General features: G+C 68.8%; 56 protein-coding genes and 2 tRNA genes (2 of these 58 running past the window's edge). 19 read left to right on the plus strand and 39 right to left on the minus strand.

Translation table 11 applies throughout. The features are described 5' to 3' along the window. The 14 genes from BLT21_RS08940 to BLT21_RS09005 all read right to left on the minus strand — a co-directional run. A protein-coding gene (locus BLT21_RS08940) for an SUMF1/EgtB/PvdO family nonheme iron enzyme (RefSeq protein ID WP_091501196.1) crosses the window boundary here: on the minus strand, window positions 1–949 show its beginning. 998 nt of this gene lie to the left of the window's left edge; only the first 949 of its 1947 coding nucleotides appear in the window; it begins with the start codon at window positions 947–949; the stop codon falls past the left edge of the window. Further along, a complete protein-coding gene (locus BLT21_RS08945; protein WP_091501199.1) occupies window positions 946–1878 on the minus strand; it encodes a ribokinase in 933 nt (310 codons plus the stop codon). Before BLT21_RS08945 ends, BLT21_RS08940 begins: the two co-directional genes overlap by 4 nt. Continuing rightward, window positions 1875–3245 (minus strand): ADP-ribosylglycohydrolase family protein, encoded by a 1371-nt coding sequence (locus BLT21_RS15845; protein ID WP_091501200.1) that lies wholly within the window; start codon window positions 3243–3245, stop codon window positions 1875–1877. The genes BLT21_RS08945 and BLT21_RS15845 overlap by 4 nt, the downstream gene beginning before the upstream one ends. Then, window positions 3242–4411, minus strand: a complete 1170-nt coding sequence (locus BLT21_RS08955) for an ADP-ribosylglycohydrolase family protein (protein WP_091501202.1) — start codon at window positions 4409–4411, stop codon at window positions 3242–3244. The genes BLT21_RS15845 and BLT21_RS08955 overlap by 4 nt, the downstream gene beginning before the upstream one ends. A gap of 70 nt (window positions 4412–4481) precedes the next feature. Further along, window positions 4482–5771: an ABC transporter substrate-binding protein gene (locus BLT21_RS08960; RefSeq protein WP_091501204.1), complete on the minus strand. Its 1290-nt coding sequence runs from the start codon at window positions 5769–5771 to the stop codon at window positions 4482–4484. Between the two features lie 44 nt (window positions 5772–5815). Next, entirely contained in the window at window positions 5816–6655 is an 840-nt protein-coding gene (locus tag BLT21_RS08965) for a carbohydrate ABC transporter permease (RefSeq protein ID WP_218125762.1), read from the minus strand. Next, the gene (locus BLT21_RS08970; protein ID WP_091501207.1) at window positions 6652–7596 is read right to left on the minus strand and encodes a carbohydrate ABC transporter permease; all 945 of its coding nucleotides are present in this window, start codon (window positions 7594–7596) and stop codon (window positions 6652–6654) included. The genes BLT21_RS08965 and BLT21_RS08970 overlap by 4 nt, the downstream gene beginning before the upstream one ends. Next, entirely contained in the window at window positions 7593–8642 is a 1050-nt protein-coding gene (locus BLT21_RS08975; protein WP_091501209.1) for a LacI family DNA-binding transcriptional regulator, read from the minus strand. The genes BLT21_RS08970 and BLT21_RS08975 overlap by 4 nt, the downstream gene beginning before the upstream one ends. A gap of 187 nt (window positions 8643–8829) precedes the next feature. After that, complete coding sequence (locus BLT21_RS08980) at window positions 8830–9462, minus strand: TMEM175 family protein (protein ID WP_091501211.1); 633 nt, start codon at window positions 9460–9462, stop codon at window positions 8830–8832. 111 nt (window positions 9463–9573) lie between these two features. Further along, a complete protein-coding gene (locus tag BLT21_RS08985; RefSeq protein WP_091501214.1) occupies window positions 9574–10149 on the minus strand; it encodes an RNA polymerase sigma factor in 576 nt (191 codons plus the stop codon). Continuing rightward, on the minus strand, window positions 10146–10916 hold the full coding sequence (locus BLT21_RS08990) for a hypothetical protein (RefSeq protein WP_091501216.1): 771 nt from the start codon (window positions 10914–10916) through the stop codon (window positions 10146–10148). The genes BLT21_RS08985 and BLT21_RS08990 overlap by 4 nt, the downstream gene beginning before the upstream one ends. Window positions 10917–11081: 165 nt before the next feature. Beyond that, window positions 11082–11471, minus strand: coding sequence for a DUF779 domain-containing protein (locus BLT21_RS08995; RefSeq protein WP_091501218.1), 390 nt, complete (start codon window positions 11469–11471; stop codon window positions 11082–11084). A gap of 104 nt (window positions 11472–11575) precedes the next feature. Next, a complete protein-coding gene (locus tag BLT21_RS09000) occupies window positions 11576–13123 on the minus strand; it encodes an acetaldehyde dehydrogenase ExaC (RefSeq protein WP_091501221.1) in 1548 nt (515 codons plus the stop codon). Window positions 13124–13184: 61 nt separating this feature from the next. Further along, a complete protein-coding gene (locus BLT21_RS09005; RefSeq protein ID WP_091501223.1) occupies window positions 13185–13592 on the minus strand; it encodes a MerR family transcriptional regulator in 408 nt (135 codons plus the stop codon). Between the two features lie 86 nt (window positions 13593–13678). Between BLT21_RS09005 and BLT21_RS09010 the strand changes: the two genes are divergently transcribed. Beyond that, window positions 13679–14662 carry an aldo/keto reductase gene (locus BLT21_RS09010; RefSeq protein ID WP_091501225.1) on the plus strand — a complete coding sequence of 328 codons (984 nt, stop codon included), beginning with the start codon at window positions 13679–13681 and terminating at the stop codon, window positions 14660–14662. A 15-nt stretch (window positions 14663–14677) separates the two neighbouring features. Here BLT21_RS09010 and BLT21_RS09015 read toward each other — a convergent pair whose 3' ends face one another. The 7 genes from BLT21_RS09015 to BLT21_RS09045 form a co-directional block, all read right to left on the minus strand. Next, complete coding sequence (locus BLT21_RS09015) at window positions 14678–15193, minus strand: DUF2231 domain-containing protein (RefSeq protein ID WP_091501227.1); 516 nt, start codon at window positions 15191–15193, stop codon at window positions 14678–14680. Window positions 15194–15206: 13 nt separating this feature from the next. Then, window positions 15207–15716, minus strand: a complete 510-nt coding sequence (locus BLT21_RS09020; protein ID WP_091501229.1) for a DUF2231 domain-containing protein — start codon at window positions 15714–15716, stop codon at window positions 15207–15209. Between the two features lie 126 nt (window positions 15717–15842). Then, window positions 15843–18038: a 4-alpha-glucanotransferase gene (gene malQ / locus BLT21_RS09025; protein ID WP_256336004.1), complete on the minus strand. Its 2196-nt coding sequence runs from the start codon at window positions 18036–18038 to the stop codon at window positions 15843–15845. A gap of 20 nt (window positions 18039–18058) precedes the next feature. After that, entirely contained in the window at window positions 18059–18595 is a 537-nt protein-coding gene (locus tag BLT21_RS09030) for a putative glycolipid-binding domain-containing protein (RefSeq protein ID WP_091501233.1), read from the minus strand. A 107-nt stretch (window positions 18596–18702) separates the two neighbouring features. After that, the gene (locus BLT21_RS09035) at window positions 18703–20031 is read right to left on the minus strand and encodes a GAF domain-containing protein (protein ID WP_091501236.1); all 1329 of its coding nucleotides are present in this window, start codon (window positions 20029–20031) and stop codon (window positions 18703–18705) included. A gap of 100 nt (window positions 20032–20131) precedes the next feature. Beyond that, window positions 20132–21625 carry a CCA tRNA nucleotidyltransferase gene (locus tag BLT21_RS09040; protein WP_091501238.1) on the minus strand — a complete coding sequence of 498 codons (1494 nt, stop codon included), beginning with the start codon at window positions 21623–21625 and terminating at the stop codon, window positions 20132–20134. Between the two features lie 67 nt (window positions 21626–21692). Continuing rightward, entirely contained in the window at window positions 21693–23210 is a 1518-nt protein-coding gene (locus BLT21_RS09045) for a DUF7059 domain-containing protein (protein ID WP_256336005.1), read from the minus strand. 128 nt (window positions 23211–23338) lie between these two features. Between BLT21_RS09045 and BLT21_RS09050 the strand changes: the two genes are divergently transcribed. The 4 genes from BLT21_RS09050 to trxA all read left to right on the plus strand — a co-directional run bounded on the left by BLT21_RS09050 (window position 23339) and on the right by trxA (window position 28586). Next, complete coding sequence (locus tag BLT21_RS09050; RefSeq protein ID WP_091501240.1) at window positions 23339–25486, plus strand: DUF6049 family protein; 2148 nt, start codon at window positions 23339–23341, stop codon at window positions 25484–25486. After that, complete coding sequence (murJ, locus tag BLT21_RS09055) at window positions 25483–27090, plus strand: murein biosynthesis integral membrane protein MurJ (RefSeq protein ID WP_091501242.1); 1608 nt, start codon at window positions 25483–25485, stop codon at window positions 27088–27090. The genes BLT21_RS09050 and murJ overlap by 4 nt, the downstream gene beginning before the upstream one ends. A 104-nt stretch (window positions 27091–27194) precedes the next feature. Further along, window positions 27195–28202, plus strand: coding sequence for a thioredoxin-disulfide reductase (gene trxB, locus BLT21_RS09060; protein ID WP_091501244.1), 1008 nt, complete (start codon window positions 27195–27197; stop codon window positions 28200–28202). A gap of 60 nt (window positions 28203–28262) precedes the next feature. Further along, window positions 28263–28586, plus strand: a complete 324-nt coding sequence (gene trxA / locus BLT21_RS09065; protein ID WP_091501246.1) for a thioredoxin — start codon at window positions 28263–28265, stop codon at window positions 28584–28586. 68 nt (window positions 28587–28654) lie between these two features. Here the strand turns inward: trxA and BLT21_RS09070 are convergent, their stop codons facing one another. The 9 genes from BLT21_RS09070 to rpmH form a co-directional block, all read right to left on the minus strand. Next, entirely contained in the window at window positions 28655–28993 is a 339-nt protein-coding gene (locus BLT21_RS09070) for a tryptophan synthase subunit alpha (protein ID WP_091501248.1), read from the minus strand. A gap of 34 nt (window positions 28994–29027) precedes the next feature. Next, complete coding sequence (locus BLT21_RS09075) at window positions 29028–30011, minus strand: ParB/RepB/Spo0J family partition protein (RefSeq protein WP_091501250.1); 984 nt, start codon at window positions 30009–30011, stop codon at window positions 29028–29030. Next, window positions 30011–30940, minus strand: coding sequence for a ParA family protein (locus tag BLT21_RS09080; protein ID WP_091501252.1), 930 nt, complete (start codon window positions 30938–30940; stop codon window positions 30011–30013). The genes BLT21_RS09075 and BLT21_RS09080 overlap by 1 nt, the downstream gene beginning before the upstream one ends. 128 nt (window positions 30941–31068) lie before the next feature. Continuing rightward, a complete protein-coding gene (rsmG, locus tag BLT21_RS09085) occupies window positions 31069–31716 on the minus strand; it encodes a 16S rRNA (guanine(527)-N(7))-methyltransferase RsmG (protein ID WP_091501254.1) in 648 nt (215 codons plus the stop codon). Continuing rightward, window positions 31709–32215, minus strand: a complete 507-nt coding sequence (locus BLT21_RS09090; protein WP_091501256.1) for a Jag family protein — start codon at window positions 32213–32215, stop codon at window positions 31709–31711. The genes rsmG and BLT21_RS09090 overlap by 8 nt, the downstream gene beginning before the upstream one ends. A 44-nt stretch (window positions 32216–32259) precedes the next feature. Beyond that, window positions 32260–33354 carry a membrane protein insertase YidC gene (yidC, locus tag BLT21_RS09095; RefSeq protein WP_091502193.1) on the minus strand — a complete coding sequence of 365 codons (1095 nt, stop codon included), beginning with the start codon at window positions 33352–33354 and terminating at the stop codon, window positions 32260–32262. 7 nt (window positions 33355–33361) lie between these two features. Beyond that, window positions 33362–33718 (minus strand): membrane protein insertion efficiency factor YidD, encoded by a 357-nt coding sequence (gene yidD / locus BLT21_RS09100; protein WP_091501258.1) that lies wholly within the window; start codon window positions 33716–33718, stop codon window positions 33362–33364. Then, a complete protein-coding gene (rnpA, locus tag BLT21_RS09105) occupies window positions 33715–34053 on the minus strand; it encodes a ribonuclease P protein component (RefSeq protein ID WP_091501260.1) in 339 nt (112 codons plus the stop codon). The genes yidD and rnpA overlap by 4 nt, the downstream gene beginning before the upstream one ends. A gap of 13 nt (window positions 34054–34066) precedes the next feature. Next, on the minus strand, window positions 34067–34204 hold the full coding sequence (gene rpmH / locus BLT21_RS09110) for a 50S ribosomal protein L34 (RefSeq protein ID WP_036304730.1): 138 nt from the start codon (window positions 34202–34204) through the stop codon (window positions 34067–34069). Between the two features lie 396 nt (window positions 34205–34600). Between rpmH and dnaA the strand changes: the two genes are divergently transcribed. The 9 genes from dnaA (at window position 34601) to BLT21_RS09155 (ending at window position 44610) form a co-directional block, all read left to right on the plus strand. Continuing rightward, window positions 34601–35926 (plus strand): chromosomal replication initiator protein DnaA, encoded by a 1326-nt coding sequence (gene dnaA, locus BLT21_RS09115; protein WP_371113442.1) that lies wholly within the window; start codon window positions 34601–34603, stop codon window positions 35924–35926. A gap of 426 nt (window positions 35927–36352) precedes the next feature. Beyond that, window positions 36353–37492, plus strand: a complete 1140-nt coding sequence (gene dnaN, locus BLT21_RS09120; protein WP_091501264.1) for a DNA polymerase III subunit beta — start codon at window positions 36353–36355, stop codon at window positions 37490–37492. A 59-nt stretch (window positions 37493–37551) separates the two neighbouring features. Next, window positions 37552–38718 carry a DNA replication/repair protein RecF gene (gene recF, locus BLT21_RS09125; protein ID WP_091501266.1) on the plus strand — a complete coding sequence of 389 codons (1167 nt, stop codon included), beginning with the start codon at window positions 37552–37554 and terminating at the stop codon, window positions 38716–38718. Continuing rightward, window positions 38705–39193, plus strand: a complete 489-nt coding sequence (locus BLT21_RS09130) for a DciA family protein (RefSeq protein WP_091501268.1) — start codon at window positions 38705–38707, stop codon at window positions 39191–39193. Before recF ends, BLT21_RS09130 begins: the two co-directional genes overlap by 14 nt. A 123-nt stretch (window positions 39194–39316) precedes the next feature. After that, on the plus strand, window positions 39317–41374 hold the full coding sequence (gyrB, locus tag BLT21_RS09135; RefSeq protein ID WP_091501270.1) for a DNA topoisomerase (ATP-hydrolyzing) subunit B: 2058 nt from the start codon (window positions 39317–39319) through the stop codon (window positions 41372–41374). A gap of 33 nt (window positions 41375–41407) precedes the next feature. After that, the gene (gene gyrA / locus BLT21_RS09140) at window positions 41408–43987 is read left to right on the plus strand and encodes a DNA gyrase subunit A (RefSeq protein WP_091501272.1); all 2580 of its coding nucleotides are present in this window, start codon (window positions 41408–41410) and stop codon (window positions 43985–43987) included. Continuing rightward, complete coding sequence (locus BLT21_RS09145) at window positions 43984–44388, plus strand: DUF3566 domain-containing protein (RefSeq protein ID WP_091501274.1); 405 nt, start codon at window positions 43984–43986, stop codon at window positions 44386–44388. Before gyrA ends, BLT21_RS09145 begins: the two co-directional genes overlap by 4 nt. A gap of 61 nt (window positions 44389–44449) precedes the next feature. Further along, window positions 44450–44523, plus strand: a tRNA-Ile gene (locus BLT21_RS09150). 14 nt (window positions 44524–44537) lie between these two features. Beyond that, window positions 44538–44610, plus strand: a tRNA-Ala gene (locus BLT21_RS09155). Between the two features lie 69 nt (window positions 44611–44679). Here the strand turns inward: BLT21_RS09155 and BLT21_RS09160 are convergent. Together BLT21_RS09160 and BLT21_RS09165 are read right to left on the minus strand one after the other, a co-directional pair. Further along, window positions 44680–45165, minus strand: coding sequence for an aminoacyl-tRNA deacylase (locus BLT21_RS09160; RefSeq protein ID WP_091501275.1), 486 nt, complete (start codon window positions 45163–45165; stop codon window positions 44680–44682). A gap of 5 nt (window positions 45166–45170) precedes the next feature. Continuing rightward, the gene (locus BLT21_RS09165) at window positions 45171–45749 is read right to left on the minus strand and encodes a DNA helicase (protein WP_091501277.1); all 579 of its coding nucleotides are present in this window, start codon (window positions 45747–45749) and stop codon (window positions 45171–45173) included. Window positions 45750–45841: 92 nt separating this feature from the next. Here BLT21_RS09165 and BLT21_RS09170 point away from each other — a divergent pair, with 92 nt between their 5' ends. Further along, entirely contained in the window at window positions 45842–46399 is a 558-nt protein-coding gene (locus tag BLT21_RS09170) for a peptidylprolyl isomerase (RefSeq protein WP_091501279.1), read from the plus strand. Between the two features lie 7 nt (window positions 46400–46406). Next, complete coding sequence (locus BLT21_RS09175) at window positions 46407–47306, plus strand: rhomboid family intramembrane serine protease (protein ID WP_091501281.1); 900 nt, start codon at window positions 46407–46409, stop codon at window positions 47304–47306. A gap of 75 nt (window positions 47307–47381) precedes the next feature. On the opposite strand, the gene BLT21_RS09180 is transcribed toward BLT21_RS09175, so the two are convergent. Continuing rightward, entirely contained in the window at window positions 47382–47621 is a 240-nt protein-coding gene (locus BLT21_RS09180; RefSeq protein WP_023953414.1) for a cell division protein CrgA, read from the minus strand. Between the two features lie 55 nt (window positions 47622–47676). Between BLT21_RS09180 and BLT21_RS09185 the strand changes: the two genes are divergently transcribed. Genes BLT21_RS09185 through BLT21_RS09190 form a run of 3 tightly spaced genes read left to right on the plus strand, consistent with a single transcriptional unit; the run spans window position 47677 to window position 49240 of the window. Continuing rightward, window positions 47677–48450, plus strand: a complete 774-nt coding sequence (locus tag BLT21_RS09185; protein WP_256336006.1) for a class E sortase — start codon at window positions 47677–47679, stop codon at window positions 48448–48450. Then, window positions 48450–48608, plus strand: a complete 159-nt coding sequence (locus BLT21_RS15525) for a DUF4175 domain-containing protein (RefSeq protein WP_143024963.1) — start codon at window positions 48450–48452, stop codon at window positions 48606–48608. Before BLT21_RS09185 ends, BLT21_RS15525 begins: the two co-directional genes overlap by 1 nt. Continuing rightward, complete coding sequence (locus tag BLT21_RS09190) at window positions 48605–49240, plus strand: anthranilate synthase component II (protein ID WP_091501283.1); 636 nt, start codon at window positions 48605–48607, stop codon at window positions 49238–49240. Before BLT21_RS15525 ends, BLT21_RS09190 begins: the two co-directional genes overlap by 4 nt. A gap of 26 nt (window positions 49241–49266) precedes the next feature. On the opposite strand, the gene pknB is transcribed toward BLT21_RS09190, so the two are convergent. The 6 genes from pknB to BLT21_RS09220 form a co-directional block, all read right to left on the minus strand. Beyond that, window positions 49267–50973, minus strand: a complete 1707-nt coding sequence (pknB, locus tag BLT21_RS09195; RefSeq protein WP_091501286.1) for a Stk1 family PASTA domain-containing Ser/Thr kinase — start codon at window positions 50971–50973, stop codon at window positions 49267–49269. Window positions 50974–51040: 67 nt separating this feature from the next. Beyond that, on the minus strand, window positions 51041–52900 hold the full coding sequence (locus tag BLT21_RS09200; protein ID WP_091501288.1) for a serine/threonine-protein kinase: 1860 nt from the start codon (window positions 52898–52900) through the stop codon (window positions 51041–51043). Further along, a complete protein-coding gene (locus BLT21_RS09205; protein ID WP_091501290.1) occupies window positions 52897–54354 on the minus strand; it encodes a peptidoglycan D,D-transpeptidase FtsI family protein in 1458 nt (485 codons plus the stop codon). The genes BLT21_RS09200 and BLT21_RS09205 overlap by 4 nt, the downstream gene beginning before the upstream one ends. Further along, window positions 54351–55676 (minus strand): FtsW/RodA/SpoVE family cell cycle protein, encoded by a 1326-nt coding sequence (locus BLT21_RS09210; RefSeq protein WP_091502197.1) that lies wholly within the window; start codon window positions 55674–55676, stop codon window positions 54351–54353. Before BLT21_RS09210 ends, BLT21_RS09205 begins: the two co-directional genes overlap by 4 nt. A gap of 56 nt (window positions 55677–55732) precedes the next feature. Next, window positions 55733–56968, minus strand: a complete 1236-nt coding sequence (locus tag BLT21_RS09215; RefSeq protein WP_091501292.1) for a PP2C family protein-serine/threonine phosphatase — start codon at window positions 56966–56968, stop codon at window positions 55733–55735. 9 nt (window positions 56969–56977) lie between these two features. Then, window positions 56978–57107: the final stretch of an FHA domain-containing protein FhaB/FipA gene (locus BLT21_RS09220; protein ID WP_091501294.1), read on the minus strand. Its footprint extends 428 nt past the window's final position; the window shows 130 of its 558 coding nt (coding positions 429–558); its start codon lies beyond the right edge, outside the window; the stop codon is at window positions 56978–56980.

The following is a 57107-nucleotide window of genomic DNA, read 5'->3' on the forward strand; positions in this document are numbered from 1 at the left end:
CGCGCTGCACGGGAAGCATGCGCCGGAGCGTCGCCGCGTCGCGATCGTTCCAGCCGACCCACACGCCGAACACGACCTCCCACACCATGACGCCGACGCCGTTGAGCCACGCCGAGCGCAGCTCGCCCGCGTGATCCCGATGCCACCGGCGGATGTGGTGCTGCATGTGGCGCCGCTCGAACCACCGGGCACGCAGCACCCCGGGCACCTCCGAGTCGGCGAACCACTGCGCCCACGACAGGGTGTGGTCGGCGATGCGCTCGGTCGCGAGCTTCGACTCTCCTTCGAGTCCGATGCCCGGGCGCGCGGCGTCGAGGGCGGCGACGAGCTCGGGATCCGCCTTGCGCAGCGTGTCGAGGAAGACGCCGTCGGCCCCGAGACGCCGCACGGTCGCGGCGAGCTCGGTGGCGTCGTCGCCGGAGCGCCGCGTGCCGACGTCCCACGGGTTGTAGTCGACGAACACGGCCACACCGGCGGCGCGCAACGCCTCGGCGGCCTCGACCAGTCCGGGAACGGCGTAGAAGTCCCACTGGTTGCGGTCGTCGATGCCGATGACGGGATACGCGTGCCACAGCACGACGCCGTCGAGCCCGCCGAATCGTCGCTCGGCGTCGGCGAGGAACCGTTCCGGCGTGAAGCGCTGCTCGTCGAAGTCGAAGAACAGCTCGTCCCACAGCCAGACCTGCGCGACGGTGAAGCACCGGCTCGCCCAGGTCGACTCGGGATCGTCGTAGCGGGTCGGCACGCCGTGTCGTTCGCGGGCGCCCTCCCGCCACGCCGTCAGCTGTGCGCGCCATGCGTCGAGCTCGGTCGGATCCGTCGGTGCGACGAAGATCTTGGCGTCGTCGAGCACGGCCGCCGCGTCGCCCGAGCGCACGTCGGCATCGAGGGGAACCGGTGTCGGGAGGTCGATCTCGCGAGGGACGAGGGGGTCGAATCCGCCGCTCACGGCCGGTTCTCCTTCCGGAAGGCGGCGACTTCGTCGCTCGTGGGTACGGCGTCCTGCGCGCCCGGGCGGGTGACGGCGAGAGCCGAAGCGGCAGCACCGGCGCGCGCCGCACCCACGAGCAGGTCGAGGTCGACGGTGTCGGGGCCGCGTCCGGAGGCGGCGAGCGCCGCGGCCAGCACACCGCAGAAGGTGTCGCCGGCCCCCGTCGTGTCGACCGGAGTCACGACGTGCGCCGGCACCTCGGCACGGTCCGCGCCGCAGACGACGAGACATCCCCGAGCGCCGAGAGTGACGACGAGTCCCCCGAGAGACGCCGCGAGGGCGTCGACGGCGTTGACGAGATCGTCGACGCCCGCCGCCTCGAGGGCCTCGTGCTCGTTCACGACGAGCACGTCGGTGGCGGCGAGGAGCGCGTCGGACGCCGTCGCGAAGGGCGCGGACGGAGCCGCGTTGAGTACATGCCACGCTCCGTCGGCTCGCGCCGCCGCGGCATCCCGCACGAGAGCCACCGGTATCTCGAGCTGCGTGAGTACGACCGCTCCCGACGCCACGACCGCGCGCTGCGTGTCGGTGAGCGTGTCACGGGCCGCATTGGCACCGGCGGCGACGACGATCGCGTTCTCTCCGTGCGCGTCGACCGAGATGAGGGCCGTTCCGGTCACCCCGTCGACGCGCAGGAGGCCCGAGACGTCGATGCCGTCGGTGACGAGAGCCGACCGCAGCGTCTCGCCCGCGGCGTCCGTTCCCACAGCACCGACGAACGCGACGTCCGCGCCGCCCGCCCGTCGGGCGCCGACGGCCTGATTGGCGCCCTTGCCCCCGCCGCTGCGCACGAGCGACTCGGCGAGCAGCGTCTCGCCCGGAGCCGGGATGCGGGCGACCCGGGCGACGATGTCCTGGTTGATACTGCCGACGACGACGACGCTCACGAGGTCTCCCCGGCGAGGGCGGCCGTCCGCTCGGCGAGCTCGCGGATCGACCGGTGCGGTCCGCCGGGCATGGAGGTCGCGATGCGATCGTGGAGCGGTGCGGTCCACGCCGGATCGATGTCGTCCGAGCCGACGAGCCCGCCGACGACCGAGCCCACGGTCGCGCCGACCGAGTCGGTGTCCCATCCCCCGGCGACGGCGAGCGCGACGGCCGAACCGAAGTCGCGACCGTGTGCCTGCAGGGCGCATGCGGTGAGCGCGGCATTGTTCAGCGTGTGCACCCAGTGCATCCCGGCGAATCCGGCGTGGAGCGCGTCGAGCGCACCTGCGGTCGAGAGCTCGCCCCTGGCGAGCGCCCGGCCGGTCTCGCGCCCGAACCGCACAGCCTGCGCGAGGCGCGATGCGGGAGGCACGACCGCGTCCGCCGCATCCAGAACGTCGTCGATCGAATCGGCGACGAGCGATGCCGCGCACAGGGCGGCGGCCCACATGGCGCCGTAGAGTCCGTTGCGAGTGTGGCTGAGCCGCGCGTCGATCCACGCCGAATGCGCCGCGGCCCGCACGTCACCGGGATGCGCCCACCCGTGCACGTCGGCGCGGATGAGGGCACCGATCCACTCACGGAACGGGTTGCGGTGCGTCGCGGTCTCGGGCACCGGACGGGCATCGAGGATGTTGCGGTACGCAGCCCGCTCGGCCGTGAAGACGCGACCCGCGGGCAGGGCGGCGAGCCAGGCCTCGGCGACGTGGTCGGTCGTCAGCGCAGCGCCGTATCGCTCGAGCAGGTCGAGCGCGAGGATCGGGAAGTTCAGGTCGTCGTCCTCGGGCATCCCGTCGATGTTCTCGACGAGCGAGGTCGGGGCAGAGCGGCGGTTCCACGGCCAGCGCTCGGCAACATCGGCGGGGAGCCCCCGTGCGGTGAAATAGCCGCGGATCGGCCAGTTCCCCGTGGCACGTGCGATCTGCTCGATGCCATCGCGCGGGATCTTCTCGACGGGCTTGCCGAGCAGGCATCCGGCCGCCCGTCCCAGCCATGCGCCGTGCACGCGGTCGAACGCAGCGCCGCGGGTGCCGCACAGCTGCGGCGGAGTGGGCAGCAGCGCCACGATCGCCGACCAGTCGTCGGGCTCGGCCGCGCTCGGCCGCTGCAACGTCTGCAACTCGTCGAGCACACGCCGCGCCTCCGCCCGCAGCTCGGCCGTGGCCGGTGTCGCGCTCGCCCCGGATGGGGCCAGCACCGTCGCGCCCCCCGCTTCCGCCCAGCGCCGTTCGATCGCCGACAGCTCGTCGTCGGGCACCCCCTGCTCGCGCAGTGCCGCGAGTTCCGCCGGCACCAGGTCTTCGGGCTGAGCCCAGGTCAGTCTCACGCCTCGGCCCCCACCGACAGCAACGACGTCAGCGACTCCGCACGCGCGGCAGCCCGCTCGGCATCCGCGCGGGCGATGTCGCGCACCACGTCGACCATCACCGTCACGACGCCGTCGAGGTCGAGGCGACTCGCGGTCACGACCTCGCTCAGCCACTCCTCGGGTACGGCCTCACTGCCGTGCAGGCCACCGCAGATCGCCCCCGCCATCGTCGCGATCGAGTCCGCGTCGCGGCCGTAGTTGACCGCATCCAGCACGGCGGCACGCAGGTCGCCGTCGTGGGCGACGACGAAGCCGAGCGCGACGGGAAGCTCCTCGATCGCCTTCGTGCGCGAGGGAAGCCGCGCATCCATCGCCGGCGCGCGGTAGGCCTCGCCCACCGTGTCGAACGGTGCGACCGCCGCGCGGACGATGCGACCGAGCTCGCGCGGGTCGTGCGCTGCCCCGACGGCGCGGAACGCGTCGACGGCGTCGAACACGGCGCGGATGGCGGCGGCCGTGCCGTCGTGCGCGACATCCAGCACCGCCCGGCGAACGTCATCGACGGTCGCCCCGGGGGCGGCGGATGCCGCGACGGCGGCGGCGAAGACGCCGGCGGCCTCGCGCCCGTACGACCACTGGTGCGCCCCGGTGATGTCGATGGCCTCGGCGTAGGCGCCGCGGGGGTCGCCGATGTGGACGAGCCCCACCGGCGCCATGTACATGGTGGCTCCGCAGTTGACGACGTTGCCGACGCCGGCCTCGCGGGGGTCGGCGTGCCCGTAATGCAGCTTCATCACGAGCCACTTCTCGGCGAGGAACACGCGTTGCAGGATGAGCGCCTCGTCTTCGAGCTCGGGGATCCAGCGACGTTCACCCATCATCAGCGGTACGAGATCGCCCGCCACGTCGTACGCGTCGAGGTGGCGCCGCTGCTTCGCGTAGACCTCGATGAGCGCGTGGGTCATGAGGGTGTCGTCCGTGACGTGCCCGTCGCCCTTGTGGTACGGCGCGATCGGACGCGCAGTGCGCCAGTCGGCCAGGAACGGCCCGACGATCCCCTCGACGCGTCCGCCGTGGCGCTCCTCGATCTGCTCCGGAGTCCACCCCTCGGTCGCACCGCCGAGCGCATCGCCCACGGCGGCACCCGCCAGTACTGCTGCCACCCGATCGTGCAACACGTCCATTACGTCCCTCTCTTCGTTCGAGCGTGTGGTGCGGGGACGGGCCGTCGGTCGGCCCGTCCCCGCGAGTTCGTCAGCCGGCGACGTCGGCCCAGCCGTCGGTCAGCTGTGCGGCGAGCTCGTCGCGGTCGATCTGGTCGGCCAGGTACTGCTGGAACGCCGGCGTCGCGATCGTGTCCTTCCACTCGGTGTACTTCGACACCTTCAGGAAGGGCGGCCCCTCCAGGCCCTCGCCGGACGCGAGCACCTGCTTCCAGGCGGCGTCGTCGCCGGCGAGCTCGGCGACCTGCGTGCGCGCGGCACCCGACGAGGGGATGAGCGCATCGGCGTAGGCGATCTTCGCGAGGTTCTCGCCGTCCATGAAGAAGTTCAGGAACTCCGCCGACTCCTCCACGTGCTCCGAGTCGATGTTCACCGAGTACGTCTGCGGGTTCGCGGCCTGAATGGCACCGGCCGATCCCTCGAGCGGCGGGAGCGCGACCCAGTTCAGGCCCTCCGGAGCATCTGCCGCGATGTTGGTCGCCTGGAATGAACCCTGAACGGTCATCGCGACCTTGCCGCCGTAGAACGACGGCAGCACGTCCGAGCCCGACTGCGTGAGCGAGGTCGGGTCGATCGAGCGATCGGTGTACGCCATGTCGTGGATGCGCTCGGGCACGGCGAGCTCGTCGTCGCCGACCTCGATCATCGCGTCGTCGCCCTCGCCGTCGAAGTAGCCGCCGTCGAAGCCGAGCGACAGGCTCATGATGGTGGCGGTCGGCGAGCCGAGTCCCCAGCCGAGACCGTAGTGGTCGGCGGTCGTCGTCGCCTTCGCGATCTCCTGCAGCTGCTCCCACGTCATCGTGTCGCCGGAGGGCACCTCGACCCCGGCCTCGGCCAGCAGGTCGGCGTTCGCGAACGCCATGTACGACTGCAGGGTCGACGGGTAGGCCACGATCTGGCCGTCATGCGTCACCGACTGCCAGATGCCGTCCGAGATGTCGGACTTCAGATCGGGGTCGATCAGGTCGGTCAGATCGGCGAGATAGCCGTCGGCCGCGAACGACACGATCGAGCTCGCCTCGAAATGGATGATGTCGGGCGCGGTGCCGCCCGAGAACTGGGTGATCAGCTTGTCGTAGGTGCCATCCCAGCCCGCCTGGATGATCTTCACCTGCACGTCGTCGTTCTCGGCGTTCCACGCGTCGACGATCTCCTGGACCGCCGCCTGCGTCGCCGGCTGGTCCGACAGCGACTGGAACTGGAGGGTGACGACGTCGCCGTCCTGCCCGCCGCTGTTCGCGCTGCCCTGCTGACAGCCCGCCAGCGCGACGGCTGCGATGCCCACGAATGCGACGGCGCCGATGCCGCGGATTCTGCTCATGGTCTGGCCTTTCTGGTTCTCTGGGTTTCGTCGTCGCGGGGAGGTCAACCCTTGACGGCACCGGCGAGCATGCCGCCGGTGAGCTTCTTCTGCAGGATCCCGAAGATGATGAGCGACGGGATCGTCGCGAGGATCGCGCCGGCGGCCAGCGGCCCCAGCTGCGTCTGCCCCTCGGCGCCCAGGAACGAGCGCAGCGCGATGGGCAGGGTGTAAAGCTCGGGGCTCTGGATGAGCACGAGCGCGAGGAAGAACTCGTTCCATGCCGAGACGAAGGTGAACATCGCCGTGGCGACGAGGCCGGGAACGAGCAGCGGCAGGATGACGGTCCGCAGGATCGTGAACCGCCCCGCCCCGTCCATCTCGGCCGCCTCTTCCAGCTCCGGCGGGATGGCGGCGACGTATCCCTGCAGCATCCAGAGCGTGAACGGCATCGTGAAGGTGACATAGACGAGGATGAGGCCGAAAAGGGTGTCGTTCAGCTGCAGGCTCCGCAGCACGAGGAACAGCGGAATGATGATGAGGATCGTCGGGAACACCTGGCTGACGAGGATCCATACCGTGCCGGCCGCGCGCAGTCGTCCCTTCAGCCGGGCGAGCGCGTAGGCCATCGGCATCGACAGGAGCACCGCGACGATCATCGTGACGATCGAGACGAGCACCGAGTTGCCGGCCGCGGTGATGAGGTTCTGCCGCTCCAGTGCCGCGATGTAGTTTCCGAAGTCCCACTGCTGCGGGATGAGGTTCACCGCGAGCGAGTTCAGCTCGCGCGTCGACTTGAACGACGCCGACAGCAGCCACAGCAGCGGGAAGCCCAGGAAGATCAGGTAGCCCGCGAGGGCGAGGTACATCAGGACGGTCGCGTACGGGGGGCGCTTGGCGGTCACGACCGTGCCCCCTTGTTCTGACGGAACTGGTTGATCAGGTACAGCGAGAGGATCACCAGGATCGCCACGACGAGCACGTTGCCCATCGCCGAGGCGTACCCGATCTCGCGGTTGCGGAACGCCTCGAGGTAGGTGAACAGCGGCGGGATCATCGTCCGGCCGCCCGGGCCGCCCTCGGTCAGCACGTAGATCAAGCCGAACGAGTTGAACTGCCAGATGAAGTCGAGCGCCGTCACGGCGATGATCACCGGCCGCAGGGCGGGCAGCGTCACGTGCCAGAATCGGCGGCCCGCGCCCGCGCCGTCGACGGCGGCGGCCTCGTGCTGCTCGGGCGCGATCGATTGCATGCCCGCGAGGAGCAGCACGGTGGTCTGCGGGATGCCGGCCCAGACGCCGACGACGATCACGGCGGGCAGCGCGGTCGAGAAGTCGCCGAGCCAGTTGACGCCGGGGATACCGAGCCAGCCGAGCACGCCGTTGAGCGGGCCCGAGTTGGGGTTGTAGATCATGCGCCAGACGATCGCGATGACCACCGGCGGCATCGCCCACGGGATGAGTGCGAGGACGCGGGTCAGGCCCTTGAGTCGCAGGTTGCTGTTGAGCAGGAGTGCGAGACCCATCGCGCTCACCAGGGTGAGGAGCGCGACCGACCCGGCCCAGACGATGCCGATGCCGAACGACTGCCAGAACCGCCGGTCACCGGCCAGTTCGATGAAGTTGTCGAGGCCGACGAAACCGACCTCGGCGTTGCGCGCGAGCGTCGCATCCGTGAAACCGAGCAGCACGCCGCTGACGAGCGGGATGACCGAGAAGATGATGATCGGCAGAAGCGCCGGCGCGACGAGCGCGATGGCCTCGCGGCGTTGCGCGCGCGCCCGCGGTCCGATCCGGCGCACGCGGGGTGGCTGCGGGGACGTCTTCGTCCCGTCGAGCGTGGTCATCCGTGGGCCCTCTCTTCGTCGACGGGCTCGAGGCGGCGGAGCGCCGACGGGGCCGACGCCGAGGACGAACCGCGCACGACCAGCGCGGGCGGCACCGTCACCGACTGCGGGGGCCGCGCGGCGTCGGCGATACGCGCCAGCAGCATCTCGGCGGCGGCGCGACCGCGCTCCTTCGCTCCGAGATCGACGCTCGTGAGCCCCGGGCGCACGACCTCGGCGAGCTCGGTGTTGTCGAGGCCCGTCACCGCGATGTCGACCGGCACGCGCAGACCCAGGTCCTCCGCGGCGCGGAGCACCCCCACGCCGATGAGGTCGTTCGCTGCGACGACCGCCGTCGGCCGGTCGGGGCGGTCGAGCAGCGGAAGCGCGGCGTCGTATCCCGCTGCGATCGTGAAGTCGAGGGAGTCGATGCGCCGGGTGCGCAAGTCGGCGTGCTTCGCGACCGCGTCGATGAAACCGTCGCGACGCATCGCGCCCGGGGTCGTGTCGGCGGGGCCGTTGACGAATGCGATGTCGCGACGACCCTCGGCGACCAGGTGGTCGACGACCAGGCGCATGGCTGTCGGCGAGTCGGCACGCACGGTGTCGAAAGCGGCGGAGTCGGGCAGGCGACCGAGCACCACGAACGGGATGGGGGCCGCGGCGAGTGCGGTGAGCAGCTCGTCGGTCACGCGCAGGGGCGAGATGATCAGGCCGTCGACGTAGCCGCGGCCGAGGTCGCGCACGACATCCACCGACGACGATCCGGTCCCGGTCGACGACAGCAGCAGCCGGTAACCGGACGCCGACACGACCTGCTCGATCGCGGCCATCATCTCGACGTAGACCGGGTTGCCGATGTCGGCGACGGCGTATCCGAGCTGCAGGGTGCGTCCACGCTTGAGTGACTGCGCGGTGGCGTCGGCGACGTATCCGAGCTCTCGTGCCGCGTCGCGCACCTTGGCCGCGGTCTCGGGGCTCGCGATCAGGCCGTTGAGGGCTCGCGACGCGCTCGCGACCGACACACCGGCTCGAGCGGCGACCTGCGTGATCGTGACACGGACCATGGCTCTCCCTCGAGCGTTTGTAAACGTTTCCAACACTGGATGTTGTAAACGTTCTCACCTCGACGGGTGCGATGTCAACCCTCGGTCTCCGCTTCACTCCCCGTATCTGGCAGCCGCGGAGGTGCCCATCCGCGCGGTCATCGGGGATCCGCACCGTCGGAGGCGCCCCTCGCGCACGATGGCCGAGTCAGCGCAGCATCCGTGCGGTCACGTTCTGCACCGGACCGGTGAGGAACATCACCAGGAGCCCGAGGTAGCCGACCGGCGGAAAGACGAGAGCGATCGCGAGCGCCGCGAGGAACAGCACGATCATCGACAGGTCGATCGACATGCCGAGGCGCAGGTCCTTGCGCGAGGCGCTGTGCAGCCCCAGATGTCGCGCCAGATGCACGCGGGTCACGAGCAGCACGCCGCTCGCAACGACGAGCGGGCCGATGTAGAGCACCTTCTGGAGCGCGTCGTCGGCGATCTGGCCCGTGAGGGCGGTGACGACCGGCATCCAGACGATCGTGAGCATCCACGCGACCGTGATCCACATCAACGCCGGGGTGATGCGCTGCACCGAGACGAAGAGGCGGTGGTGCAGCATCCAGAACATCGCGATGAGCACGAAGCTGATGAGGAAGCTCTGCAGCTGATCGCGCTGATCGACGAGCCACTCCCACGTCGTGTGATCGTTCCCCGCGCTCTCGCCCACGCTCTCCATGAGCGGCAGGATCAGCAGAGTCATCGCGATGGCGACGACGGCGTCGACGAAGGCCTTCGTGCGCTCGGCGCTGAGTCCCCGGAACCCGGGCTCCGGCGCGACGTCATCGCTCATGCCCAGGATGCTAGCGCCCGGCCGGCTCCTGCGTGCACTGCCCCGTCGGTCTGCATCCCCGTACGAAGAGATCTTGGCACAGGGTTCCGGCGCGGCGTGTCGAGGGGCCTCTCATGAGTCGATTGCACTGTAGGCGAGGCGGAGCTTGCCCAGTGCGCGCGCATATCGGGTGCGTGCTGTACCTGGATTGATTCCCATCACTCTGCCCGCGGCGGCGATCGACAGCTCCTCCCACACAACGAGCCGGACGAGTTCTTGATCGCGAGCGGGAAGGAGCTTCACCGCCTCGGCCGCGATGAACGCCTCATCCGGAACGTCCTCGACTGGAGTGAGCGCGGCCGCGGTCCGAAGCGCCTCGTCAGCTCGATCCCGACGAGCTTCACCGCGGTGGTGGTTCGAGAGCACCTTGCGGGCGATCCCGTACGCCCACGCCCGACGCTCGTCATCCACCGCCGGGAGTCGTGAGCGATGCCTCCACAGCGCCACGAGCGTCTCCGACGTGCAGTCTGCGGCATCGTCCGTCGGCGTGACACGCCGGGCGAAGTACCTCAGAAGCAACGGGACGAGCGGCGCGACTGCCTCCTCGAAAGCGCGATCACCACCCCCGGCGACGGCGGCTGTCTCATCCTTCGCAAACCGGTCCGCGGGTGGCTTCAACTCGCTTCCAGCTGCTCTCGCCGCGGTCATCGGTCGTCCCCGAAGACCTCGTCGAAGACCTCATCCACGAGCTCGCGGCGTTCGACCCCGTCCCAGCCCGGAGCTTGCTCGTATTCAGCCGCGGCCTGCGCAGCTTCGCGGTCCCCCGCCGCGATCCGCTCTGCGAACGCCCGCATGATGTCTGTTATCCCGCCGCCGTCAGTGGCTACGAGCGCAGGCCAGCCAGCTGCTTCCGCGATGACGCGAGACGCGGTCTCCTGCGCCGCGGTGTCACCACCGTCATTCGCGGCGATCCACGCAGTCAACCAATCCTTGTATGACTCCGACTCGTAGGCCCGGCGGAGCGACGTGACCGGGGTGAGTGCATCACGGGACGAGATGGTGACGACGCGTGCAGTCAGATCCTCTCGGGTGACCCCCGGCGCCAGCGGCATCCACGTGGGATAGACCGATGCGACGACCTCGTCGAGATCGGGCGCACTCAGATCGATCCATTCATCATCACAGTCGTATTCGGTTACTCCACCGTCGATGCAGCGATCGCGATGGTCGCCGGGATTCGGGGATCCGAACCATCCCGTCTGCGCCATGAAACCTGTCGCAGCCGCACCAGCGGGAACGCCCACCACAATCACTGCTGCTATCGCCGCCGCGATCATCGCCCAGCGTGGCCGTCTCCGTTCCGGACGCGCGCGGCGCACGGCCAGCAGCGCATCACTGTCGGAGACGGTCGTCAACGCTGCGGGGTCGGCCGCCCGCAGGGCGGCAATCAACTCGTCGTCGGCCATCATCTTCATGAGCGCTCCCATCGTGTCTGAACACTCAGTTCATGTCCGCACCAACCCGAACCGTTTCATTCCATTCGAGAAAGGTCGGCTTCGCCGTCGACCGCATGGGGACCCCGCCGGCGGGACGAGCAGGAGCACGGCACGCCAAGCCAGTCGATGAGTAGCAGTTGACCATCAGGTGCGCTGACCGAGTCCGAAATGCTGCATCTCAGCTTCGCTCAGCATGCGCGAGCGGATGATGAACCGCATCCCGGTCGGCCCTTCCACGCTGAATCCGGCGCCGCGCCCCGGCACCGCGTCGATCGTGATGTGCGTGTACTTCCAGTACTCGAACTGCGCGAGCGAGATGAACACCTCGATCGGATCGTCGAGACCGACGTCGAGCTCGCCAAGCTTCACGTCGGCCGGCCCCGTCAGGAACATCCCGACCGGATAGCACATCGGTGCTGAGCCGTCGCAGCATCCCCCCGACTGGTGGAACATCAGCTTCCCGTGCTGCTGCGTGAGCCCCCGCAGGAGCTCCCCCGCTTCGTCGGTGATCGCCACCCTGCTGTATCCGCTCATAGCCCTCTCCCTCCTTCGATCCGCGAGACCTCACTCGCGCCCCGAGACCCTGGCGTCAAGCCATCGTCTCGGGGCGCGGATGGGGTTTCGCGGATGGATGCGGCTCAGAAGAAGCCCATCGCGCCTTCGGCGTACGACACGAGGAGGTTCTTCGTCTGCTGGTAGTGGTCGAGCATCTTGAGGTGATTCTCGCGGCCGATGCCCGACTGCTTGTACCCACCGAAAGCGGCGTGCGCGGGGTACTGGTGGTAGGTGTTCGTCCACACGCGGCCGGCCTCGATCGCCCGGCCGGCGCGGTAGGCGGTGTCACCCGAGCGGCTCCAGACGCCCGCGCCGAGCCCGTAGAGGGTGTCGTTCGCGATGCCGATCGCATCGTCGAAGTCGTCGAAGCTCGTCACCGAGACGACCGGGCCGAAGATCTCCTCCTGGAAGATGCGCATGTCGTTCGTGCCCTCGAAGACCGTGGGAGCGACGTAGTACCCGCCACTCAGCTCACCGCCGAGGTCGACCCGCTCGCCACCGGCGAGCAGCTTCGCTCCCCCGGCCTTGCCGATGTCGATGTACGACAGGATCTTCTCGAGCTGGTCGTTCGATGCCTGCGCACCGATCATCGTCGCCGGGTCGAGCGGGTTGCCCTGCACGATCTTGCCGACGCGGTCGAGGCCGTCGCCGAGGAACGAGTCGTACACCGACCGCTGGATGAGCGCCCGCGACGGGCACGTGCACACCTCGCCCTGATTGAGCGCGAAGAACGTGAAGCCCTCGAGGGCCTTGTCGTAGTAGTCGTCGCGCTCGCGCGCGACATCCTCGAAGAACACGTTGGCGCTCTTGCCCCCGAGTTCGAGCGTGACGGGGATGAGGTTTTGCGAGGCGTACTGCATGATCAGGCGCCCCGTCGTCGTCTCGCCCGTGAACGCGACCTTGCGGATGCGGCGGTGCTGCGCGAGCGGCGCGCCGGCCTCGATGCCGAAGCCGTTGACGATGTTCACGACGCCGGCCGGCAGCAGGTCGCCGATCAGCTCGAACAGGAACAGGATCGATGCGGGCGTCTGCTCCGCGGGCTTGAGCACGACGCAGTTGCCGGCGGCGAGCGCGGGCGCGAGCTTCCACGTCGCCATCAGGATCGGGAAGTTCCACGGGATGATCTGCCCGACCACGCCGAGCGGCTCGTGGAAGTGGTACGCGACGGTGTCTTCGTCGATCTGGCTGAGCGAGCCCTCCTGGGCGCGGAGCACCCCGGCGAAGTAGCGGAAGTGGTCGATCGCGAGCGGGATGTCGGCGGCGAGGGTCTCGCGCACCGGCTTGCCGTTCTCCCAGGTCTCGGCGACCGCGATCTTCTCGAGGTGCTGCTCCATGCGGTCGGCGATCTTGTTCAGGATGACCGAGCGCTCCGCAGGCGTCGTCCTCTTCCACGACTCGAACGCCTGCCAGGCCACGTCGACCGCGCGGTCGACGTCTTCGACGGTGCCGCGTCCGACCTCGCAGAACGGCTTGCCGGTGACGGGCGTGATGTTCTCGAAGTACTGCCCCTTGACGGGTTCGACGAACTCGCCGCCGATGTAATGCCCGTAGCGGGCGCGGTACTCCGCGACGGCTCCGCGCTGACCCGGAGCGGCGTAGACGCTCGAGACGCCCTCTTCGACGATGGTCATGTCATCTCCTCGACTCCCCGCGGCGCCGATGCTGCGGTGGTGCCGGGCACGCTACGCCGACCTACGTTGCATCCCGTTGCACAGGGGGCGCGACGGCGCTTCGATAGCTCTCGATCTTCCGTTCCAGTGCCACGAGATGCCGGTGCAGCTCGGCCTGGCGTTCGAGCACGACCACGTGATGCGCTTCGAGGAGGGCCAGCCGCTCATGCTCGTCGGCGCCCGCGTGATAGGCCGCGGCGAACGTGCGCATCTCCTGCACGCTCATCCCCGTGCCGCGCAGCATCACGACGCCGGCCAGCCAGCTCAGCGAGCCCGCGTCGTAACGACGCCAGCCTCCGGGTCCCCGCGGCGGAGCAGGCGCGATGCCTTCCTTCTCGTAGTAGCGGATCGTGTCGACGGTGATTCCGAGCAGCTCGGCGGCGGCGCTGATCGTGACCGGTTCGGCGGTCCGGACCTCGGGTAGCAGCATGAGCGGAGTGTGTCATTTGACATGGTGTGCGCACCAGGGAGCATGCTTGCCGTCATCCGCCTCCCCACGATGAACGGACGACAACCATGCGGCAGACTCCTCTCGGCTCTCAAGGACTGATCACGTCGGCGATCGGGCTCGGATGCATGGGAATGAGCGCCTACTACGGGGGCGCGACCGAGGCGGAATCGATCGAGACGGTCCGCCGTGCTCTCGAAAGGGGGATCACCCTGTTCGACACAGCCGAGGTCTATGGGCCCTTCGAGAATGAGAAGCTCCTGAAGCGGGCTCTCGGGACCGACCGTGAGGCTGTGACGGTCGCCTCGAAGTTCGCGTGGGACTTCTCCGACGACGGCACGCCGCGAGGCATCGACGGCTCACCCGCCCACGCCCGCCGAGCGATCGATCGTTCACTGCGACACCTCGGCACAGACCACGTCGACCTCTGGTACCTGCACCGTGTCGACCCCGACGTGCCCATCGAAGACACGATCGGGGCCATGGGCGAAGCGGTGGAAGCCGGCAAGGCCCGCTACATCGGCATCTCGGAGACCTCCGCGGAGACCCTGCGACGCGCACACGCGACGTTCCCCGTCAGTGCGATCCAATCGGAGTACAGCCTGTTCGAGCGCGATGCCGAACACAACGGCGTCCTGGCCACGGCGAACGAGCTCGGAATCGGATTCGTGCCGTTCTCGCCGCTGGGGCGCGGCTTCCTGACGGGAACGGTGACCCGCACAGACGACCTGCCCGCCGGCGATGCCCGCCGCAACCTGCCGCGCTTCGCCGACGACGCCATCGCGGCCAACCTCCGCGTCGTCGCCGCCCTCCGGTCGATCGCCGATGAGAAGGGGATCACCCCGGCGCAGCTCGCGCTCGCGTGGCTCGTGCAGGCCGGTACGACCCCCATCCCCGGGACGACCAAGCCCGGCCGTGTCGAGGAGAACGTCGCGGCGGCGAGCGTCGTGCTCGAGACCGACGATCTCGCCCGCATCGAGGCGGCGTCACCGCACGGAGTGGCAGTCGGTGCGCGCAACACCGAGGCGGCGATGGCTCGCGACCGCGGTTGAGGTCGCGCGTCGGACTCAGCGGCGCACGCGCCGCACCACGAAGCCCTCCGCCTGCGTCGACTCGTGCGCCACGCGCACTCCGTAGCGGTAGGCGAGCTTGCCGCCGAGCCAGCCCGACGCGCTGAGGGTCAGCAGGCTCACCACGCTGAAGATGACGCCGGCGACCGGGATGTCGTCCGTCGAGGTGCGCAGGAACAGCTGGAACAGGTACGCGCCGCACACGACGAAGTTCAGCCCCATGTGAATGGTCGCGGTACTCGACGAGCGGGTGCGGTCGGGGATCCTCAGGTAGTCGAAGATGCCGAGCACGATCGCCACGACGCTGCCGACGAGGCCGATCCCGATCAGCACGCGCGACCCGACTGCATACGGGGTCGGATCGGCGACGATCAGGCCGATGACGTCGAAGACGAAGCTGGCGATCCACGCACCGATCGGGATCGTGACGGCGATCGGATGGAACGGATGTCCGTAGGGTCCGGCGAGCGGGTTCGCGGGGCGCTTGTCGGGGCGGGTGTCGAGGTCGGTCATGGTCTCTCCTCGGTCAGGGCAGCGGTTCCAGGCCCTCGGCCTGCGTGGTCTCGGTCGCGACTCGAACGCCGTAGGTGTGGGCGAGCTTGCCGCCCAGCCAGCCCGAGACGGAGAGCAGGGCGAGCCCGGCGAAGCCGGCGATCATGGCGAGGGTCGGGACGGTCTCCGCATCCACGCGCAGCGCGAGGCTGCCCGCGAAGATCGCCATGGCGATGAGGTTGAGCACCATATGCGTCAGGCCTGTGGCGCGCGCCGGCGTCCCCTTCGGGATGCTGCTCCAGTCGATCAGTCCGAGGACCGATGCGCCGACGGCGCCGATCAGGCCGATCGCGATCAGGATGCGGGCGCCGAGGGCGAAGGCGGCCTCGTCCGGTCCGACGACGGCGATGACGTCGAAGACGGACGCCGACACCCACGTGCCGATCGGCAGGATGATCGCGATCGCGTGGAACGGGTGCCCGTACGGACCCGCGATCAGCGACCGCGGATACTTCGCTCGCGTCAGCGGTGCGGTGTCGACCACGGCGTCTCCTCTCGTCCGACGCCCCGACCGTACGGGTCACCTGCGCATCGGGAAGTAGCGGGTTGACAAGCCCGTCGCCCGCCCCCTATCGCGAGACGTCGCCGATCACGAGGCGCCGCCCGCGGTTCACGACCCCCGCAGGCTGCGCTCGACCGCACCGACGAGGGAACGGAAGCGCGGTGAATTCGCGAGATCATCGAGCAGCACGACGTCGCCGTCGGCATCGGCGAGCGGTACCTGCCAGTTGGGATACTCGTCGTCGGTTCCGGGCTGGTTCTGGACGCGCCGCTCGCCGACAGCATCGACGAGCGACACCCCGAGCAGACGCGACGGGGACGCGGCGAGGAACACGTGGAGCGCCTCCACGATGTCCTGCTCGGTGGCCCGTTCGTCGATCAGCCCGCGCGAGCGCAGCTCGGCGAGCATCCGGTCGCGCTCCCGCTCGAAGTCCCGACGCTCGTCGTCGACCGAACGCGTCAGCAGGCCGAGCCGGGAACGCAGGTCGACGTGCTCGCCCTTCAGATACCCCGCCGTCGGAGGCAGATCGTGCGTGTTGACGGTGGCCAGGACGTCTCTTCGGTACCGTTCCGGGGCGAGCGGACTCCCGTCGCCATCGCTCTCGAACCACAGCACGGACGTGCCGAGGATGCCGCGGTCGGCGAGGTAGTCGCGCACCCACGGCTCGACCAGCCCCAGATCCTCGCCGATGATCACCGCACCGGCGCGCTGCGCTTCGAGAGCGAGAACGCCGATCATCGCCTCGTGGTCGTACCGCACGTACGTGCCCTCCCCGGGCCCGAGGCCGTCGGGGATCCACCACAGGCGGAAGAACCCGAGGATGTGGTCGATGCGCAGCGCGCCGGCGTGCCGCAGCAGGGTGCGGACCATATCGCGCAGTGGCGCGTACGCGGACTCGGCCAGTCGCGCCGGCAGCCAGGGCGGTTGGTTCCAGCTCTGGCCCTGTTGGTTGTACATGTCGGGCGGTGCCCCGACCACGACACCGGGCGCATAGAGGTCGTGCATCGACCATGCATCCGAGCCGACGGTGGAGACTCCGACCGCCAGGTCGTGCATGATCCCGATCCGCATGCCGGCGGCTCGGGCCGCGGATGCTGCGTCGCTCAGCTGGACGTCGACGATCCATTGGAGCCACACGTGGAACGCGATCCGGTCCCTCAGCTCCTCGCGCAGCTCGCTCACCGCGGGGTCGTCGATCGCGACGCCGTCGGGAAGACGCCGACCCGCCTCGACCTCGTGCTCCTGCACGGCGCACCACAGCGCGAAGTCGGCGAGGGCCGTTCCTTCCCGACGGGCGAACGCGGCGAGCTGCGAGCGCCGCGCCGGCGAGAGCTCGACCTCGTGAACGAGTTCGAGGGCCTCGCGCTTGGCCTTCCAGACGGCGTCACGATCGATCCGGTTCGCATCTTCGTTCGTCGCGGCCGCTTGCTCACGGAGCAGGTCGAGCTGTGTGCGCGCGTCATCCGAGAGATATGCCGCCTCGGGAATGAGCTCGGGACGAATGTACAGCGGGGCGAGGAAGCGCCGAGACGACGGGAGGTAGGGCGAGGGCTCGATGGGCGTCGTCACCTCGGCGGCATGGACCGGATTGATGAGCAGGTAGTCAGCACCCGCCTCCCCCGCCACCGCGGCGAGGTCGGCGAGGTCGGTGAAATCGCCGAGCCCCCACGAGCGCCGCGAACGCACCGAGTACAGCTGGGCCATCAGTCCCCACGCACGACGTGCCGGGTCCGCGGGAGGAAGCAGCAGCCGATGCGGCGTGACGATCACCGCGCCGCTGTCGAGGACGTCCGCGTCGGCGCCGTACTGGCGTGCCTGCAGCGAATGCCAACCCAGGGGCACGTCAGCGGGGATCGGGACCCTCACCCGCCACCGGGTGCGGCCGTCCACGGTCCGCGCGACCGGCTGCTGCTCGGGGATGGACAGCGGACGGATGGAACCGTCCTCCAGGACCAGCACCACCTCGACGTCGTTCCCGTCGGCGACGTGCAGCTCGACTTCGCCGGCTCCCGCTCGCACGACCGTCGAGCCAGGGACCAGGCGGCGCCAGGGACGCGCCTCCGCCTCGGCGAGCGACGTCGCGGCCTGATCGTCGTCGGCCGCGGCGACGCCCATGGCCGTCAGCACGGCGCGCAACGTCGTCGCGGGCACACGTACGCGTTCGCTCGCGAATGATGAATACTCGGTCGCCACGCCGTGCGCCTCGGCGAGGGCGGTCAGCGTGGGGCTCGATTGCCCTTCGCGCGCCCCACCGTCCGACGCACCGCCGACCTCTCCGGCGCCCGCCGGGGCAGGCGGGGTCACATCTCCTTCTCGACCATCGCTCATGAGCCGGTGACCCTTTCGAACAGTCCGGGATAGCTGAGGACGAAGCCATCGTCGTCGACGGTGACCGTGCGGCGGAAGTCGTCGTCGCGCGATTCGTAGCAGTAGGCGCGCGGGCCGACACGCGTGTAGCGCTGGCGTCCGAGGACGACCTCCAGGCCCGGAACCTGGACCCATGCGACCTCGATGTCCGCGCACTGGCCGACCGACAGGCCGAGCCGTCGAATGGGCAGCGCGTTCGTGGCGGGCGTCGCGGTGATGTCGATGTCGACGGCTGCCGCCAGCTCGGGCCGCGGCGACCCGTCGACGGTCCAGGTTCCGTCGACGTGCTCGATGCGGAGCTCGCGACCCTCGGAGGCGATGTTCGCGTGCCGGAAGATGCCGCCCGCGTCGAGCCGGATCGCGTAGCGGCACTGCTGAGCGCCACCCTCGATCTCGCCGATGACACGGATGCCGTCATCGGAATACTCGACCGTGCAGCGCTCGACCGTCTCGGGCGACCCCACGGCGGTCCACGAGATCCGCGTCGTCCTCATGCGTTCCCTCTCTCGACGTCCAGGATGCCGGGATCGTGAGCCGCCCGATGTTTCACGTGCAACATCCCTGGCGCCATCCTGTCAGCGGCCGTCTCGGCACGGAACGGTCAGCGGTCGGGGTTGCCGAGGGCCGACAGCCGTGCCACGATGCCCGACCTCTTGGGCGACCGGGCGGGCAGCAGCCGAAGACAGAGCAGCAACACCTCCTCGTCGCGCGCGCCGTCGCCGGATTCCGCGAAAGCGAGGAGGGCGTCGACGGACGCCTCGGCCATCAACGACTCCCGCAACGCGGCCCGGACCTGTTCGCGCACCTCCTCGGTGCCCGGTGCGGACGAATCCGGGAGCACCGGTCCCCGGTATGTCGCGAGGGCGACCCGATGAGCGCCCCGGTCGAGCAGGGAGACCACGTGCTGAGCATCGGTCTCGAGGTCGGCGGCGAGTCGATAGGGACGAGAGAGCGGCACCAGGTGCGGCGCGTCGCGCTCCAGCACGCGGCGGAGACGAACCATCTCGGGTCGGAGCGTGTCGACGGAGTCCGGGCCGTACACGAGTTCGCCGAGACGCTCAGCCGAGAGCCCCTGCCGGTGGGTGGCGAGCATGAGCAGGATGTCCGCGTGTCGTGCCGATACCTCGACGATCCGCTCTCCGTCCGGGCTCGACACTTCGAGCTGAGCTCGGTCTCGTCCCAGCACGCGCAGGGTCGACGACACGGGCGATCTCGCCGACCGGCCGTGCGATCGGGTGAAACCGCGCGATCGCTCTGCGCGTGATCGCAGTCGGGCGACGAGCAGCTCGCTCTCGATCGCGCGGGCGGTGGCATCGACCAGCAGTCGAGCCTGCGGCGTCGCCGCCTCGGCCCGGCCCGTGACGTCGATGACACCGAGCAGACGGCGCGTCTCCGGGTCGTGAACGGGCGCGGCGGTGCACGACCACGGCTGGACGTGTCGGTTGAAGTGCTCCGCCCCCCGGATCTGCACCGACCGGTCGAGCTGCAGCGCCGTTCCCGGGGCTGACGTGCCGACCGCCGACTCCGACCAGTTCGCGCCCGCCACGAAGCCCATGTCCCCCGTCAGCGCGCGCACGCTCGCATCGCCCTCGACCCACAGCAGCCGCCCGGCGGCGTCGCCCACGGCCACGACGACCCCGGAGTCGGGGCTCGGCACGAGCAGCGCGCGCACCATCTCCATGACGCCCGCGAGCGGATGCGCGCTGCGGTAGGCGGCGATGGCGCGCTCGTCGAGATCGAGCGGCGGCAGGGCCTCCGCGCCGACGAGGTTCGCGATCGAGCGGCGCCACGAGTCCCGCACGAGAGCGCGCACGTCCGCGAGGCGACGGTCCGCGTCGGACCCGGCGAGCAGCTCGTCGTGAGCACGCTCGATCAGCAGACGGGACGACTCGGGAGCGACATCCCACTGTGCGGACCACGAGGAGGACACGGGTGACTCCGTTCGACGGTGAGGGAGCGCCCTCAGCCTAAGCCGGGCCGCTCCGTCGCGGAAGGGCCCGCTGCGCGGCCGTCCGGGCCTCTGCGCCCCGTCAGCCGTCGGCCCGGGCGGCCCACCAGTCACGGAGCCGCTGCTCCGCTGCGTCCGCCCCGATCATGCCCTCGTCGAGCCGGATGTCGAGCAAGAAGCGGTACGCCTCGCCGACCTCCCGACCGGGGCCGATGCCGAGGATCTCCTGGATGCGGTTGCCGTCGAGCTCGGGACGCATGGCTCCGAGCTCCTCGGCGGCGGCCAGCTCGTCGATGCGGTGCTCGATGTCGTCGTACGCCGACTTCAATCGAGCGGCCTTGCGCTTGTTGCGCGTCGTCACGTCGGCCCGTGTGAGGATGTGCAGACGCTCGAGCTCGTCGCCGGCATCCCGGACGTAGCGCCGCACGGCCGAATCGGTCCAGGATCCCTCGGAATAGCCGAAGAACCGCAGGTGCAGTTCGACCAGACGACTCACGGACGAGATCGTGTCGGAGTCGAACCGCAACGCCTGGAGCCGCTTGCGCGCCATGCGCGCGCCCTTCAGGTCGTGATGGTGGAAGCTCACTCCCCCACCGGGCTCCAGCTTGCGCGTCGCAGGCTTGCCGATGTCATGCAGCAGCGCGGCCAGGCGCAGCACCACGTCGGCATCGGCACCGGGATGCCGCTCGTGCTCGAGGTCGATCGCCTGTCGCAGAACCGTCAGCGAGTGCTCGTAGACGTCCTTGTGATGGTGGTGCTCGTCGATCTCCAGGCGCAGCGCCGGCACCTCGGGCAGCACGAGCTGCATGAGCCCGGTGTCGACCAGGAAGCGGATGCCGCGATCGGGGGCGTCCGTACGCAAGAGTTTGACGAGCTCGCCCTGAACGCGCTCCGGGCTGACGATCGACAGGGTCTCGCGCAGCTCTTCCATCGCCTGCTCGGTGGCAGGGTCGACCGAGAACCCGAGCTGCGAGGCGAATCGCGCAGCGCGCAGCATCCGCAGCGGGTCGTCACCGAAACTCACCGACGGGTCGCTCGGGGTGCGCAGCGTCGTCGCGACGAGATCCTCGACGCCCCCGGTGGGATCGACGAGCGACGGCCCGGGCACCCGCAGCGCCATGGCGTTGACCGTGAAGTCGCGCCGGGCCAGGTCCTGCTCGAGGGTGTCACCGAACTCGACGGTGGGCTTGCGGGTGACCCCGTCGTAGCTGTCGGCCCGGTACGTCGTGATCTCGACCTGGGCCCCCACGCCCAGAGGCTCCCAGGAGCGCCGCGGCGATCCTGGGAGAGGGCGCGGGGAGTCGCCGCGGACCTTCGCGCCGATGGTGCCGAACGCCCGTCCGATGTCCCACGTCGCGGTCGCGAGGGGCTCCACGATCCGCAGGATGTCGTCGGGCCGCGCGTCGGTCGTGAAGTCGAGGTCGTTCGTCGCCCGTCCGAGCAGCGCGTCACGCACGGGACCGCCAACGATCGCCAGCTCGAAGCCGGCCCGCTCGAAGGCGTCGGCGAGCGCCGCGACCACCGGCGATGCCGCCAGGGCGCCCAGGCGCGCGACACCCTCGGCCATGTTCAGCATGCCTCCGAGCCTACCCGGCCCCCTCGGTGCTGCCCGGGAGTCGCGTCGGCTCCCCGCCCGGCCGGGGTCAATCGGCGAAGCCCAGGAAACCGGTGAAGAGAAGCTCGCGCACGCGCGGCAGCAGGTCGGCGCGCAATGCGGCCGCGTCGACCTCGAGCAGATCGGCGATCGCCGAGACGAGCACACCGACCGGCAGATCGCCGTCGCTCGCGCCCACGAGAGCGGCGAGTGCCGGGTCGACGTCGAGCACCCGGCCGAATCCGCCGCCCTGACGCAGCTCGATGACCTGAGGGTCCTCCACGCCAGGGACGTGATGGCGGGCCTCGGTCACATCGAGGGCGACGCGCAGCACCGCTGCATCCAGATCGGCATCGGTCATGGCCGACAAGCGCTGCCATGCGGCGAGCGCGTCGCCGACGTGCGGGCCCAGAGCCCCGGCGATATTGCCGGTCAGCCGTTCGTAGCGGGCGAGCGTGGGGATCACCGACGGCCGGTGCAGGGTGATGTAGCCGAATCCGATCGCGGTCACGCCGCGCGCCGCGAAGTCGTCGAGCCACGCCTGGACCAGCGGGGCGTACGCGGGCGAACCCGGCGCGGTTCCGCCGTCGCGCACCCAGAGCTCCGCGTATGCGAGGGGGTCGAGCTGCTCGCGCTCGACGACCCACGCGTCGAGCGCGACCGGCGAGCCCGCGACCCACGAGCGCACCCGGGCGAGTCCATCCTCTTCCTCTCGGTACTCCCAGTTGCCGAGCAGTTGTGCGACGCCGCCCGGGGCCAACACGGTGCCGACCTCGCGCACGAAGCGGGCGACGAGATCGTCGCCCGCCATCCCGCCGTCCCGGTACTCGTACGCCGGCACGCCCTCCGCACGCGGGGTGATGACGAACGGCGGGTTCGACACGACGCGCTCGAACTGCTCACCGGCGACGGGCTCGAACAGGCTGCCGGCCCGCGTCTCGATGCCGTCGATGTCGTTGAGCAGCGCGTTGAGGCGCGTGAACGCGAGAGCGCGCTCCGACACGTCGGTCGCCACGACCGTGTCGCCCGCCCGGCGCGCACGAAGCGCCTGGATGCCGCATCCCGTGCCGATGTCGAGCACGCGGCCGACGTGCGAGGTCAGCTGCAGGCCGGCCAGGGTGAGCGATGCGCCGCCGACGCCCAGCACATGCCCCGTCGGCAAGGGGCCGCCGACCGCGGCCTCGTCCAGGTCGCTTGCGATCCACCAGTGGCCCTCACCCGCGGCGTCGGCGATGTCCTGCGGGCGCACGAGAGCGTCGGGCACGACGAGGTCACCCTCGAGGTGGGCCAGGCCGAGCTCGACGAGACCCTCCGCCCCGAGTGCGGGCAGCGCGGCATCCAGCGACGCGCGCGACGTCGCTCCTCCCAGGAACAGGACGCCGGCCAGCACGGCGAGCGCGTCGGTGCGCCCCGCGAGCGCTCGGCGGGCGGGCTCCGTGAGGCCGTGGCCGACGGCGGTGTCGACCATCGCACCCCAGAGGCCGCGGACGGCGTCGGCACGGTAGCCCGCGGCGTGCAGATCGGAACGGAACGCCGCGCAGCGGTCGGCATCGAGGTGCAGGGTCACCCGTCCATTCAACCGTGCCGGCACGGCAATCGACCCCGGGCGCGGCCCGCCTCGGATGACGCACAGCAGCGCCGCCCTAGACTCTGTGCGACCCTGCGGTCGGGTATCGCAGCGCGTCGACAGCCGCCATGACCGAGATCTCTCCTGCCCCCGCACGCGCCCGCCGCGCGCGTCGCGGTGCCCGCTTGCTCGGATGGGTCGCGGCCGCCGCGATCGCGCTGGCTCCGCTCGTGACGCCCGCTGCCGCTCTCGCCGACGAAACCCCAAGCCCCACGCCCACCGCCAGCCCCACCCCCGGCAGCCCCGGCACGGCGTCGCTCATCGCGGCCGCTGCCAACTCCGGGCTGGTCCCGACGGGGTCGGATGCCATCATCTCGGTGGTTCAGCGCAACGACTCCGCACGGGCTCTTCCCGCGGGTGCGCTGTCGGTATCCCTGTCACGCACCGCTCTCACGTCGCAGCAGGCGGTGACCGACTGGCTGCGGCCCGTCGAGGGCGCCGAGCAGGCTCTGCCCCCGCTCGAGGAGGTCGCGACGGCCGAGGTGCCCGAGCTCAATGCCGGCGATGAACGGGGCACGAATGTCTCGGTCCCCGCCGAGGAGCGGGACCTGACCGGTCTCGCCCCGGGCGTGTACCCCGTGACCGTGTCGGGACCCGGCGGATCATCGAGGACCGTCATCACGGTGCCCCGGCCCGACGCCCCGGCCCGCTCGGTCACCGTGATCGTGCCGATCACGACCGACGCCCGAACCTCGGGGCTGCTCACGGCGGCCGAGCTGACCGAGCTGACGGGCGAGGACGGGGCCCTGACCGCGGCGCTCGACGCCGTGGCCGGCACGCCGGCGGTACTCGCGGTCGACCCCGCGATCACCGCATCCATCCGCGTGCTCGGATCGAGTGCACCGAGCACGGCGAGCGATTGGCTCGAGCGCCTCGTCGAGCTGCCGAACGAGCGTTTCGCCCTGCAATTCGGGGACGCCGACCTCGCGACTCAGATCAACGCCGGTCTGCCGGCGCTGCTCGAGCCCACCACGTTCGCTCCCTACGCCGACCCGGCGAACTTCACGTCGACGGCGGGCTCGACTGCCACCGGCTCCGTGCCCGACCCGACCGAGATGACGGCGGTCGGTACCGTCGCGAACACGATCGACGCGGTGTACTGGCCGGCCTCCGGAACCGCCGGTGGTGCGGTCGTCTCCGCCCTCGCGGCGCAGTCGGGCCCGGATGCCCCCGCACTCACGCTCGTCCCCTCCGCCACGATCGACGGCGGCGGCGAGGCGGTGCGACTCGCGGTGGGAGACGCCGATCTGCTCGCGTACGACAGCGGGGTCTCGGCGGAGCTGACGCTGCTGGCGGCGACCGGCGACGACACCGCGCTTCGCAGCGTCGCGCTCGCGGCAGCGACCGCCCAGGCCGCGCTCAGCGGCGACGGGGCGGTCATCGCGACGGTCGATCGCCCGGCCGCCGGCTCACGCGCCAGCCTGCGGACCGCCATCTCGGCCGTCTACGCGAGTCCGGGAGCGACGCCGATCTCGCTCGAGGACGTCCGGGCGGGCGCCGAACAGCAGGCGGGTCTCATCGACGTCCCCGCCGATGAAGCCCGCGTCGCAGCTCTCGAGCGCTTCCTCGCGGACGAATCGCGCCTCGCCACCTTCGCCACGGCCCTCGTCGAGCCCATGCAGCTGACGGCGCGCGAGCGCACGGCCATCCTGCAGCTCATGGGCAACGCCTGGCTGGCCGACCCCACCGGGTGGGCCGCCGCGGTAGACGAGCACGAGCAGGCCACCGAGAGCACGCTCAACGCCGTCGGCATCGCGAACCCGGGCACGATCAACTTCCTCGCGACGAGCGCACCGATCCCCGTGACGGTGCGCAACGACCTGCCGTGGCCCGTATCGCTCGTCCTGTTCGCCGAGACGGGCGACCCGCGCCTGATCGTTCAGGAGGCGACGGTCGTCGACGCCGGCGCCCAGCAGAACACCCGCGTCGAGGTGCCTGTCGAGGCCCGAGTGGGCAGCGGTGAGACGACGCTCACGCTGCAGCTGCGGAGCACCGCGGCCGTTCCGATCGGCGCGGCCGAGTCCATCGGCCTCACGGTGCGCGCAGAGTGGGAATCGGTCGGCATCACGGCGATCATCGTCATCGTCGTCGTCCTGATCGCAGGCGGCGTCGTGCGTACGGTGTTCAAGCTGCGGCGCCGCCGCGATGGGACATCCGCGGAACCGCACGATGGCGGGCAGCAGGACGACCCCGAACATCAGGAGAGCACGGAGTGAGCGGAATCGGCCGGGCAGGAGCGGTCGTCGCCGCGGGAACACTCGTCTCCCGGGTCACGGGTCTCGTGCGCAACATCGTGCTCGCCGCCGCGCTTCCGGTCATCGCGACCGGCGCGACCGGCGGAGCGGCCAACGCCTTCGCGATCGCCAACCAGCTGCCGAACAACATCTACGCGGTCATCTCGTCGGGACTCCTCGCCGGCGTGATCGTGCCCCAGATCATCCAAGCCGCGCGGCACCGGGACGGCGGCAGCGCCTTCGTCTCCAAACTCCTGACGCTCGGCCTGACCGCTCTGACAGCCACCACGATCCTGGCAGTCATCGCGGCACCGCTGCTCGTTCTCGCCTTCGGCTCGCAGCTCAGTCCCCAGGCATCCGCACTGACGCTCGCCTTCGCCTACTGGTGCCTTCCGCAGCTGCTCTTCTACGGCATGTACGCGCTGCTGGGCGAGATCCTCAACGCGCGCGGCGTCTTCGGTCCCTTCGCCTGGTCGCCGATCGTCAACAACATCGTCTCGATCATCGGGTTCCTCGCCTTCATCTGGGTTTTCGGTGTCCAGGAGGACGTGATCGGGTGGACGCCGACGATGGTCGGGGTGATCGCAGGCTCCGCGACGCTCGGCATCGTGGCGCAGGCGTGCGTGCTCCTGCTGTTCTGGCGACGCGCAGGTCTGCACGTCCGACCGGACTTCCAGTGGCGCGGCATCGGCTTGCGCCACATCGGACGACTGGCCGGCTGGACGTTCCTCATGGTCCTCGTCGGGCAGGCGGCGGGTCTGGTGCAGACGACGCTGGTGAGCGCGGCGTCCAATCAGGGGGCATCCGTCGCCGCGATGTCGTACGCGTGGCTCGTGTTCATGCTTCCGTTCTCCGTGATCGTGCTGTCGATCGGCACTCCCTACTTCACCCGGCTCAGCGAGCACGTCTCGGCCGATCGACCCGAAGCCCTGCGCGCCGACCTCGATTCAGCCACGCGGACGATCGGGGTCTTCATGGTCGGCGCTCTCGCCGCCATCGTCGCGGCGATCCTGCCGATCTCACGCGTGTTCACCACGAGCCCCGAGACGGCGGCTTCGTTCGCCTGGGTACTGGGTGCCTACCTGGTCGCTCTGCTGCCGCTGTCGTTCCAGTTCGTCCTGCAGCGGACGTTCTACGCTCACCAGGACACACGCACGCCCTTCTTCTTCACCCTCGTGCAAGCGGTGCTGGTGGCCACGACCGCGGTGACCGCGTTCGTCGTGCTGCCGGTCGAGCAGCTCGCCGTCGGCATCGCGCTGGGGCAGTCGCTCGCGAACATCGTGCAGCTCCTCCTCGCCGTCATCCTCCTGCGCCGGAAGATCGGAGCGCTCGAGCTGACGGGCGCGGTGCGCGCGATCCTGGTCTTCGTCGTCGCCGGCGTGCCGGCCGCGGCAGCCGGCTGGGGAACGTCCGTCCTCATGGCGCGCGTCGCCGGCTGGTCGATCGAGACGATGCCGGCCGCCCTGTTCGGCGGCGCGGTCATCGGGCTCACGACCCTCGTCGTCTACGTGCTCCTGCTCGCGCTGCTGCGCGCGCCCGAGCTGGGTACGGCCGTCCGCGCGGTGCGCCGCATCCTCGGTCGCTGAACCCCCTCCCCCACGGCCGCCGGGGAATGCCCCGCGGCTACCATGGGTTGGACGTGTCGGGGTATCCGCGACGCGGATTCCAGACCCCAGAAAGGGATGTCGACGTGCGACAGGTCATCATCATCGGATCCGGCCCCGCCGGCTACACCGCCGCCATCTACGCGGCGCGCGCGAACCTGAAGCCGCTGCTGGTCGCGAGCTCGGTCGAAGCGGGCGGTGAGCTGATGAACACCACGGAGGTGGAGAACTTCCCCGGCTTCCCCGAGGGCATCATGGGCCCCGACCTCATGACGAAGATGCAGGAGCAGGCCGAGAAGTTCGGTACCGAGGTCCTCTACGACGACGTCGTCGACCTCGACATTGCCGGCCCCGTCAAGAAGGTCACCCTCGGCAGCGGTGTCACGCACGAAGCCGACAGCCTCGTCTTCGCCACCGGCTCCGCGCCCCGCAAGATCGGCATCGAGGGCGAGAGCCGCCTGTCGGGCCGCGGCGTCTCGTACTGCGCCACCTGCGACGGCTTCTTCTTCCGCGAACGCACGATCGCCGTCGTCGGCGGTGGCGACTCGGCCATGGAAGAGGCGACGTTCCTCACCAAGTTCGCGTCGAAGGTGTACGTCATCCACCGTCGTGACGAGCTGCGCGCCTCGAAGATCATGCAGAACCGCGCGATGAACAACGACAAGATCGAGTTCGTGTGGAACAGCGAGGTCGCCGACATCCTCGGTGAGGATGCCGTGTCCGGCGTCGTCCTGCGTGACACTGTCGACGGGTCGACCCGCGAGCTGCCGCTCGACGGCATCTTCGTCGCGATCGGCTACGACCCCCGCACGCACCTCGTGCACGGGGCGCTCGACCTCACCGAGCACGGCACCGTGTGGGTCGACGGACGCTCGTCGCGTACGTCGGTGCCCGGCGTGTTCGCCGCGGGCGACGTCATCGACCCGACCTACCGCCAGGCTGTCACCGCCGCCGGCAGCGGCACGGTCGCCGCCCTGGACGTCGAGCACTATCTCGCTGCGCTCGGCGAGGCCTCCGAGCCGGCCGCCGACAGCTCGCCCTTGCGCGGCCGACCCGACGAGGGACTCGAGTCGCTCGTCGCCGAGACGGCATAACGGAACAATCCACCCGCCTGCGTGGTTGACGTAGGCGACACCCTTTCGAAGGAGATCACCATGACCGCCAAGGCCACGACCGAGAGCACCTGGCAGCAGGACGTCCTCGACGCCGATGGACCCGTCCTCGTCGACTTCTGGGCCGCGTGGTGCGGTCCGTGCCGCATGGTCGGACCCATCCTCGACGAGATCGCCACCGAGCACCCCGAGAAGATCACCGTGCTCAAGCTCAACGTCGACGAGAACCCCAACCTCGCCATGAAGTACCAGATCACGTCGATCCCGGCGATGAAGGTCTTCAACAAGGGCGAGGTCGAGAAGACGATCATCGGCGCCAAGCCGAAGTTCGCGCTCGAACAGGATCTCTCCTCGTACATCGGCTGACGCCGAACGTTCGAAGCCCCGGTCAGAATGCACTCTGACCGGGGCTTTTTCGTTGTCCGAGCGCCGTGCTACGAGGCGTCGGCCCGCGTAGCGGCGTCCCAACGACGGTGTGGCTCACTCCCGAGCAGCCGCCAGACAGCCCGGGTGAGCTCAGGATGATCCATTGCGATCTGGCGCAGCACGCGGTAGTTCCGTGCCGTGCTGGGGCGCCCTCCACCGTAGGCCGCGATGTTCTCAGCGCGCAGCATCAGTACGACCAACTCATCGACGGTCGGGAGCTCCTCCATGAACTCCCACGGGTCCTCCCCGGCACGCAACCGCTCTTCGACCAGAACCGAGAGCTCGTCGGCCGCTTCAGCACGCAACAGCTCGACGCTGGCTCGCTTCGGGGTCTGCTCGTCTCTCACCCCACAAGCCTACGCCGCGCGTCCGACAGCGAGGTCAGCGCGCACCATAGGCATCCTCGCCGAACTCGGCGAGGATGCGGTTGAGGTCCTGGATCGTCGCGAAGTCGACCACGATCTGTCCCTTGCGAGCTCCGAGCGAGATCTTGACCTTCGTGTTCAGGCGGTCTCCCAGACGCCCCGCCACCTCATCGAGGTGTGCGCGCACTCCCCCGGCTTTCGGCGTCGGGCGCCGCGTTCCCGCGACGTCGATCGTCTTCGCCGCCGCTTCCGCGGCGCGCACCGAGAGGTCCTCGTTGACGATCTTGTCGGCGAGTCGCTGCATCCCGTCGTTACCGTCCACCGACAGGATGGCGCGGGCATGTCCCGCGCTCAGCACTCCCGCAGCGACCCGCTGCTGGACCGGCATCGGCAGGCGCAGCAGGCGGATGGTGTTGCTGATCTGCGGGCGTGAGCGCCCGATCCGCGTGGCGAGCTCCTCCTGAGTGATACCGAAGTCCTCGAGCAGCTGCTGGTACGCCGACGCCTCTTCCAACGGATTCAGCTGGGAGCGGTGCAGGTTCTCCAGCAGCGCGTCGCGCAGCAGATTCTCGTCCGAGGTATCACGCAGGACCGCCGGGATTGCCGTGAGACCCGCCTCCCGAGCGGCGCGCGTCCGCCGCTCGCCCATGATGAGCTCGTACTTGCCGTCCTCATTGGTGCGGACGACGACGGGCTGCAGCACACCGAACTCGCGAACGCTGTGCACGAGCTCCGCGAGGTCGTCGCTGTCGAAGTTCGTGCGTGGCTGACGCGGGTTCGGGACGATCTCGTTGGGGTCGACCTGAATGAGCGCCGCTCCGGGGATGGACACGAGTTCCGGGGCATCGCTCGAGTCGGCGCCCGAACGCGGGCGGGGCTCGGCTTCTACCGTCGTGGTCTTCGCGCCGGGGAAGAAGACGTCGACCGGACGAGCCTCGGAGGCCTCCGATGTGGGGATGAGTGCGCCGATCCCTCGACCCAGTCCGGTGCGCTTGGCCATCAGGCTTCTCCCTTGTTATCTTGCGTCGTCGAAGACGCGCGTCGTGCGATCTCGACGGCTGCCTCGCGGTATGCCACCGCGCCGGCCGATTGCCCATCGTAGGCGATGACGGTCTGCCCGAAGCTCGGCGCTTCCGACACACGAACCGAGCGTGGGATGACGGCACGGAGCACCTCGTTCGGGAAGTGCGACCGCACCTCCTCCGCAACCTGCTGCGCGAGACGCGTGCGCCCGTCGTACATGGTCAACAGGATGGTCGATAGGTGCAGCCGGTTGTTCAGGTGCTTTTGAATCATCGATACGCTGCCCAGGAGCTGGCTCAGCCCCTCGAGCGCGTAGTACTCGCACTGAATCGGGATGAGGAGTTCGTGGGCCGCGGTGAATGCGTTGATCGTGAGGAGACCCAGCGAGGGCGGGCAGTCGATGAGGACGAAATCGACTCGCTGCTCACTGGTCGCGAGGTAGTCCTCGACCGCCGTGCGGAGACGGTGCTCTCGAGCTACCTGCGACACGAGCTCGATCTCGGCGCCCGCGAGATGAATGGTGCTCGGCGCGCACAGGAGGTTGGGGGACTCCGGGCTCTCCTGCACGATGTCGGACAGCGGGAACTGATCGATGAGGACGTCATACACGCTCGGGACATCTGCGCTGTGCGGAACACCGAGAGCTGTCGAGGCATTCCCCTGCGGATCGAGATCGATCACGAGGACCCGCGCGCCGAGCGACGCGAGCGATGCCGCGAGATTCACGGTCGTCGTCGTCTTTCCGACGCCGCCCTTCTGATTCGAGACCGTGATGACGCGCGGATCTCCAGAGAAATCGACGGACACCGCGTCCAGAGCGCGCCGACGCGACGACAGATCAGCGAGTTCGCGTGCCAACGGCGAATCGAACGTCAAAGACGTGCGGCCCGATTCGGGTTCTGCCATTGGTTCAACTCCTTGATCTCGGGTTCCACTCTAGGGATGGCATCGGACGTTTCACGTGAAACGTCGGGCGCCGGTGTTTCACGTGAAACGTTGCGCGTTTCGACGAGGCGCATGTTTCACGTGAAACATCAGCGCACGGTCGCGCGGAGCACGCGGGTCGGCTCGTCGAGCAACTCCTCGCCCACCTGTTCGACGCGAACATTCGTCAGACGGAACCGACGGATCGCCTTCTCTGCCGCCGAGATCTCGGCCGGCGCGTTTGCGCCCTTGAGCAGGATCAGTTCACCCCCGTCTCGGACGAGCGGGGCAGTCAGGGGGATGAGGGTGCGGAACGCGCTGACTGCTCGCGCGGTGACCGCATCGAGCGACGGCCCGGACGCCCAGTCCTCGGCGCGAGAACGCACGATCTCGACGTTGTCGAGACTGAGGTCGTCTACCTGCTCCGTGAGCCAGTTGACGCGCCGCTCCATTGTCTCGATCAGCACCCACTGGACGTCGGGGCGTGCAATGGCCAACACCAGACCGGGCAAGCCTGCGCCGGAACCTACATCACCGACACGTCCTGCAAAGAGCGGTGCAGCAACGGCACAGTTGAGGATGTGCCGTGTCCACAGGCGCGGCAGCTCCAACGGGCCGATCAGCCCGCGTTCTTCGCCGTGCCGGGCTAACGAGGCGGTGTAACGGCGGGCGAGATCGGCTCGATCACCGAACACAGCCGTGACCGTGTCATGCGGTTCCGCCTCGACGATGGGTGTTTCACGTGAAACATCAGCCATGACGGATGACGGTGTGGCGGTCGGCGCCTTCCCCGTACGATTCCGAGACCACGCCTCGCTCCGCGGCGATGTCGTGCACGAGCTTGCGCTCATAGCTCGACATGGCGGGCAGCGACGCCTGGGATGCACCGTCGTTGAGTCGCTCGACCGCGCGGTCGACGAGTCGCTCGAGCTCGCGCCGGCGCGCGTCGCGGGATCCGCCGATGTCGAGGATGAGGCGCGAGAATCGCCCGGTCTTGGTCTGTACCGCGATCCGCGTGAGTTCCTGCACCGCCTGCACGACGTCCGGGTCGGCCAGCACCCGCAGAGCAGACGGGTCGTCAGCCTCCACGGAGACGTATGCCCGTCCTGCGCGCACGTCCAGGTTCAGGTCGCCGTCGATGTCCGCGATATCCAGCAGACCTTCGAGGTAGTCGGCGGCGATGTCACCCTCGCGCTCGAGGTCTTCGACTGTCGCCTCGGTACGCTCGGCCGTTGCGGATTCGGTGGGGTTCGTCATGATTCCTCGCGTGATCGATCTGTCGAGTGCTGGATGTCCGCGGGTCAGCCCTGCGGACCGTCCTTCTGCCCCTGCGACTGCTTCTTGGCGCGCTGCTTGCCCATCGGCTGCTGACGCTTGGGCTGCGCCGCACGGGCACGCTCGGCCTCTTCGAGCAGACGCTGCTGCTCGGCCTCGTACTTCTCCATCGAGATGACGCGACCCTTGGCGTCGAGCGCCTTGCCCTTGCGTGCGAGCCGCTCCTCCCGTGCCTTCGCCGCCTCCGAGCCCGGAGTGGGAAGGTTGCGGATGACGATGAACTGCTGAGCCATGGTCCAGATGTTCGAGGTGAACCAGTACATGACGACACCGAGCGGGAAGAAGACACCCGAGAAGATGAACGCCAGCGGCAGCACGTAGAGCATGATCTTCTGCATCTGATACGCCTGGCCGGTCTTGGCCTCGGGCGACAGGTTCTTCGAGATGATCTGCAGCTGCGTGATGAACTGCGAACCGATCATGAGCACGACGAGGATCACGAGGATCGTGACCGTCGCGGTCTGCCCGAGGTTGATGGCCTCGATCATGTTGGTGTGCAGCGGAGCGACATCGAACAGCTGTGCGTCGTAGAACTGCTTGGTGAGGTCGACATTGAGGAGACCGACGCCGCCCACGCCCCACTCGGCGTGCTTCTTGACGTCGCTGAGCGTATAGAACATGCCGAGGAGGATGGGCATCTGCACCAGGAGCGGCAGACAGCTCGAGACCGGGGTCGTGCCGTGCTTCTTGTACAGCGCCATGGTCTCTCGGCTCATCGCCTCACGAGAGAGCTGATCGCGTTTGCCGCGGTACTTCTCCTGAATCTTGCGCATCTCGGGCGCAAGCTCCATCATCTTCCGCTGGCTCTTGATCTGCCGGACGAACAGCGGGATCAGGGCCGAACGCACCACGATGACCAGACCGATGATCGACATCACCCACGTCGCGCCCGCCGCCGCCGGCATGCCCACCGCGGTGAGGACCCAGTGCCAGAACACCAGGATCGCCTCGACGAGGAACTTGAACGGCCACATGATCGTGCTGAAGAAGTCAGCACCGCCGGGAGGAGGAGTCGTCGGGGTCGGCACGACGGGAGTCGGCGTGGCGAGGAAGAGATCCAGCACGGGATCAGTCCTTTCTCGGCGGCACGACGAAGCCGTGCCTGGTCAGGGTGTGGCGGAAGTCCCGGTGGGCGGGGACGTCGTCGACGCCTCCGGCGGCCCATGGGTGGCATCGGGAGAGGCGCGCGGCAGCGAGGGCGGAGCCCTTCACGAGGCCGTGCTGCTGCACGGCGCCCACAGCGTAGGCCGAGCAGCTCGGGTAGTACTTGCAGACGTCGCCATAGAGGGGCGACACGACGGAGCGGTATGCATGGAGAACCGCGATCCCGGCATTGCGGGGAGCGAGAGGCAAGGCTCGCACGACGGCTGACGCCGTCAGATGTCCGTCACCGACGGATGCCGTCGGGAGCGTCGACCAGCTCATACCGCCGCACGTCGTCGCAGACACCTCTCCACCTCGTCTCTCAGCTCGGCGAAATCCGAGCGTGCCGCTGACGGCAGTGCCCGGATGACGATGTCGGCGCCCTCACGGACGTCGGGGAGTGCCTGCGCGCAAACGGCCTTCAGCCGTCGGCGCACTGTATTGCGCACGACGGCTGATCCGACTTGCTTGCTGACGATGAAACCGAAGCGGGGCGATCGGTCGGAGCCGGTCGACACCACGTAGGTCACGGTGTGCGCTCCGGCACAGCGAGCACCCCCGCGGACGACGGCCTTATAATCCGCCCCGCGCGTGATCCGGTTTCCGCGCGCCAGCACAGAGGAGGCTGTGTCAGGCCGACAGCTCGGTGCGGCCCTTGCCGCGGCGAGCCGACAGGATGGCGCGACCGGCGCGGGTGCGCATGCGGGCGCGGAAGCCGTGCTTCTTGGCGCGGCGGCGGTTGTTGGGCTGGAACGTGCGCTTGCTCATAGGGATCACTCCGGATCGGCGGGTCTCCGGAACGCTTCAGACCGGGGACACGGGGTACAGGACTGCCCTCGCGGGCATAAGTCAACCGACTAAGGGTACGTCGGGTCGTCCGGTAACTCAAACCGGCACGATGGGAACCCGCAATTATCCACCGCTCTACACAGGCGGTGGCGGCGACACGCGGGCCGGAACTACAGTGGATTTGGCGCTCTCGACACCGCATGACTAGCGTGTCACGGGCAGTTATCCACAGCTATCCCCAGTTTTGCGGGCCGCTGTGTGGACAAGTATCGATCACCCGCGGGGGAACTCTTGGCTCAGCACGATCTCCCCGACGTCCCGGTGTGGAACGCGGTCCTCGATCTGCTCGCCGACGACGACCGGGTGACGCCGCAGATGCAGGGCTTCCTCAGCCTCGCGGTGGCGCAGGGCGTCATGAGCGGCACCCTCTATCTCGACGTCCCGAACGACCTGACGGCCGCCCAGCTGAACAAGCGCCTCCGCCAGCCGATCATGGAAGCGCTCGCCCACGTGCACGTCGACCCGGGCGCCTCGAGCTACCGAGTGGTCGTCAACCCCGAACTCGCCGACGCGCACCTGACCGCACCGATCCCGGTGCAGTCGGCGGCTGCGCCGGCACCGCTGCGTCCCGCCGGCGAGGAGTACGTCGAGGCGCCGGTGTCCACCTCGCGACACGACACGCGCCTGAACCCGAAGTACACCTTCGACAACTTCGTGATCGGTCAGTCGAACCGCTTCGCCCATGCCGCGGCCGTCGCCGTCGCCGAGGCTCCCGCGAAGGCCTATAACCCGCTGTTCATCTACGGCGACTCCGGCCTCGGCAAGACGCACCTCCTCCATGCGATCGGCGACTACGCGCTCAACCTGTACACCGGCATACGCGTCCGGTACGTCTCGAGCGAGGAGTTCACGAACGACTTCATCAACTCGATCGCGAACAACCGCGGGTCGGCCTTCCAGGCGCGCTACCGCGAGGTCGACATCCTGCTCATCGACGACATCCAATTCCTGCAGGGTCGCGCCGAGACGCAGGAGGCGTTCTTCCACACGTTCAACACCCTGCACGACCACGACAAGCAGGTCGTGATCACGAGCGACGTCCCGCCCCGGCACCTCACCGGCTTCGAGGACCGCATGCGGAGCCGGTTCGAGTGGGGTCTCATCACCGACGTGCAGGCGCCCGACCTCGAGACGCGCATCGCGATCCTCCGCAAGAAGGCGCAGTCCGAGCGTCTCCTCGTGCCCGACGACGTTCTCGAGTACATCGCCACCAAGGTCTCGTCGAACATCCGCGAGCTCGAGGGCGCGCTCATCCGCGTCTCGGCCTTCGCGAGCCTGAACCGCTCGAACCTCGACATCTCACTCGCGCAGACAGTGCTCCGCGACATCGTCGACCAGGACGACGCCAACGTGATCTCGCCCACCGACATCATCACCGCGACCGCCCAGTACTTCCGACTGTCGGTCGACGACCTGTACGGATCGAGCCGGTCGCAGGCCGTGGCGACGGCGCGCCAGATCGCCATGTACCTCTGCCGCGAGCGCACGAGCCTCTCGCTGCCGAAGATCGGGCAGCTCTTCGGCAACCGCGACCACACGACGGTGATGTACGCGTACAAGAAGATCAGCGAGCTGATGAAAGAGCGGCGCTCGATCTACAACCAGGTCTCCGAGATCACGTCTCAGCTCGGTCGGCGCTGACGCTCGCGCCCTGCCCGCGGGGGTGTCCGCTCGACTCGGCTTGACAGCCGATCGGCGACGCCCCATCATGCGGTTCTGCACAGTGTGGAAAACCTGTGGATAACTTCGCTCGACCGTCGAAGACTTGTGAACGAATCACACATTCCCTGTGGAGTCCGTTCCGACGCGCGTCGACCCGACCCTGCCGCCGTCCCACATTCATCCGCAGGCGGCTCACAAGTTACACGCGTGTGGTTCCCGTGTCCCGACTGCCATCCACCGAGTTGTCCACAGTTTCCACAACGGAGATGAAGAAGACAGTTACATCTAGAGAATTTGCGATTCGATCACCGTGAGGGCGACAGGCGGTGTCCGCACGGTGCTTCGGGAACCGCTCGGGTTGGGCACTAGCATGGGAGAGCTTTCATCCACGACAAGGGAGCGCCAGTGAAGTTCCAGGTCAATCGCGACGTCTTCAGCGAGGCTGTGTCGTTCGTCGTGAAGCTCCTCCCCCAGCGCAACCCGCAGCCGATCCTCGCGGGCGTGCTGATCGAAGCCACCGACGCGGGTCTGTCGTTGTCGGCATTCGACTACGAGGCTTCGGCGCGCACGACGATCGAGGCGACGGTCGACGACCCCGGGACGATCCTCGTGCACGGGCGACTCCTGTCCGAGATCGCCAGCCGTCTCCCCAATGCGCCGATCCAGATCGCGGTCGACGACGACGGGATCGTGCTCACGTGCGGTTCAGCGCGCTTCACGCTCGCGTCGATGCCGGTACAGGAATATCCCGCGATCCCCGAGGTCTCGGGCGAGTCGGGTGTCGTTCCCGCCGATGATTTCGCGACCGCCATCGCGCAGGTCGCCTTCGCGGCATCGCGCGACGACGTCACCCCGGTGCTGACCGGCGTCCAGCTCGAGGTCACCGGCACGCAGCTGAGCCTCGTCGCCACCGACCGCTATCGCGTCGCACTCCGCGACATCCCGTTCGACAGCGGCATCGTCGCCGACGAGAACACCACCACGGCGCTCGTGCCCGCCCGCACCCTCACCGAGGTCGGCAAGACCTTCGCCCACTCGGGTGACATCACGGTCTCGTTCTCGGGATCGGGCGATCGCGAGATCATCGCGTTCACCGCGGGCAACAAGACGGTCACGTCGTTGCTCATCAAGGGCAACTTCCCGCCGGTGCGCCGGCTGTTCCCCGAGGCGACCGACCATCACGCCGTCGTGAACACCGGTGAGCTGATCGAGGCCGTGCGCCGCGTCGCGCTCGTGCTCGATCGCTCGGCCCCGCTGCGCTTCACGTTCGGTGCGGACGGGGTGTCGATGGACGCTTCGGGCACGGAGCAGGCACGCGCGACCGAGTCCGTCGACGCGACGCTCACCGGCGACGAGGTCGTCATCGGGCTGAACCCGCAGTACCTGCTCGAAGCACTGGCCGCCGTGAAGAGCGAGTTCACGCGCGTCACGTTCACCTCGAGCGAGAACGCGAACAAGCTCAGCCCGATTCTGATCACGCCGCAGACGTCGGGCGGCGTCGAGTCGTTCAAGTACCTTCTGCAGCCGAACCTCCTCCTGCGCTGATCGCTACGCGCCGCGACCTCGTCGCGGCGGGTGTCGGCGACGAGAATTAGGGTGATCTGATGATCGTGGAGCAGCTGAGCCTGGTGGACTTCCGCAACTATGCGGCCGCCGAGCTCGCGCTGGCTCCCGGCGCGAACGTGTTCGTGGGGCGCAACGGTCAGGGCAAGACGAACCTCGCCGAGGCGATCGGGTACTTCGCGACCCTCGGGTCACATCGGGTGTCGCAGGATGCGCCGATGGTGCGCGATGGCGCGGATGCGGCGTTCGTGCGCGCCAGACTCGCCCACGGCGAGCGGCGAGTGCAGCTCGAGGCACAGCTCAACCGGTCGGGCTCGAACAAGGCCCGGGTGAACGGCTCCCCCGTGCGCACAGCCGAGCTGCCGCGCTACGCCCAGGTCGTGCTCTTCGCCCCCGAAGACCTTCAGATCGTCCGCGGCGACCCGTCGGCGCGACGCCGCTTCGCCGATCAGCTCCTCATCCAGCGCGCTCCGCGTCTCGCGGGTGTGCTGGCCGACTACGACCGGGTGCTGAAGCAGCGCAATGCACTGCTGAAATCGGCCCGTGCCCGAGGCGTGCGCGGCGAGGGACTGTCGACCCTTGAGGTGTGGGACGACAAGCTCGTCGCGCTCGGCACCGACGTCATCCGCGCCCGGCTCCGTCTAGCGGCCGAGCTCGCGGGCCCCGTCGCTCGCGCCTACACGGCGATCGCCGGTGCCGATCACCGCCCCCAGCTGCAATGGGCCTTGTCCGTCGGGGGCGCCGATCCCGAGGAGGACGACTCCCCCGCCGAGGCGCCCGTCGCCGATGCCGCCGCGATCGAGCAGCTCTTCCGCTCGGCGCTCGCCGAGCGGCGCAGCGCCGAGCTCGATCGTGGCATCACCCTGGTCGGTCCCCACCGCGACGACCTGGTCCTGCGGATCCGCGATCTGCCTGTGAAGGGCTACGCGTCGCACGGCGAGTCATGGTCGGTCGCCCTGTCGTTGCGCCTCGCCTCGGCCGAACTGCTGCGCGCGGAGTCGACCCTCGGCGACCCGATCGTGATCCTCGACGATGTCTTCGCCGAGCTCGACGCCGACCGGCGGGCCCGGCTCGCAGGCATCGTCGCCGACTACGAGCAGGTGATCGTCACGGCAGCGGTGGCCGAGGACGTGCCGCTCGAGCTTCGAGCCCGCACCGTGAGAGTCGAGGCCGGAACCCTGCACGAGGAGAGCGATGCTCCCGTCTGACGATGCGCCCGAGACGATCGCGACCTACCTGCGACTGCGCGGCCTCGAGCCGTCGGGTCGATGGAAGAAGCGTCGACGACAGCGGACGGACGACGATGAGAACCAGCCGTTCACGTCGGGCAGGGATCCGAAGGGTCTCGGCGACGTCATCGCCGACCTGACCCGGCAGGCGGGGTGGGATGCGCAGCTGTCGCGCGAGGATCTCGTGCTGCGGTGGGCCGAGGTCGCCGGCGAGGAGACGGCGCGCCACGCGTCGCCCGTCGCGCTGTCGGATGGGGTCCTCACCGTGCAGTGCGATTCGACCGCCTGGGCGAAGAACCTCCACATCATGCGCACCGCCATCACGACCCAGCTCGTGAAAGCGTTCCCACAGTCGGGGGTGCAGACGGTCCGTTTCGTAGGCCCGGACGTCCCCTCCTGGAAATGGGGCCCCAGAGCCGTTCCAGGCCGTGGCCCTCGCGATACCTACGGTTGAGCCACGTCCCCAGTCGTCGAATCCGACTTTCGTTCGCCATACGGGCGCTCAGGCCCGCGCGGGAGCGCCCGAAAGGGTAGACTGGGTGGGACCGACCGAACCGATGTGGAGCGCTCGAAACCTATGACGTCTCAGAATTCCGACAGCGTTCCCGAAGACCCCGAAACCCCCGATGCGGCCGAAGAAACCTCGGCCAAGGTCCCCAACGAGTACGGCGCCGACGCGATCCAGGTGCTCGAGGGACTCGAGGCGGTTCGCAAGCGTCCGGGAATGTACATCGGATCGACGGGCGAGCGCGGCCTGCACCACCTGGTGTACGAGATCGTCGACAACGCGGTGGACGAGGCCCTCGCCGGCTACTGCGACACGATCCACGTGACGATCCTCCCGGACGGCGCTCTCCGCGTCGTCGACAACGGACGCGGCATCCCGGTGGATCCGCACGCTTCCGACCCGAGCAAGTCGACCGTCGAGGTCGTCCTCACCGTGCTGCACGCCGGCGGGAAGTTCGGCGGCGGCGGATACGCGGTCTCGGGTGGTCTGCACGGCGTGGGCTCGTCGGTCGTCAACGCGCTGTCCACCCGGTTCGAGGTCGAGATCAAGCGCCAGGGATCGGTGTGGCGACAGACGTTCGGCGACGGCGGCAAGCCCCAGGCTCCGCTGGCGAAGGGCGAGGACAGCGACGAGACCGGCACGACGGTCACGTTCTGGCCCGACGGCGAGATCTTCGAGACGATCTCGTTCGACTACGACACCCTGCGTACGCGCTTCCAGCAGACGGCGTTCCTCAACAAGGGACTGCGCATCACGCTGACCGACGAGCGCCCCGAGGCCGAGGTCGTCGTCGACCTCGACGAGGGCGGATCGGAAGCGCGGCAGCGTCAGGACGACTTCCACTACGAGCGCGGTCTCGTCGACTACGTCGAGTACCTCAACAAGCTCCGCAAGACCGAGGTCGTGAACGACGAGATCATCGAGATCGAGTCCGAGGACACCGTCCGCCACATCTCGCTCGAGCTCGCGATGCAGTGGACCACGAGCTACACCGAGAACGTCTTCACGTTCGCCAACACCATCAACACCCACGAGGGCGGTACCCACGAAGAGGGGTTCCGCGCGGCGCTCACGACGCGCGTCAACGCGTACGCCCGCGACAAGGGGCTGTTGAAGGAGAAGGACGACAACCTCACAGGCGACGACATCCGCGAGGGCCTGACCGCCGTCATCTCCGTCAAGCTGTCCGAGCCGCAGTTCGAGGGTCAGACCAAGACCAAGCTCGGCAACACCGAGGCCAAGGCGTTCGTGCAGAAGATCGTCGGCGACCAGCTCACCGACTGGCTCGACCGCAACCCGGCCCAGGCCAAGCGCGTCATCATGAAGGCCGTGGATGCCGCGACCGCCCGTCTCGCAGCCCGCAAGGCCCGCGAGACCGCTCGCCGCAAGAGCGTGTTCGAGTCGGCGTCGATGCCCGACAAGCTCAAGGACTGCACGAGCAAAGACCCGTCGATCTCGGAGATCTTCCTCGTCGAGGGCGACTCGGCCGGCGGCTCGGCCGTCCGCGGTCGCGATCCCGAGACGCAGGCGATCCTGTCGCTGCGCGGCAAGGTGCTGAACGTCGAGAAGGCGCGTCTCGACCGCGCGCTCGGAAACAACGAGATCCAGGCGATCATCTCGGCGTTCGGAACGGGCATCGGCGAGGACTTCACCGTCGAGAAGGCCCGGTACCACAAGATCGTGCTGATGGCCGATGCCGACGTCGACGGCCAGCACATCACGACCCTGCTGCTCACCCTCCTGTTCCGCTACATGCGAGGTCTCATCGAGGCGGGCTACGTCTACCTCGCTATGCCGCCGCTGTATCGGCTCAAGTGGACGAACGCCGATCACGAGTACGTCTTCAGCGATAAGGAGCGCGACGCGCTTCTGGCCGACGGCCTCGCGAACGGCAAGCGCATCCCGAAGGAGTCGGGGATCCAGCGCTACAAGGGTCTCGGCGAGATGAACCCGAAGGAGCTGTGGGAGACCACGATGGACCACAGCACGCGGACCCTGCGTCAGGTGACGATCGACGACGCGGCCGCGGCCGACGAGATCTTCTCCGTGCTCATGGGTGAGGACGTCGAGTCCCGCCGCACCTTCATCCAGCGCAACGCCAAGGACGTCCGCTTCCTCGACATCTGATCGAGGCGAGCGACATCGAGAAACTGAGAACGCATGTCTGACGAAGAACGTCCCGAACTCACGCCTGCCCACAACCACGGCAACATCGACCAGGTCGACCTCCAGGTCGAGATGCAGCGGAGCTACCTCGACTACGCGATGAGCGTCATCGTCGGTCGTGCGCTCCCGCGCGTCGAGGACGGCCTGAAGCCGGTGCACCGCCGCGTGATCTACGGGATGTACGACGGCGGATACCGTCCCGACAAGAGCTACTCGAAGTGCGCCCGCGTCGTCGGCGAGGTCATGGGTCAGTACCACCCCCACGGTGACAGTGCGATCTATGACGCGCTCGTGCGCCTCGTGCAGCCGTGGTCGCTGCGTTACCCGCTCGCCGATGGTCAGGGCAACTTCGGCTCCCCGGGCAACCAGGGCGCTGCGGCACCCCGGTACACCGAGACCAAGATGGCCGCGCTCGCCATGGAGATGGTTCGCGACATCGACGAGGACACCGTCGACTTCGAGGACAACTACGACGGCAAGACGCAGGAGCCGGTCGTTCTGCCCTCGCGATTCCCGAACCTGCTCGTCAACGGTTCGGTCGGCATCGCCGTCGGCATGGCCACCAACATCCCGCCGCACAACCTCCGCGAGGTCGCGGAGGGCGCCCTCTGGTCGCTCGAGAACCCGGAGGCATCGCGCGAGGAGCTGCTCGAGGCGCTCATGTCGCGCATCCACGGCCCCGACTTCCCCACCGCCGCGCAGATCCTCGGGACGAAGGGCATCCGCGAGGCGTACCGCACCGGCCGCGGCTCCATCACGATGCGCGCCGTCATCGAGGTCGAGGAGATCCAGGGACGCAACTGCCTCGTCATCACCGAGCTGCCGTACCAGGTCAACCCCGACAACGTCGCCCTCAAGATCCGCGACCTCGCCCGTGACGGCAAGATCACCGGGATCGCCGACATCCGCGACGAGACGAGCGACCGCACGGGTCAGCGCCTCGTGGTGGTACTCAAGCGCGACGCCGTCGCGAAGGTCGTGCTGAACAACCTGTACAAGCACACGCAGCTGCAGGAGAACTTCGGCGCCAACATGCTGGCGATCGTCGACGGCGTGCCCCGCACGCTGCCCCTCGACGGCTTCATCTCGCACTGGATCACCCACCAGATCGAGGTCATCGTGCGCCGCACGCGCTACCGCCTCAACGAGGCCGAGAAGCGCATGCACATCCTTCGCGGCTACCTCAAGGCGCTCGACGCGCTCGACGAGGTCATCGCGCTGATCCGTCGCTCTCCCACGGTCGACGAGGCGCGCGAGGGCCTGAAGAGCCTGCTCGACATCGACGAGGTGCAGGCCGATGCGATCCTGTCGATGCAGCTGCGCCGTCTCGCTGCGCTCGAGCGTCAGAAGATCATCGACGAGGCGAACGAGCTCGAGCTCAAGATCGCCGACCTCAACGACATCCTCGTCACCCCCGCCCGCCAGCGCACGATCATCGCCGAGGAGCTCACCGCCATCGTCGACAAGTACGGCGACGAGCGGCGGACGCACATCCTGCACGGATTCGACGGCGACATGTCGATGGAGGACCTCATCCCCGAAGAGGAGATGGTGGTCACCGTCACGCGCGACGGCTACATCAAGCGCACGCGCAGCGACAACTACCGGTCGCAGCACCGGGGTGGCAAGGGCGTCAAGGGCGCCCAGCTGCGCGCGGACGACGTCGTGGAGCACTTCTTCGTCACGACGACGCACCACTGGCTGCTCTTCTTCACCACGAAGGGCCGGGTCTACCGCACCAAGGCGTACGAGCTGCCGGAGGCCGGGCGCGACGCGAAGGGCCAGCACGTCGCGAACCTGCTCGCGCTGCAGCCCGGTGAGGAGATCGCGCAGATCCTCGACATCCGCGACTACTCCGCCGCCCAGTACCTCGTGCTCGCCACGCGCGACGGCAAGGTCAAGAAGACGGCGCTCACCGAGTACGACACCAACCGTCAGGGGGGTGTGATCGCGATCCGTCTGCGCGGCCAGGACGACGAGACCGGTGGCGACGAGCTCGTCAGCGCCCTGCTCGTCGACGAGGGCGATGACATCCTCCTGATCACGCGTCAGGGAATGTCGCTGCGCTTCTCGGCGACCGACGACGCGCTGCGCCCGATGGGACGCTCGACCGAGGGCGTGAAGGGCATCTCGTTCCGCGAGGACGACAGCCTGCTCTCGGCCTCCGTCGCCCGGAGCGAGGGCTACGTGTTCGTCGTGACCGACGGCGGCTATGCCAAGCGCACCGCCGTCGACCAGTACCGCACCCAGAGCCGCGGCGGTCTCGGCATCAAGGTGGCCAAGCTGAACGACGATCGAGGCGTGCTCGCGGGTGGTCTGATCGTGTCGGAGACCGACGAGGTCCTCGTGGTTCTTGCCAGTGGCAAGGTGGTACGCTCCTCCGTGGCCGAGGTCCCGGCCAAGGGCCGCGACACCATGGGCGTCGTGTTCGCCCGGTTCGGGGACGACGACCGCATCCTCGCCATCGCCCGGAACGGTGAGCGGGGATTGACCGAAGACGCGGCATCGGACGATGCCCCCGCCCCGGATGCCCCCGCGTCCGCGGATACCGAAGAGAGTGGTTCTGACGCATGAGCACGGTCGCCGACAAACTCGCCAAGAAGTCCACGAGCAAGACCAGCTCCAAGCAGGTGCGCCTGCGCCTCGTGTACGTCGACTTCTGGTCGGCCGTGAAGCTGTCGTTCCTCGCTGCCGTGGCGCTGGCGATCGTGACGGTCGTGGCGACCTTCCTCGTGTTCATGGTGCTGAGCACGACGGGCCTCATCGACCGGGTCGACGAGCTCTTCGTCGCGTTCTCGAACGGTGATTTCTCGATCAAGCAGTTCCTGAACCTGCCGCAGGTGATGGCGTTCGCCGCGATCGTGGCGATCCTCAACCTCATCGTCATCACGGTGCTCGGCGCGGTCGTCGCCGGCATCTACAACGTGATGGTCAAGGTCACCGGCGGCCTGCTGGTCGGCTTCACCTCCAATTAGTAGATTCCCGGATCATCCGGTAAAGTCTTGGAGGTTGCCGGAGCGCAAAGCGCGTCGGTACGGGGCTATAGCTCAGGCGGTTAGAGCGCTTCACTGATAATGAAGAGGTCCCAGGTTCAAGTCCTGGTAGCCCCACCCCGAACCCCCTCGGGGCCTTAGCTCAGCTGGTAGAGCGCCTGCTTTGCAAGCAGGATGTCAGGAGTTCGAATCTCCTAGGCTCCACAGAAGAAACGCCGGTACTCCTCGGAGCACCGGCGTTTTCGGTTCCCGCGCCACGGCGCGGGGCGGGTGTCACCGCGAGCGCTGCTCCGTGATGTCGGCGACCGTTGCGCCGTAGGCCGCGATCAGGGCGTCGGCGTCGACGAACAGGCTGTAGCCGTGGGCGCCCGCGCCCATGGCGATGCGTCGACCGACGATCGACGCATCGGCGAAGACCGGCCAGTCGTGGGTGCTGCCGATGGGCACGATCGTGCCGCGCTCATAGCCGGTCGCGGCCAACGCCAGCTCGGGCTCGGGGAGTCGGAGTTTGTTGACACCGACGAGGGCGCGCAGCTTCGGCCACGAGATCACCCGGTCTCCGGGCACGAGGGCGAATAGATAGGTGTCGTCGCTGCGTTTGACGACGAGGGTCTTGACGATGTCGTCGGGCTCGAGTCCGAGCAGCGCCGCTGCCTCATCGAGACTCGATGCCTCGAGGCGCGGCCGCACGACGACATCGAGCCCACGCTCGGCCGCCGCGAGGCGGACCCGAGACGTGGGCTCGAGATCTTCGGTCATCCGATTCAGGCGTCGGGCGCGCGCAGCGGGTCGTCGGCAACCCACAGCTCGTCGTCGGCGCGGAGCGTCTGCCACGCGGCGTAGAGAACGCCCGCGGCGGCCGTGACACCGAGGATGATGGCGATGACACCACCGGCGCCGATGCCCTTCTTGGGCTCGGGCAGCGAGGCGCGCGACTGGAACTTCTTCGTCGCCTTCTTGCCGTACTTGGCGGCCTTCTTCTTGACCGACGACAGATCGAGGTCGACGCCACGGCCGTGCGCGAGACGGTCACGGGTGTCGTTGGCAGCATCCCAGACCGACAGGGCGCCGCCCACGACGGCACCGGCGGCCGGGATGAGCGCGCCGTTGTAGACCTTGCGGGTCGCGCGCACGCTCTTGTCGACGTACGGCGCGGCGTACTGCTCGTAGGTGTGCTTGACCGCGGGCTTGACGTGCTCGCTGTTGTAGTGGCCCAGCTGGTGACCGGCGTCACGAGCGACGCCCGCGGCCTCTCCCATCAGGACCTGCTGCGACTTCCACAGGGTGTTCGCCTGCTTCTGGAGCTTGCGGAGTTGCTTCTTGCGCTTGCGGCTGAGGCTCACGTGGGCCCTCCCTGCATCGTGGGACGTTTTCCCTCATCTTGCCAGAGAGCGCCCCGGCCAGCAGGGCATTGACAGGTGCGAGAATGGCAGACATGCCTCAGCACACTGCAGTAGCGACGATCCACACCAACCACGGCGACATCGTCGTCAACCTCTTCGGCGACCAGGCGCCGCGCACCGTCAAGAACTTCACCGGTCTCTCGGACGGCACGGGGGAGTGGACCGACCCCGCGACGGGCAAGCCGGGCGAGGGCCCGCTCTACACCGACGTCATCTTCCACCGCATCATCCCCAACTTCATGATCCAGGGCGGAGACCCCCTCGGACAGGGCATCGGCGGACCCGGCTACAACTTCGACGACGAGATCAGCCCCGAGCTCGACTTCCAGAAGCCGTACATCCTCGCGATGGCGAACGCCGGCCTGCGCCGCAATGCCATCACGGGCAAGGCAGAGGGCACCAACGGCTCGCAGTTCTTCATCACGACAGACCCCACCCCGTGGCTGCAGGGCAAGCACACCATCTTCGGCGAGGTCGCCGACGATGCTTCGCGTCAGGTCGTCGACACGATCGCAGCCGTCAAGACCGGCGCGCAGGACCGTCCGGTCGACCCGGTGGTCATCTCGTCGATCGACATCGCCGCGGTCTGAGCGGTACGTGAGCGCGTCCGAGCTGCGGAGCAATCCCGACAACTTCTGTTACCGGCACCCCGATCGGCAGAGCTTCGTCCTCTGCCAGCGGTGCCTGCGCACGATCTGCGCAGAGTGCCAGACGCAGATGCCCGTCGGTGTGATCTGCCCCGAATGTCTGCGTGAGCAGCAGCAGAGCTCGGGCGCGCCGCGCGCCCGCCGCGCCCCCCGCATCCTGCGTGCGGTGCGCTCCGACGACTCGCGGCCCCTCGTCACCTACGGGATCATCGGCCTGACCTTCTTCGCGTTCGTCGTCGGGCTCATCCCCGGGGTCGGCGTGGCCGTGCGGAGCACGCTCGCCCTCTTCCCGCCGGCCCTGTACCCGGAGTTCACGGGCGTGTTCCAGCCGTGGCGGCTCTTCACCGTGCTGCTCGTGCACAGCGGATTCTGGCATGTGGGACTCAACATGCTCGCCTTGTGGATGCTGGGCCGCAGCCTCGAGCCGATGCTCGGGCGCGCACGATTCCTCTGGCTCTATCTGCTGAGCGGGCTCGGCGGTTCGGTCGCCGTCGTCCTGCTCGGTTTCGGGTCGACGGTCGTCGGAGCGTCCGGCGCCATCTTCGGCCTCTTCGGGGCACTGCTCGTGATCGGCCGCCACATCGGCGCGAACATCACCGGGATCGCCGTCATCCTCGGCATCAACCTCGTCATCACCTTCCTGCCGCTCCTCCTCGGATCGCTCGGCGGAGGCGGGGGAGTACAGGTGTCGTGGCAGGCGCACGTCGGAGGTCTGGCCGTCGGAGCGCTCGTCGGCGGGATCTTCGCGCGCACGCGCACGATCCGGACGCGACGGCTGCAGGTCTGGCTGCTCGGCGGGACCGCCGCGGCGCTCGTCGCTCTGCTCGCCGTGCCCCTCGCCCTCTACTGACGAAAGTTATCCACAGGTCTATCCCCAGGTGGGGATGGAATCACACCGGTGTGATTCGTTCGTGTGGAAAGTCGGTCAGCGCCACCGCGTGGTCATCAGGAAGCCCACGAACGCGATGCCGAATCCGATGACGAGGTTCCATCCGCCGATGCCGGGGACGGGCAGCGTGGAGTTGCTCAGGTAGAACACCAGAACCCACACGAGTCCGATGAGCATCAGACCCAGCATGATCGGCTTGAACCAGACCGGGTTAGGTGCGTCATCCGCGGGGCGTCGTTCCACGGTCGGGTCGTCGTGGTCGCTCGAAGATGCCATGGATGAATCCTAGCCTTCAGGCCCGTGATATCCCGGGCCGCTAAGCTTCCCGATCGTGGAGACCACCCGCACCGCGCCCGATCGCGGCCCTCGTGCGCGCCGGCACCCGCGTCGCCGGGCGACCGTCGTGAGCGTCCTCGGAGAGCTGCTGCTGACCGCGGGCGTGGTGCTGCTGCTGTTCGTCAGCTGGCAGATGTGGTTCGGCGACATGATCATCGGCTCGCAGAAGCAGGCCGAGGCATCCGCTCTCGCGCAGCAGTGGCAGACGGATGCCCGCGCGGACCCGCCCGCGTCGGACGAGGGCGGCGCAGACCCCGCGATCGTCCCCGTGCTGGGCGAACCGGGGGAGGGCGCGCAGTTCGGGGTGATGTTCGTGCCGCGATTCGGGCCGGACTGGCAGTTCACCATCGCGAACGGCACTGCCAAGAAGACGATCCTCGATGAGGGCTACATCGGTCACTACCCGGGGACGGCGATGCCGGGGGCTGAGGGGAACATGGCCGTCGCCGCGCACCGCTGGACCTCCGGTGCCCCCTTCGACCCGGTCGACCGGCTCGTCATCGGCGACGCCATCGTGGTGCAGACCCAGGACGGTTGGTACACCTACCGGTTCCGCAACGTCGAGTACGTGCAGGACACCGCGGTGGAGGTCCTCAACCCGGTTCCCCAGCAGGTGGATCTCAGCGCCAACGGCCGGTACCTCACCCTCACCAGCTGCGCTCCGAAGCTCAACATGCTCGAGCGCATCATCTCGTACGCGGTGTTCGAGGACTTCACGCCCATCACGGCCGGGCCCCCGGCCGCACTGACCGACGGGGTGGTCTCCTGATGTACGCCGCACTCTGGCGAATCCTGCCGGGGCCCTGGTGGGTCCGGCTCGTGCTGGTGCTGATTCTCGCGGCCGCCGTCGTGTACGCCCTGTTCTTCTGGGTCTTCCCGGCCGTCGCGCCTTTCTTCGTGCCCGGCGAGGAGTCGACGGTCGGGTGACGAAGGTCATCGTCGTCGACAACCACGACAGCTTCATCCACACCCTCGTGGGGTACCTCCACGAGCTCGGGGCCGAGACCGAGATGGTCGAGTCCGACGCCGTCGCACACCCGGGACGCCTTGTCACCGCTCATGACGCCGTGCTGGTCTCGCCCGGACCGGGCGCTCCCGAAGACGCGGGATCCTCGATCGAGATCGTCCGGGCAGCCGCGTCCGCCGGCGTTCCTCTGCTCGGTGTGTGCCTGGGGCACCAGGCGATCGCGGTGGCCTTCGGCGGACGCGTCTGCGAGGCGCCGGAACTCATGCACGGGATGACATCGGAGGTGCGTCACGACGGCTCGCCCCTCTTCGCGGGGATACCCGACCCGTTCTCGGCGGGCCGGTACCACTCGCTCGCGGTCGACCCCGCCGACGTTCCCGACGAGCTGCAGGTGACCGCGCGCACCGACGCCGGAACCGTCATGGCCCTGGCGCATCGCGAGCTCCCGATCGTCGGGGTGCAGTTCCACCCCGAATCCGTCCTCACCGACGGGGGATACCGCTTGCTCGGCAACTGGCTGGAGGACGTCGGACTCGACGGTGCGGCGCGGCGCGGAGCCGGCCTGCATCCGCATCGCGCCGACGGGCGCTGAGACGCACCGCGCCGGCGCGCGCTGGATCAGCTGCCGGTGCAGACCGTCAGCGCGACGGTCGATCCGATCGGCACCTCGCCGGGCGCGAGCGACTGCGACGCCACGGTCTGACCTCCGGCGCTCGCGGCGCAGCCCGGGTCTTCGACGATCTCGGGGACGAGCTGCAGCGACTCCTGCTGGAGCTCGCGTTGCGCTGCCTCGACGGTGTAGCCGGTGAGGTCGACGAGCGTCACGGTGCCGCTCGCTACGACGAGATTGACGGCGCTGCCCATCGCGAGCGACGAACCGGCCGCGGCCGATCCCTCGATGACCGTCCCTGCGGCCAAGGTGGGATCGTTTCGGGAACGGACGCTCCCGAGCTGCAGACCGACCCGCTCGAGCGCTTGCGTGGCCTCGTCGCGGGAGAGGTTCTGGAGGTTGGGCACGGTCGCCATCTCCTGGCCCGTGGAGACGTAGACGGTCACTCGCTGCCCCGGCGACAGCGTGATGCCCGCCGCGGGCTCGGTCTCGATCACGTCTCCCGCGGCGACGGTGTCGTCGCTGCGATCGGACCTGACGGGGGTCAGCTCCGCCTCCTCGATGAGGTTCTCGGCCAGGTCCCACGACCGGCCGGCCACCTCGGGCACCGTCCGCGATGTGGTCGGCACGGTCGGCTCGGTGTCGCGGAACGCGAGCACCCAGATGAGGACGGCGATGAGCAGAGCTGCCAGCACGGCGACGCCGGCCCAGATCCAGCTGACCGGCGGACCCGACTGCGTACGCCGCATCGTGGTGTCGGTGCTGAGCTGACGGAGGGAGCGGGCCGTCTCCGCGGCGTGCCGCGGGTCGGGTCCGTAGAGCTCGCTCGCGAGAGCGCCCATCTGCCGTTTGGTCGGCTGCTTGCCGCCGACCGCCTGGGCGAGGGCGCCGCGGAACTCCGTCGCGTCCTGGAAACGCTGGAACGGGCTCTTCGCGAGTGCGCGCAGCACGACGGCGTCCAGCGCGCGGGGTACCTGCTCGACGATCTCGGATGGAGGCAGGGGCGCTTCACTCACGTGCTGGTAGGCGACGGCGACCGGGGTCTCGCCGCGGAACGGCGCGCGTCCCGTCAGCAGCTCGTACAGGACGACGCCGGTCGAGTACACGTCGGCGCGAGCGTCGACGGGCTCGCCCTTCGCCTGCTCCGGCGAGAAGTACGCCGCCGTGCCGATGATCGCCGTGGTCTCGGCGACGGTGGACGACGAGTCCGAGACCGCGCGGGCGATGCCGAAGTCCATCACCTTCACCGAACCGGCATCGGTCACCATCACGTTGCCGGGCTTGATGTCGCGGTGCACGACTCCGGCGCGGTGCGAGTACTCGAGCGCCTCGAGGATGCCGTCGACGTAGCGGACCGCATCGGCCTCGCTGAGCGGTCCGGCCTCGATCATGTCCTTGAGCAGCCGGCCGGTGACCAGCTCCATGACGATGTAGGGGACCGGATGCTCGCTGCCGTCCGGGTCGGTCTCGACATCCTCGCCCGCGTCGAAGACGCGCACGATCGAGGGGTGCGACATGCGCGACGCCGCCTGGGCCTCGAGGCGGAACCGGGTGCGGAAGCCCGCATCGTCGGCGAGCTCGCGCTTGAGGATCTTGATCGCGACGTCGCGGCTGAGCGTGACGTCGTACCCGCGGTAGACGCTCGCCATCCCGCCACGGCCGATCGGTTCGTCAATGCGGTAGCGCTCTGACAGCACACGTTGCCCTGCTGACATGTCACTCCCTGCGTGCGACTCGTTCTCGGTGGATGGACTCATGGCGGGACCCGCGCCGGGTCGAGGACTAGTCGTCCTCGCCGCCGCCGTTGCCGCTGCCGTTCCCGCCGCCGTTGCCGTTCCCGTTCCCGTTGCCGCCGCCGTTGCTGGGCGGGGGAGTGGTCGCGGTCTGGATCGTCGCGGCCGCTTCGGGCGAGACGGGGGAGGTGCGGTCGCCGCTCTCGCCCGCGCACGTCACGGTGTACGTCACGGACAGGGCGCCGGAGTCGCCGACCGTGACGGGAGCGGGGCGCTGGTTCAGGCTGAAGCTCGAGGTCGTCTGACCGTTCGCGAAGGTGCCGCCGGAGACGGTGAACCGATACTCGGAGGGGGTGAGACCCGCGGGGCAGGAGTAGTTCGACCACATGACCTGCACGGTCGAGCCGGCCTGGACGCTCGTGACGTCCTGTCCGTTCGACTGGATCGTCGGTGCCGCGGGGGCGCTCAGGGGGCTCTGCTCGGCGTACGACGTGAGGGTCACGGTGTCGGAGGGCTGGACGTTGCCGAGCGGCACGACGTTGTAGACGAGTCCGACCTGATCCTCGCTGGGAGCGGCGTTCCCCGGCGCGCAGGTGACGTTCTCGAGGCCCGCCTGCGCGGCGACGGCCAGCGCGTCCTCGCACGTGCGTCCGGTGAGACCGAGGTCGTCGATGCTGATGGACGTCGGCGCGGTCGAGCTCGGCGCGCTCGAGGGCGTGTCGACCGGTGTCGCGGGGGTCGACTGCGACGGCGACGACGCAGCGGGATCGGGCTCGCCGTCTCCCGAGAGCAGCGCGATCAACGTTCCGCCGAGCACGATGACCAGCAGCGCGATCAACGCGACGAGCGGCCACGTCCACGGGCTGCGTTTGCGCTTCGGCCTCTCGGCGAGGTTGTCGTCGGCGGCCGCGACATCGGGGACAGCCCCGGCGGCACCGGCCGCGGCGAGGCCCGCCCCGGCGGCGGCCGCGCTGCCCGCGGGAAGCAGCAGAGTGGCGGTGTCGCCACCCCCCGAGGGGAGCAGCTGCGTGACGTCGCTCGTCCCGGCACCGGCGATGATCGCGGGAACGGCGGCGTGGGCTGCGGCGAGGTCGCCGCGGCGCAGAGCGGATGCCGCGCGCGCGACCGCGGAGGCCGAGGCGGGTCGATCGTCGGGCTTCTTCGCGATCATCGCCAGGATGAGTCGCTGCACGGGGTCGGACACCGTCGCGGGAAGCGGCGGCGGCTGCTCGTTGATCTGCGCCATCGCGATCGCGACCTGCGACTCGCCCGTGAAGGGACGCTTCCCCGCGACGGACTCGTACGCGACGATGCCGAGCGAATAGATGTCGGTCGCCGGCGACGCCGGGTGCCCCGAGGCCTGCTCGGGCGAGAGGTACTGGACCGTTCCCATGACCTGGCCGGTCGCGGTCAGCGGCACCTGGTCGGCGATGCGCGCGATGCCGAAGTCGGTGATCTTGACGCGACCGTCGGGCGTGATGAGCAGGTTGCCGGGCTTGATGTCGCGGTGCACGAGACCGGCCGCGTGCGCGGCCTGCAGCGCAGACGCGGTCTGCGCGACGATGTCGAGCGTCTTGTCGGACGAGAGCGAGCCCTCGCGCTCGAGGATCGTCGACAGCGCCTCGCCCGGGACGAGCTCCATCACCAGGAACGCGCTGCCGTTCTCCTCGCCGTAGTCGAAGACGCTCGCGATGCCCTCGTGGTTCACGAGCGCGGCATGACGGGCCTCGGCGCGGAAACGCTCGAGGAACCCGGGGTCGCCCATGTACTCGTCTTTGAGGATCTTGATCGCGACGGTGCGGCCGATGACGTGGTCGGTGGCCTCCCACACCTCGCCCATACCGCCGATCGCGATCCGCGAATCCAGTTCGTAACGCCCGCCGAAGCTCACGCCTTGCATCGGTCTCATCTGTTCAGCACCGCCTCGATAACCTTCTTCGCAATGGGGGCTGCGATCCCGCTGCTCGTCCCGGCCTGCCCCTGGCCGCCCCCGTTCTCGACCATCACCGTGACGGCGATCTGGGGGTCGTCCGCCGGCGCGAAACCGGTGAACCACAACGTGTACGGATCGCCTGGACCGTGCTCTGCAGTGCCCGTCTTTCCGGCGACATCGACGCCGTCTATTCTTGCACCGCTGGCTGCGCCGTCACGGACATTGGCGACCATGAGCGTCCGCATCTGGTCGGCGACGTCCTCGGTCAGCGCGCGTCCGAACTCGCTCGGATCGAACTTCTCCTGCACAGTCAGATCGGGTGCGACGACCGAGTCCAGCAACTGCGGCTTCATGACCATGCCGCCGTTCGCGATGCCGGCCGAGACCATGTTGATCTGCAGCGGGGTCGCGGTGACGTCGCCCTGACCGAAGCCCGACAGTGCGGTCCGCGCGTCGTTCAGTGCGCGGGGGTATTCCGATGCCGTCGACAGCAGCGGAATCTCGATCTGGCTGTTGAAGCCGAACTTCTCGGCCTCTTCGCGGATGGCGTCGTCGCCGAGCTCGACGGCCAGCTCTGCCATCGGGATGTTGCAGCTCAGCCGCAGCGCGTCGGCGAGGGTCACGGTCTCTCCGGGGCCGCACGTGCCGAGGTCGAAGTTGTGCAGCGTGTTGCTGGTGCCGGGGATCGTCCAGGTCGCGGGGTTCGGGAACGTCGACTGCGGCGTGTACTCACCCGACGACAGGGCCGCCGAGGCGACCACGAGCTTGAAGGTGGAGCCCGGCGGATTCAGGTCGCCACCGATGGAACGGTTGAAGAGGGGCTTGAGCGAGTCCGCCGCGAGCTCGTCGTACGACGCATTGACCCCCGCGGAGTCGTGAGAGGCCAGCAGGTTCGTGTCGAAGCTCGGGCTCGTGACCATGGCGAGGATGCGCCCGGTCGAGGGATCGCTCGCGATGACCGCGCCCTCGTATCCCTGCAGTGCGTCGTAGGCGGCGCGCTGAATTGTGGGGTCGACGGTCAGGAGCACGTTGGATCCCCGGGCGGGAGCGCCCGAGATGATCTGCTCGAGCCGGGCGAGGAACTGCGTGTCGTCGGTGCCCGAGAGCGACTGGTTCATGATCTGCTCGATGCCGGACGATGAGCCGAGCACCGGGTTGATCCACCCGGTGATGGGCGCCCACATCGCAGCATCCGTGTACTGCCGCTGCCACGTGTAGAGGTCGCCGCTCGGCACGGATGCCGCCACGACCGACCCGCCTGCGATGATCGACCCGCGCTGCACCTCGAACGAGTCGTACAGCGTCCGACGGTTGCCGGGGTTCTCGTTGAGGGCCTGGGCCTGGATCACCTGGATCCAGCTGGTCGAGATGAACAGGGCGAGGAACATCGCCAGCATCACGAAACTGAGTCGTCGCAGTTCCTTGGTCATCCGATCACCACCCGGGGTCGAGAGCGAACCGCATCCGAGATGCGGAGGAGGAGGGCCACGATGATCCAGTTCGCGACGAGCGACGAGCCGCCGGCGGCGAGGAACGGGGTCGTGAGGCCGGTGAGGGGGATCACGCGCGTCACGCCGCCCACCATGATGAACACCTGCAGGGCGATGGTGAACGACAGGCCGGTCGCGAGGAGCTTGCCGAAGTCGTCCTGACCCGCGAGGCCGATGCGCACACCGCGACTCGTGAAGACCATGTAGAGGCAGAGCAGGGCGAAGACGCCGATGAGGCCGATCTCCTCGCCGAGGCTCGGGAAGATGTAGTCGCTCTGCGACAGCGGCGTCATCCAGGGGCGGCCCTGGCCCAGGCCGGTGCCGATGAACCCGCCCTTCGCGAGGCCGTAGAGGCCGTTGACGAGCTGGAAGCTGCCCCCGGCCGCATCGATGTTCGCGGGGTCGAACGGGTTGAGCCAGTTCTGGAAACGGCCCTTGACGTAGGGCAGCACCTGCGAGGCGATCGCACCGCCGGCGACGACGAGGGTCAGGCCGATCATCACCCAGCTGGTCTTGCCGGTGGCGACGTAGAGCATCGCGATGAACATGCCGAAGATCAGGGTGCCGGTTCCGAGGTCGCGCTGCAGCACGATGATGCCGAGCGAGACCAGCCAGATCACGAGCACCGGCCCGAGTTCGCGGACACGCGGCCATGTGACGCCGAGGAATCGGGTGCCGACCGACGTCAGCGACTCGCGGGTGCGGACCAGGTACCCCGCGAAGAAGATCGCCAGGGCGATCTTCGCGAGTTCGCCGGGCTGGAACGACACGATCCCGCCGATCGAGACCCAGACGTCGGCGCCGGCTTCGAGACCGAGTCCGGGCACGAACGGAAGCAGCAGCAGTGCGATGCCGGCGAAACCGAAGACGTACGTGTAGCGGAACAGCACGCGGTAGTTGCGGAGCGCGAGGACCACGACGAGCGCGGCGACCAGAGCGATCGCGCACCAGACGATCTGTCGCACGGCCAGCATGTCCCAGCCCTGCGAGGTGCCCTCGAGGTCGATGCGGTAGATCATCGCGATGCCCACGCCCGACAGCAGCGTCGCGATCGGCACGACGAACGGGTCGGCGTCGCGCGCCCGCAGTCGCAGCACGACGTGGATTGCCAGGGCGAGCACGTCGAGCACGGCGCAGTACACGAGGAACGACGAGTCGATCGTGCCGTTCTTGCCCAGCTGCACGAGCGCGAGGGCGGCGGCGTTGATCAGGAACGCGAACAGCAGCAGGCCGAGCTCGCGATTGCGCTGGGTCTGCGGCATCCGCAGCCGGCGCAGCGCCTTGATGACCGAGGTGTCGGCCGAGACGGCGGTGCCGGTCACGATGAGTCTCCGTCCACGCGCAGGTTCTCGACGATCGACCGCGCCTCGGCGAGCGAGTCGGCCGTGATGGTCTGCTCGACGGCCTGCAGCTGGTACGGGGGCAGGTCTGCGAGGGGGATGCCCGTGTCCTCCTCCGGCGTGGAGAGCGAGATCGGTCCGATGCTCGGCGGGATGCCGCGGTAGATCACGACGGTGTCTTCGTCGACGCCGACGAAGTAGCGCGTCTGCGTCCAGCTGTATGCGGCGAAGAGTACGACGCCGATCGCGGCGAGGATGACGACGAAGCCGGCGAACCACGTGAGCCGTCGGCGCCGGGCACGCCGGCGATCCTCTTCGATGAGCTCTTCGAGGAACTCCGCGGCCGGCTCGAAGTGTGTCGGCTCGTTCGCGGCCTGACGGGCCGGGTGCAGCCAGCTGCTGCGCTGCGGTCGCGCGGCGGGGACCTCGATGCCCAGCGGATGCGAGGCGGATCCGACGACGGTGGGCGGACCGCTGAAGAGCGGATGCTGCCCGCCCACGTCGACAATGACGATCGTGACGTTGTCGGGAGCTCCGCCGTCGAGCGCCTGCTTGAGCAGGTTGTCGGCGGTGCGGCCGGGCGCCCAGCCCTGCCCGAGCACCTTCGCGGTGTGCGGATCGTCCACGACGCCCGAGAGCCCGTCCGAGCACAGCAGCCAGCGGTCGCCCGGCTGCGTGGGCATGATGAACGTGTCGATCTCGGGGTCGGGGTCCATGTCGCCCAGCACGCGCATGAGCACCGAGCGGCGCGGGTGGTACCGGGCCTCTTCGGGGGTGATGCGGCCGGAGTCGACCAGACGCTGCACGAAGGTGTGGTCTGTCGTGATCTGGGTGAGCGCCCCGTCGCGGAACAGGTAGAGACGCGAGTCGCCGATGTGGGCGATGACGGCGTACTCGTCGACCATGACGAGCGCGCTGACGGTGGTGCCCATGCCCGCCAGCTCCGGCCGGACCTTGACCGTGCTGATGAGCTCGGCGGCCGTGTCGGCGAGGGCGTCGCGCAGCGCGGCCTCCGCCTCGGTCGTCGAGGCGAATGCGTGGTCGAGGCCCTCGAGGCTGCGGACGGCGAGGCTCGACGCGACGTCACCGCCGGCGTGGCCGCCCATGCCGTCGGCGACCACGAACAGGTTCGAGCCGCAGAAACCCGAGTCCTGGTTGTTCGAGCGCACCTTCCCTGTATGCGAGATGGCGGCGCTGGAGCCTTGGAAGACCATACGGGCGGACTACTTCCGCAGTTCGAACGTCGTGGCGCCGACCTTGATCGGCGCGCCGATGACGACCGGGACGGGCGACGCGACGCGCTCGCCGTCGTGCCAGGTGCCGTTCGTCGAGTCGAGGTCCTGGATCATCCAC

Origin of the sequence: Microbacterium sp. cf332 (assembly GCF_900102175.1) — a bacterium.
Taxonomy (GTDB): Bacteria; Actinomycetota; Actinomycetes; order Actinomycetales; family Microbacteriaceae; genus Microbacterium.

Bases quoted from the DNA above. Each gene is read 5' to 3' on its own strand.
- BLT21_RS09075 (WP_091501250.1), bottom strand. From the start codon at position 30,011: ATGGCCAAGCGCACCGGACTGGGTCGAGGGATCGGCGCACTCATCCCC.
- yidD (WP_091501258.1), bottom strand. From the start codon at position 33,718: ATGAGCTGGTCGACGCTCCCGACGGCATCCGTCGGTGACGGACATCTG.
- BLT21_RS15525 (WP_143024963.1), top strand. From the start codon at position 48,450: ATGTACGCCGCACTCTGGCGAATCCTGCCGGGGCCCTGGTGGGTCCGG.
- BLT21_RS09030 (WP_091501233.1), bottom strand. From the start codon at position 18,595: ATGAGGACGACGCGGATCTCGTGGACCGCCGTGGGGTCGCCCGAGACG.
- BLT21_RS08970 (WP_091501207.1), bottom strand. From the start codon at position 7,596: ATGACCACGCTCGACGGGACGAAGACGTCCCCGCAGCCACCCCGCGTG.
- BLT21_RS09130 (WP_091501268.1), top strand. From the start codon at position 38,705: ATGCTCCCGTCTGACGATGCGCCCGAGACGATCGCGACCTACCTGCGA.
- gyrA (WP_091501272.1), top strand. From the start codon at position 41,408: ATGTCTGACGAAGAACGTCCCGAACTCACGCCTGCCCACAACCACGGC.
- rsmG (WP_091501254.1), bottom strand. From the start codon at position 31,716: ATGGCTGATGTTTCACGTGAAACACCCATCGTCGAGGCGGAACCGCAT.
- trxA (WP_091501246.1), top strand. From the start codon at position 28,263: ATGACCGCCAAGGCCACGACCGAGAGCACCTGGCAGCAGGACGTCCTC.
- BLT21_RS09170 (WP_091501279.1), top strand. From the start codon at position 45,842: ATGCCTCAGCACACTGCAGTAGCGACGATCCACACCAACCACGGCGAC.
- BLT21_RS08995 (WP_091501218.1), bottom strand. From the start codon at position 11,471: ATGAGCGGATACAGCAGGGTGGCGATCACCGACGAAGCGGGGGAGCTC.
- rpmH (WP_036304730.1), bottom strand. From the start codon at position 34,204: ATGAGCAAGCGCACGTTCCAGCCCAACAACCGCCGCCGCGCCAAGAAG.
- BLT21_RS09180 (WP_023953414.1), bottom strand. From the start codon at position 47,621: ATGGCATCTTCGAGCGACCACGACGACCCGACCGTGGAACGACGCCCC.
- BLT21_RS09080 (WP_091501252.1), bottom strand. From the start codon at position 30,940: ATGGCAGAACCCGAATCGGGCCGCACGTCTTTGACGTTCGATTCGCCG.
- BLT21_RS08990 (WP_091501216.1), bottom strand. From the start codon at position 10,916: ATGAAGATGATGGCCGACGACGAGTTGATTGCCGCCCTGCGGGCGGCC.
- recF (WP_091501266.1), top strand. From the start codon at position 37,552: ATGATCGTGGAGCAGCTGAGCCTGGTGGACTTCCGCAACTATGCGGCC.
- BLT21_RS09040 (WP_091501238.1), bottom strand. From the start codon at position 21,625: ATGCTGAACATGGCCGAGGGTGTCGCGCGCCTGGGCGCCCTGGCGGCA.
- gyrB (WP_091501270.1), top strand. From the start codon at position 39,317: ATGACGTCTCAGAATTCCGACAGCGTTCCCGAAGACCCCGAAACCCCC.
- BLT21_RS09145 (WP_091501274.1), top strand. From the start codon at position 43,984: ATGAGCACGGTCGCCGACAAACTCGCCAAGAAGTCCACGAGCAAGACC.
- BLT21_RS08980 (WP_091501211.1), bottom strand. From the start codon at position 9,462: ATGAGCGATGACGTCGCGCCGGAGCCCGGGTTCCGGGGACTCAGCGCC.
- BLT21_RS09050 (WP_091501240.1), top strand. From the start codon at position 23,339: ATGACCGAGATCTCTCCTGCCCCCGCACGCGCCCGCCGCGCGCGTCGC.
- BLT21_RS09015 (WP_091501227.1), bottom strand. From the start codon at position 15,193: ATGACCGACCTCGACACCCGCCCCGACAAGCGCCCCGCGAACCCGCTC.
- BLT21_RS08960 (WP_091501204.1), bottom strand. From the start codon at position 5,771: ATGAGCAGAATCCGCGGCATCGGCGCCGTCGCATTCGTGGGCATCGCA.
- pknB (WP_091501286.1), bottom strand. From the start codon at position 50,973: ATGTCAGCAGGGCAACGTGTGCTGTCAGAGCGCTACCGCATTGACGAA.
- BLT21_RS09210 (WP_091502197.1), bottom strand. From the start codon at position 55,676: ATGCCGCAGACCCAGCGCAATCGCGAGCTCGGCCTGCTGCTGTTCGCG.
- BLT21_RS09205 (WP_091501290.1), bottom strand. From the start codon at position 54,354: ATGACCAAGGAACTGCGACGACTCAGTTTCGTGATGCTGGCGATGTTC.
- BLT21_RS09215 (WP_091501292.1), bottom strand. From the start codon at position 56,968: ATGGTCTTCCAAGGCTCCAGCGCCGCCATCTCGCATACAGGGAAGGTG.
- BLT21_RS09005 (WP_091501223.1), bottom strand. From the start codon at position 13,592: ATGCTGCTACCCGAGGTCCGGACCGCCGAACCGGTCACGATCAGCGCC.
- BLT21_RS09010 (WP_091501225.1), top strand. From the start codon at position 13,679: ATGCGGCAGACTCCTCTCGGCTCTCAAGGACTGATCACGTCGGCGATC.
- BLT21_RS09000 (WP_091501221.1), bottom strand. From the start codon at position 13,123: ATGACCATCGTCGAAGAGGGCGTCTCGAGCGTCTACGCCGCTCCGGGT.
- BLT21_RS09200 (WP_091501288.1), bottom strand. From the start codon at position 52,900: ATGAGACCGATGCAAGGCGTGAGCTTCGGCGGGCGTTACGAACTGGAT.
- BLT21_RS08985 (WP_091501214.1), bottom strand. From the start codon at position 10,149: ATGACCGCGGCGAGAGCAGCTGGAAGCGAGTTGAAGCCACCCGCGGAC.
- BLT21_RS08975 (WP_091501209.1), bottom strand. From the start codon at position 8,642: ATGGTCCGTGTCACGATCACGCAGGTCGCCGCTCGAGCCGGTGTGTCG.
- BLT21_RS08955 (WP_091501202.1), bottom strand. From the start codon at position 4,411: ATGGACGTGTTGCACGATCGGGTGGCAGCAGTACTGGCGGGTGCCGCC.
- BLT21_RS09160 (WP_091501275.1), bottom strand. From the start codon at position 45,165: ATGACCGAAGATCTCGAGCCCACGTCTCGGGTCCGCCTCGCGGCGGCC.
- BLT21_RS09090 (WP_091501256.1), bottom strand. From the start codon at position 32,215: ATGACGAACCCCACCGAATCCGCAACGGCCGAGCGTACCGAGGCGACA.
- dnaA (WP_371113442.1), top strand. From the start codon at position 34,601: ATGCAGGGCTTCCTCAGCCTCGCGGTGGCGCAGGGCGTCATGAGCGGC.